60 protein-coding genes and 1 pseudogene (1 of these 61 cut by a window edge) are annotated in these 53,581 nt (G+C 61.0%); 27 read left to right on the forward strand and 34 right to left on the reverse strand.

Annotated features, from left to right (window positions below; genetic code table 11):
- The 3 genes and pseudogenes from A6U87_RS30115 to A6U87_RS12200 form a co-directional block, all read left to right on the forward strand.
- Positions 1-112: pseudogene (locus tag A6U87_RS30115) on the forward strand (IS630 family transposase); the annotation flags it as partial.
- 319 nt (positions 113-431) lie between these two features.
- Positions 432-1,262 (forward strand): oxidoreductase, encoded by an 831-nt coding sequence (locus A6U87_RS12195; protein ID WP_065691541.1) that lies wholly within the window; start codon positions 432-434, stop codon positions 1,260-1,262.
- Positions 1,263-1,272: 10 nt separating this feature from the next.
- Positions 1,273-2,319 carry an AraC family transcriptional regulator gene (locus A6U87_RS12200; RefSeq protein ID WP_065691542.1) on the forward strand — a complete coding sequence of 349 codons (1,047 nt, stop codon included), beginning with the start codon at positions 1,273-1,275 and terminating at the stop codon, positions 2,317-2,319.
- 11 nt (positions 2,320-2,330) lie between these two features.
- Here the strand turns inward: A6U87_RS12200 and A6U87_RS29655 are convergent, their stop codons facing one another.
- Positions 2,331-2,513, reverse strand: a complete 183-nt coding sequence (locus A6U87_RS29655) for a hypothetical protein (protein ID WP_141683944.1) — start codon at positions 2,511-2,513, stop codon at positions 2,331-2,333.
- Positions 2,514-2,675: 162 nt separating this feature from the next.
- Entirely contained in the window at positions 2,676-2,804 is a 129-nt protein-coding gene (locus tag A6U87_RS30580) for a hypothetical protein (protein ID WP_275078393.1), read from the reverse strand.
- Between the two features lie 724 nt (positions 2,805-3,528).
- On the opposite strand from A6U87_RS30580, the gene A6U87_RS12210 reads away from it, so the two are divergent.
- On the forward strand, positions 3,529-4,569 hold the full coding sequence (locus tag A6U87_RS12210) for a fatty acid desaturase (RefSeq protein WP_065691544.1): 1,041 nt from the start codon (positions 3,529-3,531) through the stop codon (positions 4,567-4,569).
- A gap of 96 nt (positions 4,570-4,665) precedes the next feature.
- On the opposite strand, the gene A6U87_RS30640 is transcribed toward A6U87_RS12210, so the two are convergent.
- The 4 genes from A6U87_RS30640 to A6U87_RS12230 form a co-directional block, all read right to left on the reverse strand.
- The gene (locus A6U87_RS30640) at positions 4,666-5,739 is read right to left on the reverse strand and encodes an AI-2E family transporter (protein WP_342587888.1); all 1,074 of its coding nucleotides are present in this window, start codon (positions 5,737-5,739) and stop codon (positions 4,666-4,668) included.
- Positions 5,727-6,515: an AI-2E family transporter gene (locus A6U87_RS30645; RefSeq protein WP_342587891.1), complete on the reverse strand. Its 789-nt coding sequence runs from the start codon at positions 6,513-6,515 to the stop codon at positions 5,727-5,729. Before A6U87_RS30645 ends, A6U87_RS30640 begins: the two co-directional genes overlap by 13 nt.
- A gap of 410 nt (positions 6,516-6,925) precedes the next feature.
- Positions 6,926-7,267 (reverse strand): hypothetical protein, encoded by a 342-nt coding sequence (locus tag A6U87_RS12225; protein ID WP_198928700.1) that lies wholly within the window; start codon positions 7,265-7,267, stop codon positions 6,926-6,928.
- A gap of 54 nt (positions 7,268-7,321) precedes the next feature.
- A complete protein-coding gene (locus A6U87_RS12230) occupies positions 7,322-7,501 on the reverse strand; it encodes a CsbD family protein (RefSeq protein ID WP_065691546.1) in 180 nt (59 codons plus the stop codon).
- Between the two features lie 318 nt (positions 7,502-7,819).
- Between A6U87_RS12230 and A6U87_RS12235 the strand changes: the two genes are divergently transcribed.
- The 3 genes from A6U87_RS12235 (at position 7,820) to A6U87_RS12245 (ending at position 8,654) form a co-directional block, all read left to right on the forward strand.
- Positions 7,820-8,029: a cold-shock protein gene (locus A6U87_RS12235; RefSeq protein ID WP_047514662.1), complete on the forward strand. Its 210-nt coding sequence runs from the start codon at positions 7,820-7,822 to the stop codon at positions 8,027-8,029.
- 115 nt (positions 8,030-8,144) lie between these two features.
- On the forward strand, positions 8,145-8,327 hold the full coding sequence (locus A6U87_RS12240; RefSeq protein WP_141683945.1) for a hypothetical protein: 183 nt from the start codon (positions 8,145-8,147) through the stop codon (positions 8,325-8,327).
- Between the two features lie 138 nt (positions 8,328-8,465).
- A complete protein-coding gene (locus A6U87_RS12245) occupies positions 8,466-8,654 on the forward strand; it encodes a hypothetical protein (RefSeq protein WP_065691547.1) in 189 nt (62 codons plus the stop codon).
- A 115-nt stretch (positions 8,655-8,769) separates the two neighbouring features.
- Here A6U87_RS12245 and A6U87_RS12250 read toward each other — a convergent pair whose 3' ends face one another.
- The gene (locus A6U87_RS12250) at positions 8,770-9,387 is read right to left on the reverse strand and encodes a tyrosine-type recombinase/integrase (RefSeq protein WP_065691548.1); all 618 of its coding nucleotides are present in this window, start codon (positions 9,385-9,387) and stop codon (positions 8,770-8,772) included.
- 122 nt (positions 9,388-9,509) lie between these two features.
- Entirely contained in the window at positions 9,510-10,391 is an 882-nt protein-coding gene (locus tag A6U87_RS12255; protein ID WP_065691549.1) for an AraC family transcriptional regulator, read from the reverse strand.
- Between the two features lie 136 nt (positions 10,392-10,527).
- Here A6U87_RS12255 and A6U87_RS12260 point away from each other — a divergent pair, with 136 nt between their 5' ends.
- The 5 genes from A6U87_RS12260 to A6U87_RS12280 all read left to right on the forward strand — a co-directional run bounded on the left by A6U87_RS12260 (position 10,528) and on the right by A6U87_RS12280 (position 13,585).
- A complete protein-coding gene (locus A6U87_RS12260) occupies positions 10,528-11,271 on the forward strand; it encodes an SDR family NAD(P)-dependent oxidoreductase (RefSeq protein WP_065691550.1) in 744 nt (247 codons plus the stop codon).
- A gap of 15 nt (positions 11,272-11,286) precedes the next feature.
- Positions 11,287-11,682: a VOC family protein gene (locus A6U87_RS12265; RefSeq protein ID WP_065691551.1), complete on the forward strand. Its 396-nt coding sequence runs from the start codon at positions 11,287-11,289 to the stop codon at positions 11,680-11,682.
- Position 11,683: 1 nt separating this feature from the next.
- Positions 11,684-12,667, forward strand: a complete 984-nt coding sequence (locus A6U87_RS12270) for a trans-acting enoyl reductase family protein (protein ID WP_065691552.1) — start codon at positions 11,684-11,686, stop codon at positions 12,665-12,667.
- A gap of 13 nt (positions 12,668-12,680) precedes the next feature.
- Positions 12,681-13,007, forward strand: coding sequence for a nuclear transport factor 2 family protein (locus A6U87_RS12275; RefSeq protein ID WP_083199355.1), 327 nt, complete (start codon positions 12,681-12,683; stop codon positions 13,005-13,007).
- Positions 13,008-13,111: 104 nt separating this feature from the next.
- The gene (locus A6U87_RS12280; RefSeq protein ID WP_065691554.1) at positions 13,112-13,585 is read left to right on the forward strand and encodes a nuclear transport factor 2 family protein; all 474 of its coding nucleotides are present in this window, start codon (positions 13,112-13,114) and stop codon (positions 13,583-13,585) included.
- A gap of 241 nt (positions 13,586-13,826) precedes the next feature.
- Here A6U87_RS12280 and A6U87_RS12285 read toward each other — a convergent pair whose 3' ends face one another.
- From A6U87_RS12285 to A6U87_RS12295, 3 genes are all read right to left on the reverse strand, one after another.
- The gene (locus tag A6U87_RS12285; RefSeq protein WP_065691555.1) at positions 13,827-14,252 is read right to left on the reverse strand and encodes a pyridoxamine 5'-phosphate oxidase family protein; all 426 of its coding nucleotides are present in this window, start codon (positions 14,250-14,252) and stop codon (positions 13,827-13,829) included.
- Positions 14,253-14,282: 30 nt separating this feature from the next.
- A complete protein-coding gene (locus A6U87_RS12290) occupies positions 14,283-15,497 on the reverse strand; it encodes an SGNH family hydrolase (RefSeq protein ID WP_065691556.1) in 1,215 nt (404 codons plus the stop codon).
- Between the two features lie 87 nt (positions 15,498-15,584).
- On the reverse strand, positions 15,585-16,808 hold the full coding sequence (locus A6U87_RS12295) for a lytic murein transglycosylase (RefSeq protein ID WP_065691557.1): 1,224 nt from the start codon (positions 16,806-16,808) through the stop codon (positions 15,585-15,587).
- A 200-nt stretch (positions 16,809-17,008) separates the two neighbouring features.
- Here A6U87_RS12295 and galU point away from each other — a divergent pair, with 200 nt between their 5' ends.
- On the forward strand, positions 17,009-17,896 hold the full coding sequence (galU, locus tag A6U87_RS12300; protein WP_065691558.1) for a UTP--glucose-1-phosphate uridylyltransferase GalU: 888 nt from the start codon (positions 17,009-17,011) through the stop codon (positions 17,894-17,896).
- A 66-nt stretch (positions 17,897-17,962) separates the two neighbouring features.
- Here the strand turns inward: galU and A6U87_RS12305 are convergent, their stop codons facing one another.
- Positions 17,963-19,483, reverse strand: coding sequence for an outer membrane beta-barrel protein (locus A6U87_RS12305; RefSeq protein ID WP_065691622.1), 1,521 nt, complete (start codon positions 19,481-19,483; stop codon positions 17,963-17,965).
- A 135-nt stretch (positions 19,484-19,618) separates the two neighbouring features.
- Between A6U87_RS12305 and A6U87_RS12310 the strand changes: the two genes are divergently transcribed.
- Positions 19,619-20,614 carry an SIS domain-containing protein gene (locus A6U87_RS12310; protein WP_065691623.1) on the forward strand — a complete coding sequence of 332 codons (996 nt, stop codon included), beginning with the start codon at positions 19,619-19,621 and terminating at the stop codon, positions 20,612-20,614.
- A 20-nt stretch (positions 20,615-20,634) separates the two neighbouring features.
- Here the strand turns inward: A6U87_RS12310 and A6U87_RS12315 are convergent, their stop codons facing one another.
- On the reverse strand, positions 20,635-21,090 hold the full coding sequence (locus A6U87_RS12315; RefSeq protein ID WP_065691559.1) for an NfeD family protein: 456 nt from the start codon (positions 21,088-21,090) through the stop codon (positions 20,635-20,637).
- A gap of 3 nt (positions 21,091-21,093) precedes the next feature.
- The gene (locus A6U87_RS12320) at positions 21,094-22,104 is read right to left on the reverse strand and encodes an SPFH domain-containing protein (RefSeq protein ID WP_065691560.1); all 1,011 of its coding nucleotides are present in this window, start codon (positions 22,102-22,104) and stop codon (positions 21,094-21,096) included.
- A gap of 174 nt (positions 22,105-22,278) precedes the next feature.
- Between A6U87_RS12320 and queC the strand changes: the two genes are divergently transcribed.
- Genes queC through queE form a run of 3 tightly spaced genes read left to right on the forward strand, consistent with a single transcriptional unit; the run spans position 22,279 to position 24,079 of the window.
- A complete protein-coding gene (queC, locus tag A6U87_RS12325) occupies positions 22,279-22,989 on the forward strand; it encodes a 7-cyano-7-deazaguanine synthase QueC (RefSeq protein ID WP_065691561.1) in 711 nt (236 codons plus the stop codon).
- Positions 22,989-23,345: a 6-carboxytetrahydropterin synthase QueD gene (gene queD, locus A6U87_RS12330; RefSeq protein ID WP_065691562.1), complete on the forward strand. Its 357-nt coding sequence runs from the start codon at positions 22,989-22,991 to the stop codon at positions 23,343-23,345. The genes queC and queD overlap by 1 nt, the downstream gene beginning before the upstream one ends.
- Positions 23,342-24,079: a 7-carboxy-7-deazaguanine synthase QueE gene (queE, locus tag A6U87_RS12335; protein ID WP_065691563.1), complete on the forward strand. Its 738-nt coding sequence runs from the start codon at positions 23,342-23,344 to the stop codon at positions 24,077-24,079. Before queD ends, queE begins: the two co-directional genes overlap by 4 nt.
- A 171-nt stretch (positions 24,080-24,250) precedes the next feature.
- On the opposite strand, the gene hemH is transcribed toward queE, so the two are convergent.
- The 7 genes from hemH to A6U87_RS12370 form a co-directional block, all read right to left on the reverse strand.
- Complete coding sequence (gene hemH, locus A6U87_RS12340) at positions 24,251-25,288, reverse strand: ferrochelatase (RefSeq protein ID WP_065691564.1); 1,038 nt, start codon at positions 25,286-25,288, stop codon at positions 24,251-24,253.
- Positions 25,289-25,413: 125 nt separating this feature from the next.
- The gene (locus tag A6U87_RS12345) at positions 25,414-27,300 is read right to left on the reverse strand and encodes a bifunctional UDP-sugar hydrolase/5'-nucleotidase (RefSeq protein ID WP_065691565.1); all 1,887 of its coding nucleotides are present in this window, start codon (positions 27,298-27,300) and stop codon (positions 25,414-25,416) included.
- 187 nt (positions 27,301-27,487) lie between these two features.
- The gene (gene omp10, locus A6U87_RS12350) at positions 27,488-27,856 is read right to left on the reverse strand and encodes an outer membrane lipoprotein Omp10 (protein WP_065691566.1); all 369 of its coding nucleotides are present in this window, start codon (positions 27,854-27,856) and stop codon (positions 27,488-27,490) included.
- 170 nt (positions 27,857-28,026) lie between these two features.
- Positions 28,027-29,478, reverse strand: coding sequence for a homospermidine synthase (locus A6U87_RS12355; protein WP_065691567.1), 1,452 nt, complete (start codon positions 29,476-29,478; stop codon positions 28,027-28,029).
- Positions 29,479-29,616: 138 nt separating this feature from the next.
- Entirely contained in the window at positions 29,617-30,489 is an 873-nt protein-coding gene (locus A6U87_RS12360) for a DUF3445 domain-containing protein (protein WP_065691568.1), read from the reverse strand.
- A gap of 9 nt (positions 30,490-30,498) precedes the next feature.
- The gene (locus tag A6U87_RS12365) at positions 30,499-30,879 is read right to left on the reverse strand and encodes a DUF4440 domain-containing protein (RefSeq protein WP_065691569.1); all 381 of its coding nucleotides are present in this window, start codon (positions 30,877-30,879) and stop codon (positions 30,499-30,501) included.
- A gap of 4 nt (positions 30,880-30,883) precedes the next feature.
- Positions 30,884-31,168, reverse strand: coding sequence for a YciI family protein (locus A6U87_RS12370; RefSeq protein ID WP_065691570.1), 285 nt, complete (start codon positions 31,166-31,168; stop codon positions 30,884-30,886).
- A 132-nt stretch (positions 31,169-31,300) separates the two neighbouring features.
- On the opposite strand from A6U87_RS12370, the gene A6U87_RS12375 reads away from it, so the two are divergent.
- Complete coding sequence (locus A6U87_RS12375; RefSeq protein WP_065691571.1) at positions 31,301-32,206, forward strand: GGDEF domain-containing protein; 906 nt, start codon at positions 31,301-31,303, stop codon at positions 32,204-32,206.
- Here A6U87_RS12375 and A6U87_RS12380 read toward each other — a convergent pair.
- The 3 genes from A6U87_RS12380 to A6U87_RS12390 form a co-directional block, all read right to left on the reverse strand.
- On the reverse strand, positions 32,203-32,829 hold the full coding sequence (locus A6U87_RS12380) for an aminotransferase class IV family protein (RefSeq protein WP_065691572.1): 627 nt from the start codon (positions 32,827-32,829) through the stop codon (positions 32,203-32,205). The genes A6U87_RS12375 and A6U87_RS12380 overlap by 4 nt on opposite strands.
- On the reverse strand, positions 32,826-34,004 hold the full coding sequence (locus A6U87_RS12385; RefSeq protein ID WP_065691573.1) for an aminodeoxychorismate synthase component I: 1,179 nt from the start codon (positions 34,002-34,004) through the stop codon (positions 32,826-32,828). The genes A6U87_RS12380 and A6U87_RS12385 overlap by 4 nt, the downstream gene beginning before the upstream one ends.
- Before the next feature lie 71 nt (positions 34,005-34,075).
- On the reverse strand, positions 34,076-35,929 hold the full coding sequence (locus A6U87_RS12390; protein ID WP_065691574.1) for a M3 family oligoendopeptidase: 1,854 nt from the start codon (positions 35,927-35,929) through the stop codon (positions 34,076-34,078).
- A gap of 209 nt (positions 35,930-36,138) precedes the next feature.
- Between A6U87_RS12390 and A6U87_RS12395 the strand changes: the two genes are divergently transcribed.
- From A6U87_RS12395 to A6U87_RS12405, 3 genes are all read left to right on the forward strand, one after another.
- Positions 36,139-37,692: a sigma-54 dependent transcriptional regulator gene (locus A6U87_RS12395; protein ID WP_065691575.1), complete on the forward strand. Its 1,554-nt coding sequence runs from the start codon at positions 36,139-36,141 to the stop codon at positions 37,690-37,692.
- A 179-nt stretch (positions 37,693-37,871) separates the two neighbouring features.
- Positions 37,872-39,764 (forward strand): DUF882 domain-containing protein, encoded by a 1,893-nt coding sequence (locus A6U87_RS12400; RefSeq protein ID WP_065691576.1) that lies wholly within the window; start codon positions 37,872-37,874, stop codon positions 39,762-39,764.
- 172 nt (positions 39,765-39,936) lie between these two features.
- Positions 39,937-41,094 (forward strand): acyltransferase, encoded by a 1,158-nt coding sequence (locus A6U87_RS12405; protein ID WP_083199356.1) that lies wholly within the window; start codon positions 39,937-39,939, stop codon positions 41,092-41,094.
- Between the two features lie 68 nt (positions 41,095-41,162).
- On the opposite strand, the gene A6U87_RS12410 is transcribed toward A6U87_RS12405, so the two are convergent.
- From A6U87_RS12410 to A6U87_RS12420, 3 genes are all read right to left on the reverse strand, one after another.
- Complete coding sequence (locus A6U87_RS12410) at positions 41,163-41,426, reverse strand: DUF2312 domain-containing protein (RefSeq protein WP_065691577.1); 264 nt, start codon at positions 41,424-41,426, stop codon at positions 41,163-41,165.
- An 89-nt stretch (positions 41,427-41,515) separates the two neighbouring features.
- Entirely contained in the window at positions 41,516-41,821 is a 306-nt protein-coding gene (locus tag A6U87_RS12415) for a DUF1244 domain-containing protein (RefSeq protein ID WP_065691625.1), read from the reverse strand.
- Positions 41,822-41,832: 11 nt separating this feature from the next.
- Positions 41,833-42,624, reverse strand: a complete 792-nt coding sequence (locus A6U87_RS12420; protein WP_065691578.1) for an N-formylglutamate amidohydrolase — start codon at positions 42,622-42,624, stop codon at positions 41,833-41,835.
- A gap of 196 nt (positions 42,625-42,820) precedes the next feature.
- On the opposite strand from A6U87_RS12420, the gene A6U87_RS12425 reads away from it, so the two are divergent.
- The 3 genes from A6U87_RS12425 to A6U87_RS12435 all read left to right on the forward strand — a co-directional run bounded on the left by A6U87_RS12425 (position 42,821) and on the right by A6U87_RS12435 (position 45,512).
- Positions 42,821-43,306 (forward strand): DUF1036 domain-containing protein, encoded by a 486-nt coding sequence (locus A6U87_RS12425; RefSeq protein WP_113521880.1) that lies wholly within the window; start codon positions 42,821-42,823, stop codon positions 43,304-43,306.
- The gene (gene pyk / locus A6U87_RS12430; protein ID WP_065691580.1) at positions 43,306-44,745 is read left to right on the forward strand and encodes a pyruvate kinase; all 1,440 of its coding nucleotides are present in this window, start codon (positions 43,306-43,308) and stop codon (positions 44,743-44,745) included. Before A6U87_RS12425 ends, pyk begins: the two co-directional genes overlap by 1 nt.
- 131 nt (positions 44,746-44,876) lie before the next feature.
- Positions 44,877-45,512, forward strand: a complete 636-nt coding sequence (locus tag A6U87_RS12435; RefSeq protein WP_065691626.1) for a LysE family translocator — start codon at positions 44,877-44,879, stop codon at positions 45,510-45,512.
- Positions 45,513-45,516: 4 nt separating this feature from the next.
- Here A6U87_RS12435 and A6U87_RS12440 read toward each other — a convergent pair whose 3' ends face one another.
- Genes A6U87_RS12440 through A6U87_RS12450 form a run of 3 tightly spaced genes read right to left on the reverse strand, consistent with a single transcriptional unit; the run spans position 45,517 to position 46,882 of the window.
- Positions 45,517-46,068 carry a DUF4865 family protein gene (locus A6U87_RS12440; protein ID WP_065691581.1) on the reverse strand — a complete coding sequence of 184 codons (552 nt, stop codon included), beginning with the start codon at positions 46,066-46,068 and terminating at the stop codon, positions 45,517-45,519.
- Entirely contained in the window at positions 46,065-46,466 is a 402-nt protein-coding gene (locus tag A6U87_RS12445) for a cupin domain-containing protein (protein ID WP_065691582.1), read from the reverse strand. The genes A6U87_RS12440 and A6U87_RS12445 overlap by 4 nt, the downstream gene beginning before the upstream one ends.
- On the reverse strand, positions 46,463-46,882 hold the full coding sequence (locus A6U87_RS12450) for a tautomerase family protein (RefSeq protein ID WP_065691583.1): 420 nt from the start codon (positions 46,880-46,882) through the stop codon (positions 46,463-46,465). Before A6U87_RS12450 ends, A6U87_RS12445 begins: the two co-directional genes overlap by 4 nt.
- A 108-nt stretch (positions 46,883-46,990) precedes the next feature.
- Between A6U87_RS12450 and A6U87_RS12455 the strand changes: the two genes are divergently transcribed.
- The gene (locus tag A6U87_RS12455; RefSeq protein WP_065691627.1) at positions 46,991-47,920 is read left to right on the forward strand and encodes a LysR substrate-binding domain-containing protein; all 930 of its coding nucleotides are present in this window, start codon (positions 46,991-46,993) and stop codon (positions 47,918-47,920) included.
- Here A6U87_RS12455 and A6U87_RS12460 read toward each other — a convergent pair.
- The gene (locus A6U87_RS12460; protein ID WP_065691584.1) at positions 47,911-48,855 is read right to left on the reverse strand and encodes a GlxA family transcriptional regulator; all 945 of its coding nucleotides are present in this window, start codon (positions 48,853-48,855) and stop codon (positions 47,911-47,913) included. The two genes, A6U87_RS12455 and A6U87_RS12460, sit on opposite strands and share 10 nt — an antisense overlap.
- 118 nt (positions 48,856-48,973) lie before the next feature.
- Between A6U87_RS12460 and A6U87_RS12465 the strand changes: the two genes are divergently transcribed.
- On the forward strand, positions 48,974-49,771 hold the full coding sequence (locus A6U87_RS12465) for an SDR family oxidoreductase (RefSeq protein ID WP_065691585.1): 798 nt from the start codon (positions 48,974-48,976) through the stop codon (positions 49,769-49,771).
- A 30-nt stretch (positions 49,772-49,801) separates the two neighbouring features.
- Here the strand turns inward: A6U87_RS12465 and A6U87_RS12470 are convergent, their stop codons facing one another.
- Both A6U87_RS12470 and A6U87_RS12475 read right to left on the reverse strand, forming a co-directional pair.
- Positions 49,802-50,776: a threonine/serine dehydratase gene (locus tag A6U87_RS12470; protein ID WP_065691586.1), complete on the reverse strand. Its 975-nt coding sequence runs from the start codon at positions 50,774-50,776 to the stop codon at positions 49,802-49,804.
- 70 nt (positions 50,777-50,846) lie between these two features.
- Complete coding sequence (locus A6U87_RS12475; protein ID WP_065691587.1) at positions 50,847-51,926, reverse strand: AraC family transcriptional regulator; 1,080 nt, start codon at positions 51,924-51,926, stop codon at positions 50,847-50,849.
- A 160-nt stretch (positions 51,927-52,086) separates the two neighbouring features.
- Here A6U87_RS12475 and A6U87_RS12480 point away from each other — a divergent pair, with 160 nt between their 5' ends.
- On the forward strand, positions 52,087-52,794 hold the full coding sequence (locus A6U87_RS12480) for a hypothetical protein (protein ID WP_065691588.1): 708 nt from the start codon (positions 52,087-52,089) through the stop codon (positions 52,792-52,794).
- Positions 52,795-52,799: 5 nt separating this feature from the next.
- Here A6U87_RS12480 and ggt read toward each other — a convergent pair whose 3' ends face one another.
- Positions 52,800-53,581 carry the end of a gamma-glutamyltransferase gene (gene ggt, locus A6U87_RS12485; RefSeq protein ID WP_065691589.1) on the reverse strand. It continues 964 nt past the right edge of the window, so the window shows 782 of its 1,746 coding nt (coding positions 965-1,746); its start codon lies beyond the right edge, outside the window; the stop codon is at positions 52,800-52,802.

The following is a 53,581-nucleotide window of genomic DNA, read 5'->3' on the forward strand; positions in this document are numbered from 1 at the left end:
GCAGGCCAGAACCAGAAACGCCGTCTCCGACGCACTCGCAATCATCCTCCAAACAGTCACCCCGCAGGAGTGTCAAAACCACTTCAGCGAGGCTGGATATGAACGGACTTAAAACAATCCCGCTCTAGAAATGGCGCGTCCGCTTCCGGCCCTAAGAAGACATTCCGCCAACTACGATGGAAGCCAGGACTTCAACCCGTGTGCCTGACTGGCGTCATCGCGAACCTGCGTCCGATCGCGAAACGCTGAGTCAAGGCGGCTGCACACTCCCGACAAGTGGCCTTTGGCGTTTTCGATTGCGAACTGGACGGCTTGCTCAGTCCAAGAATTCGCGGCACGTTTGGCGTATTCCGCAAGTGCATTGGCATCTTTCGCCAATGATCGGCCGATGGACGAGGCATAAGGTCATCTCACAACGAAAAGAGGTCGAGATGATTGACAATAGAAAGAAGACCGCGCTCGTCACCGGCGCATCCTCCGGCATGGGCAAGGCGATCGCCAAGCGCCTGATTTCGGATGGTTATAGGGTCTACGTCGCCGCCCGCCGGGTCGAGAAGATGGACGATCTTGCGCGGATGGGAGCCACGCCCCTGCGCATGGACATCGCCGATGAAGCCGAGATAAAGGCCGCCGTCGAAACGATCCTCGCTCAAGCAGGGGGCGTCGACGTGCTGGTCAACAATGCCGGGTTCGGCCTCTACGGCCCGGTCGAGGAAATCGGCGTTGATGAAGCCCGATATCAGTTCGAGGTAAATGTGTTCGGTCCCGCACGGCTAACGCAGATGCTGCTTCCGGCAATGCGCAAAAAGGGAGCCGGCACGATCGTCAATATTACCTCCATGGGCGGCAAGATTTACACCCTTCTTGGCGCTTGGTATCACGCCACCAAGCATGCGCTCGAAGGCTGGTCGGATAGTCTCCGGCTCGAACTTGCACCGTTCGGCATCCGGGTCGTGGTGGTTGAGCCCGGTCTTATTGAGACGGGATTCGGCGATGTGGTCGCCGACGGACTTCTCGAGCGTTCAGGCGAAGGTCCTTACGCGAAAGTGGCGCAGACAGTCGCCAAGGCGACGCAGGAGGCCTATGGCCATGGCCGCGGCACCGATCCCACTGTCATTGCTGGTATTGTCTCCACGGCTGTTGCTGCAAGAAAGCCGCGTACGCGATATGTGGCGGGCAAGTATGCGAAGCCCATGATCTTGATCCGCAACTGGTTCGGCGACCGCTTGTTCGACAGGGTGATCATGAGCCAGATGCGATAGGGAGACAGCCATGAGTGGAGCGCCGGCAGGCAGATGCAAGATACCTCGGGCGTTTTGGCTCACGGTCGAACATGTCGGCGTGCCTCCGGCGGCGTTGCTCCGCCAGGCGCGCCTTCCGACGACATTGCACCTCCGCGGCCAAGGGCTGGTGAGCACCGCGCAGTTCTTCGCCTTGTGGCGTGCATTGGAGGAACTGACAACCGACCCTGGCCTCGGGATCAAGCTGGTCGAAGTAGCCGAAACTTCTGTTCACCCACCCTCCAGCCTCGCTGCCTTTCATGCCCGAGACTACCGGGACGGGCTGTCGCGCATAGCGCGGTTCAAGCGACTCTGCACACCCGAGCAGTTGCACTTCACCGAGGAAAGTGGGGAATGCACGATCATGTTCGAATGGCTTTATGCTACGGAACCGGAGCCGTCGATTGCCGTCGATGTCGACTTCGCCACACTGGTCGAACTGGGCCGTCGCGGCACCGGACAGCGGCTGACGCCCGTCCGCGTGGAGCTCCAGCGGGCGGACCCGAAGAGCGACGTGCACCGGTTATATTTCGGGTGTCCCATCCGCTATGGCCAATCCCGCAACGCCGTGATCCTCAAATCCGCTGATCTGGATCGACCGTTTCCCGGTCACAATCCGGAACTCCTCGAACTACTCACGCCCGCCCTGGCGTCGGCGCTGGGCGAAATCCAGGCACGCAGTTCGATCCGCGAGCAGGTGAAGATCGTGTTGAAGCGGAGCCTCGCAAGCGGTCGGCCGGAACTGTCCGACGTCGCGTTCGAGATCGGAGTGAGCGAGCGCACCCTGCAGCGACGGATCACCGATGAAGGCACGACATTCCGGGAACTTCTCGCTGAGGCGCGCCAGGAAATGGGTCGGCAATTACTGTCCGATCCCTCGACAGAGATCGAGGAGGTAGCCTGCCTTTTGGGATATCAGGATACCAGCTCCTTTTACCGCGCCTTCCGGGACTGGGAAGGCGTAACGCCGAACCGATGGCGAGAGCTCAACGTCGAGCACTTCGCCCGCCAAGCGGCTCATGACATTTCAGTGCATTAACAACGCGTGGTTCACGCGTGGTTACGTTGTTCACCACCGGCACCGCAGGCGGCACGAAATTTGAGGCGCACAAAGTCTGAAGTATGAAAGTCCGGCCATTGCGCAAAATTACCGATTGTTAACGTCGGATCTCGGCCATTGCGGTCGTGGCATGACCAGCCCATCGTCGATTGCCGGACCTTGCTGACGTCCATGGCCGGAAGAGCCTCCTGAGATCGCCGTTTTGATTGTGGCTCGTTGGTGGCAGCGCGAACTGGAGAGGCAGATTGAAGACGCCGGCATCCGAACGTAACTGGACCACCCGTGCGTTTGAAGCTGAGCCTCCCCGTCGACCAATTCGGAGAGGCCGAAGTGTTTTAGGGCTTCTTCTGCTTGCTGGACTCTACAGCCTTGGCCCCGAGCGTAGCCGGCGCTGCGGCTGGAGCCGCCTTGTCCTTCTTAGGCTTGCGGACCTCTTTGTTGCTTCTAGCTTGACCCTTCGCCATCGATTCCTCCTGGTTGAGATAACGGCGCATTACCGAGCACCACTGGAGAGAATGCAAGGCATATCTTGGCCATAGAGCCGGTAGGTGCCAGGCCGCAGCGTGCCCCGAGCGGGCTTCTCCCACCGAAGATCGTAGATGAAATGATATCGGTCAGTGGTTCCGACCAACACCCCAAACCATGAACAAGAACGAGGCCGTAGCGGCAAAAGCTGCGATGGCGAGATTGGTATCCATGATAACCCCTGTGAATTTGTGCGCTCTGAACGCACCAAGCGACGAGATAGTTCCAAAAGCGTTGAGTCCCGACATGCGAGCGCTTCTTATCATCGATATCGTTCCCGCCGTCGCGCGTATCGCTGCGGCCGCCGCGCCTCGCCAGTGACTGTACGGAACGCCGAATTGGTAGGGGTGCGCCAAGCACGAGGCGAAAGTCTTACGACCGAGCGCTCTACGAGATGGTGCGGTATCGGTGTCTATGCGCCCCTCAATGTCGATCTGTTGGCTCCGAAGTTGGCAGGAAGATCCAGGTGTTGTTGTCGAAGTTAACAGGCACGGACGCGGAAAAGGGTCTGACGCGCAAGCCCACTGACAAAAACGGATAGTTTCGCTTGCCGCCCCGTAGTAGATGAGGCAGCCAGCAAGGCTGGCCTAGCCTGATGCCCAACAATTAAATCGTGGTGTGGAGCAGAAGTCCTGCACCGCGCTCAGAAACAGCTCGGATCAAATGAACTCTCAAAACCACGAACCAAAATCACCAAGCCGGGATACGACCGGCGCTTGGATCAAGATTCTGGCGCAATACCGGCAGCCGCGATTTGGTCGCAGCGTATTTGAGCTCGTGGTAACGGCTGTACCGTTCGCTGCGTTCTGGGCCGGAGCGTGCATCTTCATCATGCAAGGTTCGTGGCTGGGCGCCTTGCTTGTTCTGCCTGCTGCAGCTTTCCTACTGCGGCTCTTTATGATCCAGCACGACTGCGGGCACGGCTCTTTCTTCGCACGGCGAAGGTTGGACACATGGACGGGGCGCATAATTGGCGTTCTTACCCTCACGCCCTACGACTACTGGCGGCGAACTCATGCCGAGCACCATGCCTCTGCTGGCAATCTTGACGAACGGGGCGTGGGTGACATCGCCACCCTGACGGTCGACGAATATTACGCCCTCTCTCCGGTAAGGAGACTTGGATACCGCTTCTATAGGCACCCTGTTGTCATGTTCGGCATCGGCCCAGTCTGGGTGTTCCTTCTAAAACAACGGCTGCCGATCGGTATGATGAGAGCCGAATTCTTGCCTTGGGTGTCGACGATGGCAACCAATCTGGCGATCGCGCTCGTCGCTGCACTAACAATATGGTTCGTGGGGCTGGTGCCGTTCCTCTTGGTGCATCTTCCTGTTGTTTTGTTGGCGGGAGCTGCCGGCGTTTGGCTGTTTTACGTACAACACCAGTTTGAGGAAACGCATTGGTCAAAGGCCGACGACTGGCAATTTCCCAAAGCCGCTCTCCATGGCGCTTCGCACTATGACCTCCCGCTGGTGCTTCGATGGCTGACGGGGAATATTGGCGTTCACCACATTCATCATCTCGCTAGTCGTATTCCATACTACCGACTTCCGGAGGTACTGCGCGCTCATCCTGAATTGGCGGGCATTGGCCGCATAACGTTGTGGGAGAGCTTTGGGTGCGTCCGACTGGCGCTGTGGGATGAGCGGCGGGGCCGGCTTGTTTCTTTCCGAGAAGCCCGGAAGCTGCTAGTGCACCAATAGCGGCATGATGCGTGCTGCAGGCGATTTTATTCGCCTCTCAACGCCATTTTCACACGGCGCGAATGTGGCGTGCATCGGGAGCCGACACGTCAACGTTCACGCTTGCGCCGCGCGCCGAACCCTTGGTCGTGCCAACTTCTTGACCGCCACCTCTGGCCGGGCTGGACCTGTATCTGTCAGGGCACCTTTGATGGCGTCGCTCATTGTCGTGCAGACGAAACCCGCGTTTACGTCGTCTGCTTCGATTTGAGGGTATGCCTGTCCATTTGCGGTCGGCATCATGACACCGACGCGTAGACCCGGCTTTTGACGTTTCAAGCGGCGAATAATCTGACGGGCATGAGACATTGAGTTACCATTCAGAAATGTGATGATCGCGGTATCGGCGACGCCGACGGGGGGCATGGTAGGGCCCTCTTCGGTCGAAGTTTGCGGCACATCGATGAGTTCTGCACCCTGAATCGACAGTAATTGCGCCAACATTGCCGCTCCTGCCGCGTCGATCGCCCCACGACCGCCGATCGAAAGAACGGTACGTCCTTCGCCATCTGGAAGTGCCTGACTAATAGTGGCGCCATCCGCACTCGCCGCAGACTCGTCTTCTTCCTCGTTCTCTTCTTCGACCGCGGTCTCGGCAAGGTTATCGATGAGTGTCCGCGTGGTCGATGCGAACAGGGCTATCTGTTCCCGCGTCATCACACCGCGCTGGCGATCGGTTTCAGCCAGGATTAACGCCGGAAGTGCGACCTTCTCATAATAATCCACGAGGTATTCCTCCTCCAGAAGCTGTTCGGCGTTGTCGGTGGCTTCATTGGGATCACCGGCGAGAAGACGCTGATAGAGCTTCTCCTGTGGCTCGAGGACGGGCTCGTTGCCCAGTAGCACGTCGAGGAAGTTGAACTGTGGGACATAGCGGCCAAGCACCACGAGACAGACAGTCAGAGGGGTCGATAACATCAGGCCAACCGGCCCCCAGAGCCACGACCAGAAAATTGCCGAGACAATGATCGCAAGCGGCGAAAGTCCCGTATGGCTGCCATAAAGCCAGGGCTCCACAACATTGTTGCTGACCAGTTCTGTCACGATAAACAGCCCCGCGACCCACGCAACAAGCGACCAACCCGGCGCGATGGCGAGGGCCAGAAATAGCGGCAGGATCATTCCACCCATAGGCCGATCGTAATCGGGATGGCGTAGAGAGAGTTCACCACCAACTGCATCAACAAGTATTTGCCGACACGTTTACCAGCGTCTTGTAGGGCAGAGGTCGTCTTGTGAAGATCACCCAGCCCGACGAGCCGAATGAAGCGGTCACGCAGGGCCTCGCGTTCGAGCAACATGAAGATGACCAGCACAATGACGAGGCCTGCTGAGGCGAATGGACTGACAAGCGGTAGGATGAAGCTTCCAAGTGTCTCTATCGGGTTTGACTGCGTCACGATCTCGACGGGAATAGGTTCGGGTCTTTGTGCTGCAGCGGTCGGCGTGTCCTGGCTTTCGTTCGCCCGGATTTTGAGCTCGTTACCAATACGCTCAACAGCCTTACTCAGGTGATCCAGTACGCCGCTTCCGGAGCCGGCCTGGGTCAGAGCGTCGACCTTTGCGACAATGTTACGCTGATAGGTCGGGATGTTGTCGGCTAGGTTGGCGACCTGGGTAGCCACGACGAAGCTGAAAAGCGCGATTGTCACAAAGGCGGAAGCCACCGCCAGCAAAACGGACGCGATCTTCGGGACGTGACGTTTTCTCAGGAAATTGACGATCGGCGCCAGCGTGAAAGTGAGCAGCAAAGCCAGGGCCAGCGGCACGAAGACCTCCTGGCCGATGTGCAGTAATGCACCCACGCCAATTAGGATCAGAACCGTTCGGCCGGAGATCGTCGAATTGGTCAGGCTACCGTGGGTTGGAGTAATGCCCGACATGCTGGTTGTGTTCGATCTCTGCACAGCCAATTGCCGCTCCCATATCTCGTGAAGTACCGCCGATGGTTCGTTAGTCACGGTGAAATAAAGCGCTGATGTTCTTAATCGAGCCGGCAGACAAAAAAATGTTCAAGAGCCGTGCCGAGTTCTATTCGATCGAGGAGATGGGAGACGGCCTTCCAATGAGTGCCGCAAAAAAGGGGCGACCGGGGCCGGCTTCATTGGAGTCGATGCGGTTGTGGCATATCTGGCGCCAAATGATCATCCTCGCCAAGTGTCGAAGACAAGCAACGCCAGCATCAGAATAAAAAGGGCCAGCCCTACAACAGACCAGATCGATATCCCCCGCTTCTTCCCGGAATCGGGAGTTCGCCGACCTTGGTATGGCGTTTGGTCTGGCCTGCGATCGAACTTCGGTGGTTCTGCCACGTTTATTACGCCGTGAAGAAGGTGAGCAGTACCTTGCCTTTTTCACCGAGGAGGCAAACGAAGCGGTCGGGTTTCCCTGTCTGCTGTTTGCGACTGATGTAAGCTTCGCCAAGGACGACGGTCTTAACTGGTACGTCGCCGACCTTGGTGTCCGCCTTGCTGACAGCAAGACTTTCCATATCGAGAACGAGGTCCGTTATTTCCGGCGAACGCTCTTGAAGGGCGAGCAATCCGGTCGATTTACACGCGTCCACTGCCGGATCGGCTGGCGCCTGGCTCTGGGCCTGAGCGTTCCACGAAAACACTGCTACTCCTACGGTCCAAACAACAAGTTTTCTGATTTTCATGAGCTTCCCTAAAGAAATGCCCGCGACTAGCGCGGGCTGAGGCATCGCTGAATATCAAGCTTTGTCGACGACATTCTTTATTGCTTCTTTCGCATCGCCCTTGGCTACCTGGGCCTTGCCCTTGGCTTCCTGAATGCTGCCCTTGATCTGCTCTTCGTGATTGCCAGCAGCCTGCCGTGCCTTGCCTGCGACTTCGTTTGCCGTTCCTTTGATTTTGTCTGCCGTGCTTCCCATGGACGGATCTCCTCGGTTCGGGTCCCGGAGAAAAGCGCAGATCGATGTTTCGTTCCATGACCTGACGGTGCCGCCATGAATCGGCGCCTCCCATCCAGCAAGGCTTTAAGCCGCATGCAGACCACTGGGAAACTATCGGTTGACTTTCGGTGTAACGTATCTATTTTTAGTTTTATCGATCTTTTGCTTGCCGAGCTTTGTCTACCGCGCGATTGGCACCGCGCTCTATTCGAACCTTCTCTTTCAAAAATAGTCGTATCACCGTCCGCGAAGCGTCGCTTCCGCGGTCCCTCACTCTATGGTTTGAAAGGGTTCATCATGACCACAGGCACAGTAAAATGGTTCAATTCCACAAAGGGCTTCGGCTTCATTCAGCCGGATAACGGCGGCGCTGATGCGTTCGTCCATATCTCTGCCGTCGAGCGTGCGGGAATGCGCGAAATCGTCGAGGGCCAGAAGATCGGCTATGATCTCGAGCGCGACGCCAAGTCCGGCAAGATGTCTGCCTGCAACCTGCAAGCTGCATAATTGAATGTGCGGTCCCTTGACCACGGATGTACTGGCAATGGGATAGCGCGTTTGAAGGGCCGGGCAATGTTGTCCGGCCTTTTCGCCTTCTAGCCCCGAAACCCAAGGAGGTTTCATGACCCAGAGCAACTCCAGGGAGCAGGCCGAAATCGCATTCGACCGCGTCCAATCCCAGTTCTTCGCACGCGGCCGAGCCGTCGCGGAACTTCAGACCGAAGAACAGGCGCGACAGGCTAAGACTCAACGGCTTCGAGAAGCACGGCTCGCTCGTGACGAGGCAAGGGATCAAACTCGCTGAATCAGCTTCGGTCACGAGTTGTGATGTTGCGTCACGAGAGGCACGCAAGCGATCGTGACACGATACGATTGTACGATGTTGCACCTTGTCGCCTTGCCAATATGCCAGCTATGGTCGCGGACTTGAGGGGCCCTATCCATGTCAGAAGAAAAGCAATCACTATCCGTAGTCGTTCGATCCGATGACAAGGGTCATTGGGTGGAATGGAATAACTACGGCGCCACCGGATCGCTGGGACCATACCAGACCGAGAAGATGTCTGCAGACGTGCGCACCGCCAAGGAACGCGAATTCACTCAAAATGCAGGCCACATCGACGACGCTTGACTACGCGCACACAGCTCTGGGGTGGCGTGATGGCTTTCCTACTGCCAACGCCAGTCGGGCCATGTCCGGTGTTGGCGCGAGGGAGACCACCGGCTATTACCGATGGTCATTTGCTTTACAGCTCGATCTGCTCGGCGATTCTGAGCGCGTCGTCCACCTCGACGCCAAGGTATCGGACGGTGCTTTCCAGCTTTGTATGACCAAGCAGAATCTGGACAGCCCGGAGATTGCCGGTCTTCTTGTATATCTGCGCCGCCTTCGTTCGCCTCATTGAGTGCGTGCCGTAGGCGTTGGCTTCCAACCCGATGGAATCCACCCATTGATGCACGATCCGAGCGTACTGCCGTGTCGATAAATGCAGCGATGCTTTTCTGCGACTGGGAAACAGATAGCTACCTCCATTTCTTCGAACGAAAGGAGGCCAGGCGGCGAGCGCATTCTTCGTCTGCTCAGTGACCTCAAATTGCACGGGCCGCTTCGTTTTCTTCTGGATGATGGTGACGCGGTCCCGGATCGAACTACCTGACCACAAGTCCTCGACCCGAAGCCTGACTAGATCACAGGCACGGAGCTTGCTGTCGATGGCGAGATTGAAGAGCGCCAGTTCTCGGTGCGCCCCTCTCATTTCAAGTCGAACGCGGATCGACCACACATTCTTAGGCTGAAGCGGTCGCTTCTGGCCAACCAAAATTCCCTTATTCCAAGGACGTCGGGTACGCAGCACAATGTCCATGACACAGCCCCTGCCACTCCTCCCACCTCGTCGCCTGTGTTGGGAAGGTCGATGATATCACGGTTTGTCGTTACTCGGCCCAAAGCGGCCGTTGGATGAAAACATCTTGACCCAGACGCCGCTCACACAGGCTCGCCGCGAAGACGTACGACATCCTTCGACGGCGGTAGCCCGAACTGTCTTGCGTATTCGCGGCTGAACTGGTTCGGGCTCTCATAGCCAACGCCGAAGGCGACCGACGTTACCGTTCCTTCGCCAGCCATCAAAAGCCTGCGCGCATGCAGCAGCCGGACTTGCTTCTGGTATTGGATCGGGCTGAGCGCCGTGATGGCCTTGAAGTGTCGATGGAACGCCGAGACGCTGAGCGCCGCCATTTCCGCAAGAGCCTCGACCCTCAAAGGCTTGGCAAAATTTTCCCGAATCCATTGGATCGCAACGCCGATCCGTGACAGTGCCGCATCGGGCGCGGCAATGTCCCGCAGCATCCAGCCCAGCGGCCCCTGCAGCACCCTGAACAGGATCTCACGCTCGTAGGCAGGTGCAAGCACGGCGATTTCGTCCGGACGGTCCATCAGCCGGAGCATCCGCACCCAAGCGTCGAGGAGTTCGTTGTTGACCGGCGCGACGGAGAAGCCGGAGCCGAACAGCTTGCTGCACACCTGCACGGGCAGATCGCTGATGAGGGCGGCGACCGTCGGCGGGTGGAGTGTCAGGCTGACCGCGAGATAGGGTTCTCCCGCCACCGAAGGGTGAACCGACCCAACCGCGGGAAGATCGACCGACATGACGAAATACGTCGCCGGGTCGTAGGCAAAAGTCCGTTCGCCGACCGTCATCGTCTTCGAGCCAGTCAGGATCAGGTTGATCATCGGCTCGTAGACCGCCGAGAGCCGATGCTCCGGGATCTCGCCCTGGACCATCGCAACACGGGGAATTCCCGTTTCCGTGCGGCGGTTTTCCGCCGAAGAGGCCAGGTCGCGCAGTTCCTGAAGTTGTTTTTCCATGGAGGCGACCGTGGCATGTCAGGACCGCCTCCGCAACAGTGAAGCAGAAATAGGCAAGCTTCGAAGAGGAATAGGTGAGCGGGCGAGACGGCGCAGGCCTAGCTTCAGGGCACAGCAAACAGCCAAGGAAACAGCCATGAAGATCGTCATCGTCACCGGGGGAAGCCGGGGTCTCGGAGCCAGCACAGCCATCGAATGCGCGGCTAAGGGAATGGGCGTGGTCGTGACCTACAACAGCAACCCTGCAAAGGCGCAGGATGTCGTGAAGGCAATCATGGAGAACGGCGGTCAGGCCGTTGCCCTAAGACTCGACGTCGGCGATGTCGGCGCGTTTCCGGCGTTTCGCGACGCTGTTGCATCGAAACTGCGTTCCGTCTTCGGCCGGGGCGACTTCGATTATCTCGTCAACAATGCCGGATACGGCCTCTTCAATCCGATAGCCACGGTGACGGAAGATCAGTTCGACGGCCTCTTTAATGTCCATCTCAAGGGGCCGTTCTTCCTGACCCAGATCCTGCTGCCGCTGATGGCGGACGGCGGCCAGATCATGAACATCACCAGTGCGACCACGCGCGTGGCAACCGCAGGCGTCGCGCCCTATGCCTCCTTCAAGGGTGGCCTGGAAGTCCTGACCCGCTACATGGCCAAGGAGTTCGGCGAGCGGGGCATCCGGGCGAACTCGATCGCGCCCGGCGCAATCCGCACCGAACTCGGCGGCGGCCTAAACGACGAGTTCGAGGCCATGCTGGCAGGCCAGACCGCACTCGGCCGCGTTGGCGAGCCCGAAGAGATCGGTGGCGTCGTCGCCAGCCTTCTGTCTTCGGAAAACCGCTGGATCAACGCTCAGAACATCGAGGTCGCGGGCGGCTACATCATCTGAACGAAGGAGAGCGATATGCTCGACCATGTCTTCATTTCCGTCAGCGACACCGATCGCTCGATCGCCTTCTACGAGGCGGCGCTGGCCCCACTCGGCATCGTTCACGCCCATGACTACGAGGGAAAGGACGGCCCTCCCGGTCATCCGGATCTGAAAGGATTCGGCGCGAACGGCCGGGTGTTCTTCTGGCTCCGCGAAGGTGTGGTCGAAGGCCGTGCGGCCCATGTCGGCTTCGTCGCCGATGGCACCGTGCAGGTCGACGCAGCCTTCGCCGCCGCCATCATGGCAGGCGCCTCGGAAATCCATCCGCCGGGAGCACAGCTCCACTACGACCCCCGCTACTACGCCGCCCAGGTTCGAGATCCTGACGGGTACAGCCTCGAATTCGTCTACAAGGAATGGCAGCACTGACATGACCAAACTGATGATCTACGGCGCGACCGGCTATACCGGCCGCATGGCAGCCGAGCATGCGAAGAAAGCAGGCACGCCTCTCGTTCTCGCCGGCCGAAACGAAACGACCCTCTCGAGGCTTTCTGCAGAACTCGGCGTCGAATACCGCGTCTTTGGTCTCGACGATGCTGCAGCGATCGACGAAGGTCTGGCCGGCATCTCCGTTCTCCTAAACTGCGCCGGACCGTTTATGCGCACGGCCGATGCCCTGATGAAGGCGTCGATCCGCAAGGGTGTGCACTATCTCGACACGGCCGCCGAACTCGATAGCTACCGTCTGGCCGAAGCGCTCGATGAGGAAGCACGAGCGGCACACGTGATGCTCATGCCGGGTGGCGGTGGCAGTGTCGCCATGCTTGGTAGCCTCGCGGGACATGCGGTCTTGCGAGTGGAAAATCCTCGCAAGATCAGGATCGCACTGCACGTGGCGGGCGGACTGTCACGCGGATCGGCGATCAGTGCCACGGAGAACGTCACCGTCGAGACCCTGGCGCGCGTGGACGGCGAGCTTGTCGCCATTGCCCCCGACGGCATTCGCAAATTCGATTTCGGCAAGGGTGCCGTCGACTGCTTCCCAGTGACGCTGCCCGATCTTATCACCATCTGGCGGGCGGCGGGCGTTCCCGATGTCGAAACCTACGTGCATGTTACCGGCGACGGCTTCCCGCAGGGTGATCTTTCGACGCTACCGGACGGCCCGAGTGAAGAACAGCGGCTGGCGAACCGCTACCAGGCGTCCGTCGAAGTCACCGGCGTGGACGGGAAGGTCACCCATTCCATCCTCGATACGGTCAACGGCTACACGTTCACGGCGATGGCGGCAGCCGAGGCCGGACGGCGCGTGCTGAGTGGCGAACTCCGTCCCGGTTTCCAGACGCCCGCAGCCCTGTTCGGCGCCGGCTTCGCGCAGACGATTGCCGACACCTCGATCAGCGATGTCTGAGGAACCCTTTACCATGCAAAAGCTCGTCGAATCCTTCATCGCGACCGCCAATGCCTTCGACGTCGAAGGGGCATTGTCCCTATTCGCAGCCGACGCCGTCATCGACGATGTCTCGGTTGGCAACGCCTTCATCGGCCACACTGGTGTCCGCCAATACCTCGAGCGGTTCTTCGTCGGCTACAGCACCAGAAGCAAGCTGCTGTCCATGGAAGAATTGGACACCTTCCATTCCAGCGTCCGGCTCGATTTCACCGGTAATTTCGGACACGAGGTCGGCATCCTGAAGATCGCGATCGATTCCACCGGCCTGATCGAGCGCATCGACGCCGATCTCGAATAACAGACCCCATCAGTCCTATCGCACCAGAGACACCGGCGCCCGGCGCGCCGATGCCGGGGAAGGTCTGCACTCCGCAGGCCTCCGGCACGACAAGGAGCACGTTCATGACCGACACATCGTCTTCGTTTGCACAGGACGCCGCGGACCGGCTCGCCGTCGTCGAGGCCCTCTATCGCTTCGCCGCGGGCATCGATCTTCGCGACAACGATCTCCTAGCCTCGTCGCTGGCGGAGAACGCCATCTCCGACTTCCGGCCAGCCGCGGCCAAAGCGGGCTTCGAATATCCGGTCATCGAAGGCAGAGACGTCATCGTTTCTGCGCTGACGACATCGCTCGCCACTTTGGATACGACGCATTCCGTAACCAATCCACGGGTAACAATCGACGGCGACACGGCACGCATGGATGTTCTCGTCGAAGCGCAGCACGTTCCCCGCAGCGATCCCTCGCGTCACTACCTGATGAAGAACCGCTACGACGTCGAGCTGAAGAGGAGCGGCGACATCTGGGTCATCACGCGCAACACGGTCGACAACATCTGGCGCTCCGGCGACATCGGAGTTCTTTCCGGCATCTAGCCTCCACTATATGTGCCCAAGGAGGGCGGCGAGAGACTTTGTCTCCGCCGCCTAGTAGCTCATGGCTGCGGGGTAGCGCGATGTCTGCTTTTGGCGCAAAGCGGTCGACTGCTGGTGTTCTTTCGGCCCGAAGCGGACGGCGGCTTAATGCCATCGCGGCAATTAGGGCCCCCTCATCACCGCTCGCAAGCATATGGGCGACGCAAACGACTCGTCGTAACGCGCATGGTGCCTGCGTCTGTCAGAATTGAATCTCGATCTGTGCGGGAGGCTCCTGGTTGAAATCGGAATACCGAATCCATCGCGGCGTTGCTTTGAACATCACGGCCCCTCTCTCGATGAACTCCCTGGCAGCCGGAAGGCTGTTGAGATAAGCCTCCTGGTATTCTTCGATATCCGCGGCAGGAACTCTTGTTGCCTCACCCTCGTATTGAACCGTGATGTTGTCGTTCCATCCGACTACGAAGGCGACGCCGGGGCGCTCCGCGAGATTGTCGAACTTTCGCGTCTCCTTGAAAGTGCTGAACACGACCTCCAGAGTGTCGCGCACCGAGAAGTCGATCGTAGCAGCCTCCGGCTTTCCATTGCGATGGCAGGTCGCGATCACCGCCAAGGTGTGCTTCCTCAGGAATTCAAGGATTATGCGTTTCGTATGATCTTCGTCCATTGCCTCATCCCTCAGTGAGCGCGCGCCCCTCTATTTGGAGGAGACTTCGGGCGCCGGCTTGGCTGCCGACAGGCGGTAATCGTCGATACGGCCGGCCGGAGGCGGCGCCATCTCGCCGTCCTGCACCAATCTGTCGCGCGGCGACTTGCCGGTGGACACCGGCAGGGCTGCGCCTCCGAGAAGGGCGGTTCCGCCATCGAGATTGGGGTCGGAAAGGCTAATCGGATCGGTGTGGTCGGCCGGATTCGACGACAGGTCGAGGCTCGGCATATTGGTGCTGTCGAGGCGTACGAGGTCGGGGCTTGCCTGGGTGCCAAGGATACGGCGCGCGGGCTTTTCGACATAGAAGGCAAGCTTGCGGCGACCGGCATCAGTCAGGTTGATGCCGTCCGATGTGCGCAGGCGAACCTGCTGGCCGTTGATGTCGGAGCCGGTGACGATGAACTCGCCACTTTCGCTGACGAAGCCGTCCCAGACGTCGACGAATTCACCGCCGGCGGCCTCGACCTGCTTGCGATAAAGCTGGTTCATCTGCACCGCATCGGCCATCATCGCCGGGGAATCGAAGGCCGGTAGCCCGACCCAGAGGAGCGGGATCTTCCGGCTTGTGACTTCCTTGCCGAAGGCGAGCGCGCGGCGCTGATATTCCGCGTACCATCCATCGGTGCGGAACTTTTCCTTGCCCACATCCGTCACCATCTGCTGGCGATCGTTGGCGCCGAGCATGACGACGACCATGGCGGGCTTTGCGTCGTCGAGGAATTTGGTGAGCTGGGCCGGCCAGTCGTAGTAATCGTCGCGCACGAGACCGGAGGCGACGTTGCTATGCGTTTCGATGACGATGCCCGGCGATTCCTGAAACGCCGCATCAAGGCCGACACCAAGGCCGCCAGCCAGGAAGTCACCAACAACAAGGATCTTCTGGGCGTTGCCGAGTTTTTCGACAACCTTCTCCTCAACCGGTGCCGCTGCCGGCGGGCGAGGGGTGGAAACCACCGTCTTCGGCGGTGCCTTCTTCTTTTTGGGCGCGGCCGGAACGCCGCGGGGTGGTGCTGCATTCTCGTTGGGGGCCGGGGGGTATTGGTCGATGTAGCGCCGTCCGAGGAGGAAATCGAGGATCGAGCGGCGCTGATAGTACTGTGCCTCGGCGGTCTGCACCGGCGGCAGAACGCCGGATGAGAATACCAGCGCGATGGCGCCAATGGCGCCCCAGCGGGCCGTGGTACGGTTTACTCGTTTACGCATTGTCAGCAGCCTCGCATCTGCCGCTATTTTCTCATGGAGCGGGACATGCGTCCACACCCCAAAACGTATGGCGGAGAATCAGGCTGTCTACTTGCGAAGTGCATTGAGCAGCGGCAGCGATGGCTCACCGTCCGCCTGCATGCCGATCCGGCCCTGTACGGCGGCAATCGCCGCCTTCGAACCGCTGCCGAAGTTGCCATCGACCTCGCCGTCATAATAGCCGAGCGCCTTCAGGCGGGTCTGCAGTTCGAACTTCTCCTTGACGTCGAGCGTGCCGTCAGGACGCGGCCAGCGCTGCTTCATGCCGCCGTAGCCGGCGATTTCGTCGGCAAGCAGGCCAACGGCAATCGCGTAGCTGTCGGAGGAATTGTACTTCTTGATGGTGAAGAAGTTGCTGGTCATCAGGAAGCCGGGGCCGTTCGGGCCGGCCGGCATTTTCAGAACGGCATTGCTGCCACCGTCCTTGAAGCCCTTGCCGGTCGGGCGCGCCAGACCCATTGCCGCCCATTGCGACAGGGTGTGGGTCTTGCCGACCTGCTTCAGCGCACTTTGCGGCACCGTGACTTCGTATCCCCAGGTCTTGCCGGTATCCCAGCCGTTCTTCATCAGAAGATTGGCGGATGTCGCCAGCGCGTCCGGCACGGAATTCCAGATATCGCGGTGACCGTTGCCATCGGCATCGACGGCATAAAGCAGATAGCTGGTCGGGATGAACTGCGTGTGCCCCATGGCGCCTGCCCAGGAACCGGTCATTCCATCCGGCGAAATATCGCCGTTTTGCAGAATCTTCAACGCTGCGACCAGCTGCTTCTGGGCAAACTTGGCGCGACGGGGGTCGGCATAGGCAAGGGTTGCCAGCGCGCGTGGGACGTAGTGAAGGCGGTCATCCTTGTCGAGCACGGCGCCATAGTTCGATTCCATCGACCAGATCGCCAGGAGAATCGTTTTGTCGACGCCGAAATGACGCTCGATCGCAGCCAGAGTCGTGGCATGTTTGGCGGCCATTTTGCGGCCGATCTGGACGGTATAAGGATTTACACGAGAATCTACATAATCCCAGATTTTCGTTGTAAATTCAGGCTGATAAGCAGCCTTTTCCAGCACTGTCGGGTCGGGATCGGTCACACCTGCGAAGGCTTTGCGATAGGTTGCCTTGCTGATGCCACTTTGAGCGGCTGTTTGATAAAAGTCCGCGATCCACTTCTGGAACCGCTGATCGGCTTTTGCGTTGAGGGGAGCCAGACCGGCGGACGCGGTCACGATGAATGCGAGAGCAAGACCACGAAGGGAGTTTCTGTGATTTTGAGTCATCGGCGGTCATCCGTCCTTTCGTTTCAGGCACAGCAGAGCGCGGAGTTCCGCTCTGGCCCGAGATTACCGGAACGGAGTCAACAAATTCTTTACCATGACAGACGAACGCAGTCACTATTTGCAAATCTGTAGCAAATCTTATCTAGTCCAATCAAAAATGCCTTTTATTTCAAGCGGTGTAATCGCTGCAGGAGGATTGTGTGGCAGAGCATAAAAAAGTTCGCAAAGCTGTATTTCCGGTTGCCGGCCTGGGGACTCGCTTCCTCCCGGCCACAAAAGCAGTGCCGAAGGAAATGCTGACGGTCGTCGACAAACCGATCATTCAGTATGTTGTCGACGAGGCTTTGGAAGCGGGTATCGAGCATTTCGTTTTCGTCACAGGGCGTAACAAGCATATCATCGAAGACTACTTCGATATTCATTTCGAGCTCGAGCAGACGCTACGCGAGCGTAGCAAGCAGGCGGAAATGACGCTGCTTGCCGGCCAGCTTCCCAAGGCTGGTACGGTCAGCTTCACCCGCCAGCAGGAGCCGCTCGGCCTCGGCCACGCCGTCTGGTGTGCCCGCGAGATCGTCGGCAACGAGCCTTTCGCGCTGCTGTTGCCCGACATGATCATGAAGAGCGAAGGCAAGGGCTGCATGAAGGGCATGATCGATCTCTATGCCCAGAGCGGCGGCAACATCATCGCCGTGGAGGAATGCGCGCCCGATCAGGCTCACAAGTACGGGATCGTCGGTGTGGGCGATGCGATCGGCGATGGCTTCCGCATCACCGGCATGGTCGAGAAGCCGGCCAAGGGCACGGCGCCTTCGAACTACTTCATCAACGGTCGCTACATCCTGCAGCCTGAAGTGTTCAAGATCCTCGAAACGCAGGAGCGTGGCGCCGGCAACGAGATCCAGCTGACCGACGGCATGCTGAAGCTGCTGAGGGACCAGGACTTCGCTGGCTACCACTTCCGTGGCACGACCTATGACTGCGGCGCCAAGGATGGCTTCATCCTTGCCAACGTTGCATTCGCGCTGGAACGTGCGGACATCCGTCCGACCGTCGAAAGCGGCTTCAAGGAACTGCTGAAGGGGATCTGAAGAAGGTCTTTCAGCTGAACGAACTGCATCCGCCTCCAAGCTTGCCAGCTTGGGGGCGGAATTCGTTTAACGCTTCAGCTTGAGGCCGACACCGGCGCGCCATTGTTCGGAGTCGCTGCCGGTCTTACGCGATGTCAGCTCGTAGCCGACAGTGCTGACCAGATCGAGGTAGCGGTTGATATTCCATGTGAGCGCGGCGCTCGTGGTGTAGACGGTCTCGTCGCTGGTCGCGCTGTCCGAGGGATAGTCGCGCAAGGTGATGCCGCCAAGCACCGTGCCGGTGAGATTGTCACGCAGCTGATGGGCGATGGTCGTTGTCAGGGCGTGGGACACGTAGCCGGATTCGCCGGCGGTGGTCGATGGGTTGATGCTTGTCTGCAGGCCGATGTTGACGTCGGTTCCTCTGAGCGGCGACCAGAACAATTGAGCGTCCACCACCGCGGCATCGATGTCCGACAGGCGGTCGTCATCGAAGGTCGCGGTTTGATATCCGAGCGCGACTTCGCCTCGAAGTTTCTCGCCCATGTCCATTTCGATACCAGCCTTGGCGCCATAGGATTGGCCTGATCGGCGATAGCCCGAACTGTCCACGCTGTCGTCATAGGCGGTCTTGCCGATATTCGCCTCGATGAAGGGAATAAGCGCTGGCGACAGTTCGTAGCCGATGCGCCCGCGTAGCGTGCCAGTTGTCTCGTTGCGGTCGCTCAGCGAAACCGTGGTGCCGTCGGACAAGGTCGCGTCGGAATAGATTGTGCGGACTACGTCGATGCCGGTGCTACCGCGCAGAATGCCGAAGTCGCGTTCAATGGCGGCGCCGGCGCTGAATTCCTGGACATCCGACTGTTTGGCAGCGTTCTGCAAAGCATTCGGATCGTCGGTGTCTTCCCGATAGAAGTGATAGCCGCCGGTGAGATGAGCCGTCGTATCTTCCGGCAGATCGAGCCGGAGGTCGCCATTGATCTTGAAGTCGGGCTGTTCCTCGCCTTCGCCGCTGACGTTCTGCTGCCAAGCGCCTTCGGTGGTGATGAGCAGCTGATGCAGCGCCCAGTCGGAGGTCAGCGTGGTCAACATATCGGTTTCAAGGAAGGCGCGACTCTGCTTGGTATCGCCGTCCTTTTCGGTCTCGGTATTGATGCTCTGCGTGACGGTTGGGCGCAGGACAAAGGTGCCCACGCGGATGCCCGGCGTCTCCTCCTTGGTGAGGTCGCGGTCCGGCTTTCGCGCCATTCGTGCGTCGATCGGTGCCTCGCGCGTATTCATGCGCATCATGTCCTCATCGAGGATCGCGCCGGTGGTCTCGTCGCTCGGTTTTTGGTCATCCGAGGCTGCTGCCTGTTTCAAGGCCGGGTCGGCTTGCTCCGTCGACGGCGCGGCCCCATTTTCCGCTGCGTCCGTCGAGGGCGCGCTGTCATCGTCCCCGATCGGGGCAAGTGGTGTCGCGGCGGTCGCGCCGCCGGTCGAACGTGGCTGTGCCGATTGAGCAAGGACGGGAAGGGGAGCAAGCGTGATGGCGCACAGGGCCGCGCACACGGCAATACCCGCCGCGCGGAGCGGCGTCAGACTGCTCGTGTATTTCCAATGGCCCATGAACTCGTGCCCGGCATGCTTCGAAGTGGTTACCCGAACGTAAAGCTCCATGGTTAACCATTCGTTTCGATGATCGCTGAAGCGGCTGCGATCTGCACAATGGACTCGGCGGCTGAAAAGCTTTATCGGATTGCCATGATCAGCAGAGCGGTAAATCTCATCGAAAACGGGGTGCTCGAGTCGGCCAAGCGCACGATCGGCACTGAACGACGCGCCCTTGAGGCTCTGGAAGCCGCCCTGGGAGGCGCTCTGGCCGAGCCCTTCTCCCGCGCGGTCGAAGTTGCTGGCGGCATATCCGGCCGCGTCATCGTCACCGGCGTCGGCAAGAGTGGCCATATCGGGGTAAAGATCGCGGCGACGCTTGCGTCCACGGGAACACCGGCGTTCTTCATGCATGCGGCGGAAGCCAACCATGGCGACCTTGGCATGGTCGGCAAGGGAGATGCCGTGATTGCCCTTTCCAAGGGCGGCGAAAGCGCCGAGCTGCGCAACATCATCAGCTATACGCGGCGGTTCTCAATTCCGCTGATCGCGTTGACGGCGTCGGAGAAATCATCGCTTGCTGACGCTTCCGACGTCGTGCTGTTGATGCCGAACGTGGAGGAGGCCTGCCCGCATGGCCTTGCGCCGACCACGTCGACGATGATGCAGCTCGCCATGGGTGACGCATTGGCGATCGCCCTGCTTGAAGCGCGCGGGTTCACGGCGCGCGACTTTCACGTTTTCCACCCGGGCGGCAAACTCGGGGCTGCCCTCAGTCACGTCGGGGACATCATGCACACCGGAGAGCGCGTGCCGCTGGTGTCAAAGGGAACCTCGTTGCCAGACGCCATCTCGACGCTGTCGCGCAAGCATTTCGGCTGCGTTGGCATTATCGACGGCGACGGCCGGCTCTGCGGAATCGTCACCGAAGGCGATCTTGCTCGCAATCTGACGCGCAACCTGTCGGAACTGGTCGTCGATGATATCATGACGCGCACGCCGAAAACGGTGAAGAAAACCGTTCTGGCTACGGCGGCTCTTTCAGTGCTCAACGAGCACCATATCGGCGCGCTGATCGTCATCGATGATGACAACCGGCCAGTGGGGCTGGTTCACTTCCACGACCTATTGCGGATCGGCGTCGCCTGATCAAGGCAAGCTTGATCGGATCAGGCTTGCTCGACCGTGAGGTCGCGGCCGTTGCTCGACACCACCCTTACACGTGCGCCGACCGGTAGGTCTGGCCCGCTGACTTTCCATTGCGTATCGTCGAGACGAATGCGGCCACGGCCTTCGACAATCGGTTCGGCGAGGGTCGCGGTGCGGCCTACGAGGCTCGCGCCGCGCTGATTGAGGAACGGCTCGTCGGTCTCGCCGTGCTCCCTGGTCAGCTTGCGACCTATGAAGGTCGCGGCGACCGCAAAGGCGGCAAACAGGATCGCCTGCAACTGCCAGGCCCAGAAGGCGCTGTCCCAGAAAAGCAGGGAGAGGGCGCCGACGGCAATGGCTGCAAGGCCGATCCAGACCAGGAAGAAACCCGGCGCCAGCATTTCCGCAGCGAGCAGGACGAGGCCGACCACCCACCAACTCCAGGGCCCCAGCTCCGATGTGACGGCGGCGAGCATGGGTCAGCGCTCCGGGTTCTGGTTGAAGGGGTTGATCGTCGGCGTCGAGCGCGACGATACCTGGCGGGGAGCAGACGGCGTCGGCGGGTTCGGGCCGTCGCCGAACACTTCCTTGGCAATGGCGCCGATGCCGCTCAGTGATCCCAGGATCGACGAAGCCTCGATCGGCATCAGCACGACCTTGGAGTTGCTGGCGGAGCCGATCGAGGTGAGCGCTTCGGTGTATTTCTGCGCCACGAAGTAGTTGATCGCCTGCACGTCGCCGGCGGCAATCGCCTCGGAGACCATCTTGGTTGCCTTGGCTTCCGCTTCGGCAAGACGTTCGCGGGCCTCTGCATTGCGGAAGGCTGCTTCGCGCTGGCCTTCGGCCTGTAGGATGGCCGACTGCTTGGCGCCTTCGGCGCGCAGGATCTGGGCGTTTCTGGAGCCCTCGGCCTCAAGCACCTGGGCGCGCTTTTCGCGCTCCGCCTTCATCTGTCGCGCCATCGCATCGACGAGGTCGCGCGGCGGCTGAATGTCCTTGATCTCGACGCGCGTGACCTTGATGCCCCATGGCTGGACGGCGTCATCGACCACGCGCAGCAGCCTATCGTTGATCGCGTCGCGGTTGGAGAGCAGTTCGTCGAGGTCCATCGAGCCCATGACGGAGCGGATGTTGGTCATCGTCAGGTTGAGGATGGCGTTTTCGAGGTTCGAGACCTGATAGGCCGCCTGGGCGGCGTTCAGGATCTGGTAGAAGGAGACGGCGTCGGCGGACACCGAGGCGTTGTCCTTGGTAATGACTTCCTGGGTCGGGACGTTGAGAACCTGCTCCATCACGTTCATGCGGGCGCCGACGCGTTCAATGAATGGGGTGATGATGTTCAGGCCGGGTCCAAGGGTGCGGATATAGCGACCGAAGCGCTCGACCGTGTATTGGTAGCCCTGCGGCACGGTCTTGATACCGGCGAAGAGCACGAGGATGACGAAGACCACCAACGCGATCACAACAATGTCGAAACCGCCCAAAACCATGAAACTCCCCCGCGATAGAATCGATTGACTGCACCTTAGCGTAGACGAATTCAAACGCTAGTCTGACCCTGGATATATGGGTTTTCGAATGGGTCTTCACAACGGGAGGGGGGTGGCGTAAAACGCCGCTGTATCCGGTCGCAGCCCACCCGGTCAAAACAAGGGACCTCCATCATGAAGACTATCGTCATCTGCTCCGGCGGATTGGACTCCGTTTCGCTTGCGCACAAGGTTGCCGCGGAACATCAGCTCATCGGCCTTCTTTCCTTCGACTACGGCCAGCGCCATCGCAAGGAACTGGACTTTGCCACCGCCTGCGCCAAACGGCTCGGCGTACCGCACCAGATCATCGACATCCGCACCATCGGTCGGCATCTCAGCGGCTCGGCGCTCACGGATGATGTCGATGTGCCTGACGGCCACTATGCCGAGGAAACGATGAAGGCGACGGTCGTGCCGAACCGCAACGCCATCATGCTCGCCATCGCCTTCGGGCTCGCTGCCGCGCAGAAGGCGGATGCCGTCGCCGTCGCCGTTCACGGCGGCGACCATTTCATTTATCCCGATTGCCGCCCCGGGTTCATCGATGCCTTCCAGGCGATGCAGAACCAGGCGTTGGACGGCTATGCAGAGGTCTCGCTCTATGCGCCCTACGTCAATATCTCCAAGGCCGATATTGTCACGGATGGGGTGAAGAGCGGAACGCCGTTTGCCGAGACTTGGTCCTGCTACAAGGGCGGCACGAGACACTGCGGTCGCTGCGGCACCTGCGTCGAGCGGCGCGAGGCATTTCATCTCGCCGGAGTGGCAGATCCGACGGTCTACGACGATCCTGATTTCTGGGTTGCCGCGACGAGCGGGTTTTCGGCGCGTGAGGTAAAGTGATGTTCCGGATCACCAAGGAATTCCACTTTTCGGCTTCGCACCAGCTGACGCATCTGCCGGCCGATCATCAGTGTGCCCGGTTGCACGGACACAATTACATTGTGGTGGTGGAGCTTGCTTCGGCGGAGCTGGATGCCAACGGCTTCGTGCGCGACTATCACGAGCTGGCACCGCTGAAGCGTTATATCGACGACCGGTTCGACCATCGGCACCTGAACGAGGTTCTCGGCCACGACGGCGTGACGTCGGAATATCTCGCCAAGCACTTTTATGACTGGTGCAAGGAACGGCTGCCGGAAACATCGGCGGTGCGGGTCAGCGAGACTCCGAAGACATGGGCGGAATACCGGCCATGAGCGGGGCTCGTGAGGCCTCCATCCGCGTCAGCGAGATCTTCGGGCCGACGATCCAGGGCGAGGGTGTGCTGATCGGACTGCCGACGGTTTTCGTGCGGACTGGGGGCTGCGACTACCGCTGTTCCTGGTGCGATACGCTGCATGCTGTCGACAGCGAATACCGCGATCAATGGCGGCCGATGTCGGTCGAGGAGATCTGGCGGGAAGTTTCGGCGCTTTCCGGCGACAAGCCGCTGACCATCTCCCTTTCCGGCGGTAATCCGGCGATCCAGCCGCTTGGGCCGCTGATCGCCCATGGCCATGCGCAGGGCTACAGCTTTGCCTTGGAAACGCAGGGCAGCGTTGCCAAGGACTGGTTTGCGGATCTCGATACGCTGGTCTTGAGCCCGAAGCCGCCGTCGAGCGGCATGGAGACCGATTGGCAAGCCTTCGACGACTGTCTGCGCTTGGCGGCCGGCTGGCCGCAGATTGCCTTGAAGATCGTGGTCTTTGACGATCGCGATTATGACTATGCGCGCCAGGCGGCGGCTCGATACCCGGGGCTGCCGGTCTATCTGCAGCCCGGCAACCATACGCCTCCGCCGCCGGACGACGACGATGCGTCGATCGACATCGACGGCATCATGGAGCGGATGCTCTGGCTGGTCGGCAAGGTCACGGATGACAGGTGGTTCGAAGCCCGCGTGCTGCCCCAGCTGCATGTTCTGCTTTGGGGGAACCGGCGGGGGGTGTGACGGTGCCCGCGAGCGGTAGCCGGTGAATAGAAAGACCCCTCCCAACCCTCCCCACAAGGGGGAGGGCTTAACCCGGCCTGGCTCCCGGCGCATTGAAGCAGGGTCTTCTCCCCCTTGTGGGGAGATGGCCGGCAGGCCAGAGGGGAGATGCGGGCGACCGCGCTACCTACCTCAAACCCACCCAAGCAGTTCGCGGCGCACGACCGTTTCCAGCACCCGCATCCCGTCTTCGCTGTCGTTCAGGCAGGGGATGTGGGTGAATTTCTCGCCGCCGTTCTCGTGGAACGAATGCGCGGCCTGCTCGGCGATTTCTTCCAGCGTCTCCAGGCAATCGGAGACGAAGCCGGGGTTCAGCACCGCGATCTTCTTGACGCCATCCTGCGCCAGTTTCTCGACCGTCTTGTCGGTATAGGGCTGCAGCCATTCTTCCGGTCCGAAGCGGGACTGGAAGGTGATCATGAACCTGTCCTTGGACAAGCCAAGCTTCTCGCGCAGCAGACGGGCCGTCTTCTGGCACTGACAGTAATAGGGGTCGCCCTTCTGGAAATAGGACATCGGGATGCCGTGGAAGGAGGCGAGGATCATCTCCGGCTCCCAATCGAGCGTCGCCAGATGCGATGTGATCGAGTTTGCCAGCGCTTCGATATAGGTGTCGTCGTCGTGATAGTCGGGCACGGTGCGCAGCGCCGGCTGCCAGCGCATCTTCAGGAGATGCTGGAAGGCCTTGTCGTTGACGGTCGCCGTCGTCGCCGCAGCATATTGCGGGTAGAGCGGGAAGAGCACGATCCTGTCGCAACCGTCGTCCTTCAGCGCCTGGATGCGCGAGGCAATCGACGGCGTGCCGTAGCGCATCGCCCAATCGACCTGAACGTTGGGCAGGTCGCGCAGGCGCTCAGCCATCAGTTCGGACTGGCTGCGGGTATAGGTGCGCAGGTAGCTCTCGTTCTTGTCCTTGTTCCAGATCAGCTCATAGGCCTTTCCGACCTTGCCCGGACGGGTGTTGAGCACGATACCGAAGAGAATCGGGTACCATTTCCACGGCGACCATTCGATGACGCGCTTGTCGGTCAGGAATTCCTTGAGATAGCGGCGCATCGAGGTGTAGTCGGTGCCGTCGGGTGTTCCGAGATTGACGAGCAGGACGCCCACCTTGCCTGATTTCACGGGCGGATGTTCCGCCGGGCGGTGCGCAGTATCAATGATCGTCATCTAAACCCCAGTGCTCGTCTTCTCTGCCCGGCTCATACGCAGCCCGGCTTGGATGGTTCACCCTATAAGAACAAAAGCCGGCCCGGGGAACCCCGGACCGGCCTTCGCAATCGAGACAAATCGTCTTACTTGGACGGGATCTGCAGTTCCTTGCCGATCGTCAGGTGACGCGGCGTGGGAGCACCGTTGGCCTGCGAGATTTTCTTCCAGAGCGTGCCGTCGCCATAGAACTGCTTGGCGAGATCCCAGAGCGTGTCACCAGCGGCGATCACATGGCTTGTCGGCGTGTTGGGTGCCAATGCGGCGGGCGCTGCCGCGGGGGCTGCGGGTGCGGTTGCTGCTGGGGCGGCGGGCGCCGCAGGCGCCGTTGCTGCCGGTTCCGTTGCAGCAGGGGTTGCGGCGTTCGCAGCAACGTCGGTCACGCGGCCATCGGTGTAGGGCTTGTAGGGCGAGTGCGCGGCAACGTAGTCGGCGGTGACATCGGCGAGATCCGGGCCGAAGTCATAGGCGTTCTTGCCGGCGCTGGCGAAGATCGAATAGCCGTCGCCTCCGGCGCGCATGTAGTTGTTGGTGACCACGCCGTAGGTCTTGGCGTCATCAAGCGGGACGAAGGCGTCGCCTTCCTTGGTGTCGACGGAGACGAGGCGGCTGCCTGCCGGCTTGGTCTTGTCGTAGCTGTACTTGAGACCGGAAACCTGCGGGAAGCGACCGGCACCCTGTTCGATCTGGCTCAGGCCATTTTCCAGGGCCTTGCGAATGTCGGCGCCCGTCAGCTGGAAGGTCGCGAGCGTGTTCTGGAATGGCAGGACAGTGATGACCTCGCCCTGGGTGACGTCGCCGCTATCGATGGAGGCGCGCAGGCCGCCCCCGTTCTGAATGGCGATGGTCATGCCCTGATCCTTGGCTCGATCGAGCATCGCGTCAGCGACGAGGTTGCCCATCGAGCACTCCTCGACCCGGCAAACCTTGCGGTCACCTTCGATCGGGCCTTCGGAGGAGCCGATGACCTTCTTGCGGAGCTCTTCGATCGGCTTGGCAAGCTCGACGATGCGGGCCGCCATCGTCGGATCGGGGGTGAAGGATGAATCGATCAGGATCGGATCGCCCTTGGCGCTCTTCACAATGCCATTGTCATCGAAGTCGATGACGAGGTCGCCGAGGTATTTGCTATAGGAGGCGGCCTGGACGACCGGGACCTTGTAGCCGCCGGGGTTATCGACCATGGTTGGATACGGGCCCTCGGCTTTCGGGTCGGTGTTCGACAAGAGGCTGTGCGAATGGCCACCGACAACGACGTCGACATCAGGGATCTTGGCAATGGCCGCGAGGTCGCGCGGATAGCCGACGTGGGTCAGCGCAATGATCTTGTTGACGCCCTGCTTTTTCAAATCTTCCACGGCAGCGGTGATCGTCTGCACATCATCGGCGATCATGATCTTGGGGCCAGGCGAGGAGAGCTCCTCGGTATCGTTGGTCACGGCGCCGACGATGCCGATCTTCTGGCCGCCGACGTCGAGCACCAGCGACGGCTTGATGCGATCGCCGATCTTGGCACCGTCGCCGGCGAGAACGTTCGCGGAGATGACAGGGAATTTGACCTTGTCGAGGAAGGTCGCCAGACCGTCTTCGCTATCGTCGAATTCGTGGTTGCCGACGGTCATGACGTCGAACTTCATGTCGTTGAGGACTTCGGCTTCGGCCGCGCCCTTGTAGGTCGTATAGAACAGCGAGCCCTGGAAATTGTCGCCGGCGTTGAGCAGCAGCACGTTCTGGCCGGCAAGAGCGGCGCGGCGCTGGTCGATCGCGGTCTTCAGCCGAGCTGCGCCGCCGAAGCACTCGTTCTTGCCTTCTTCTTCTGCAGAGCAGGTAGAGTCGAACTTGTTGATTGACTCGATACGGGAGTGGAAGTCGTTAATGTGAAGAATATTGAGTTGGTAATCGGCAAAGGCGGCGCTGCTCGACAGCGCCAGCACCGACGCGGTCAACAGACCGAATTGAAATGACTTCGTCATCCTGTTCTCCTGATTTGCATGGGCGAAGCGTGGATCCCCCTTACTTCGCCCTCCCTACGCGATCGATGTTTCCACTAAGCTCTAGTGGCTGCAAGAGAAAAAGCTGTGACAGTGCGGGTGCTTTCCAAGGGCGGTAAACAAAAAAAGCTCCCGCGAAGGGAGCTTTTTAATCGTCTATCCTGGCCGATTACATGTGGCGCGTGAGCGTGAATTGGGAGCCGGCGTCGGAGGTGCAGTTGAGCTGACTTTGGGTCACGAGGGCGCAGTTGACCTTGGATTGCGTCTTTCTCACCAACGACGTCATGTTGATCTCGACCAGCGACGGCGAGGTGTTCACGTAGGTGCCGGAGGCCAGCAGCTGATTGCTGTCGGTAGTGCGGGTCGTGAAGGTGCCGCCCTGGAACGTCGAGATGATGCCGTTCGGATCCGCCCATGAGCCCTCAACGCCTACCGGGGCCGGACGTGCTGCGACCGCCGTGGGGCGTGGCGACGACGAAACGCAGGCAGCGAGCGCCGCGGATGCGCCGAGGAGGACAAAGAGGGTTCTGAGTTTCATGGGCTTCTCCCAGTAGTCGGAGCCGGAACTATCCGTGTGGTTGCGAAACACATGGCGCGGGTTGCCCGGGAAGGCAAGGCTTCAAAGGTGTCGGGACGGCATTTATACAGCAGGCGTTACAAAAATGCCCGCCTTGCGGCGGGCATCTTCGAATGCGGTTCCTTCAGCGATTAGCGAACGAGGATGTTCTTGAACTGCCACGGATCCTTGGTGTCCAGATCCTCGGGGAAGAGGCCCGGGCGGCCATCGAGCGGCGTCCAGTCGGTGTAGTGACCTTCGACCGGGCCGAGGTAGGGCAGCTGCACTTCTAGGCAGCGCTTGTAGTCGATCTCGTCCGCTTCGACGATGCCGGCCTTCGGGTTTTCGAGCGCGTAGACCATGCCGGCGAGAACCGCCGAGGTCACCTGCAGGCCGGTCGCGTTCTGGTAAGGCGCGATGCGGCGGGTCTCTTCGAGAGACAGGCGCGAGCCGAACCAGTAGGCGTTCTTTTCGTGGCCGTAGAGCAGTACGCCGAGTTCGTCGAGGCCGTCCACCAGCTCGTCCTCGTTGAGAACGTGATGAACAGGCTGCGAGTTGCCGCCGTTGCCGAACATCTCATGCAGCGACAGAACGGCGTCGTTCGGCGGATGGTAGGCGTAGTGGCAGGTCGGGCGGAAGGTGACTTCGCCATCCTTGTCGCGCACCGTGAAGTAATCGGCGATCGAGATCGACTCGTTGTGGGTAACGAGGAAGCCGTACTGCGGGCCAGGCGTCGGGCACCAGCTGCGGACGCGGGTGTTGGCGCCCGGCTGCTCGAGGTAGATGGCGGCCTTGCAGCCCTTCTTGTGCTTCTTGGCGTTCTTCGGCATCCAGTTTTCGTGGGTGCCCCAGCCGAGCTCGGCTGGCTGCAGACCTTCGGAGATAAAGCCTTCGACGGACCAGGTGTTCCAGAAGACGTTGAGTGGCTTCGGGTTCTTGGTGAGCTGCGTGTCGCGCTCGGCGATGTGCACGCCCTTGACGCCGAGCTTCTTCATCAGCTTGGCCCAGCCTTCGCGGTCGTGCTGATCCGGCTCGTCGAACGTCAGGCCAATGTCGTTGGCGAGGTTGACCAGCGCCTGCTTGACGAACCACGAGACCATGCCCGGGTTTGCGCCGCAGGTGGAAACGGCCGTGGTGCCGCCTGGGTTCTTCTTTTTCTCATGACGAAGGGTTTCGCGCAGCGCATAGTTGGTGCGGTCGGCGTTCTTCATGTTCTTGTCGAAGTAGAAGCCGAGCCACGGCTCGACGACGGTGTCGATGTAGAGGACATCGAGCTTGCGGCAAAGCTTCATCAGGTCGACCGAACCGGTATCAACCGAGAGGTTGACGCAGAAGCCCTGGCCTTCGCCTTCGGTCAGGAGCGGCTTCAGCAGCTCCTTGTAGTTGTCCTTGGTCACATATTCCTTGATGTGACGGACGCCGTGCTTCTTGAGGATCTCCATGTCGGACGGCTCTTCACGCGGGTCGATGACGACCATCCGGCTCTTGTCGAATTTGAAGTGGCGCTCGATCAGCGGCAGCGTACCGCGGCCGATGGAGCCAAAGCCGATCATGACGATCGGACCGGTAATTTCGGCATATACCGGGTGGTTCTGTTCCGTCATTCTTTTCTCCTGTGGAAGGTGACGAAGGCGAGGGGCCTTTAAGAATTCATTTGAAATCGCGAAAATACTGCGAGGAAGTCCGGCTCTAACCACAAAATGGCGTCACAATAAAGAGCGTTCGGGGCGGGAACACAAATATCAGGCGGGCAAGTGCTGGTTTGCGAGCGCGCGCAGCTTGGCCGCAAGCTCGGCTTTTTGCAAGCTCAGCCCCTTATAGGCAGCCTGGTGTTCGTCGAGGTTTTCGAGCTGCGTTGCGAAGCTCGCAGCCAATGTCGCAGCCTTGGGATGGGAGGCGATGGCGGCGATCGGATCGATGTAGACGCGGATGGTGAAGAGGATATCGCCGGCGACTGGCAGCTTGCGCAGCGTCTGCCGCTCGACGCGGGCAAAGCGCTGGGCGAGCGTGAAGGCTTCCGCCTGCGGCGGCCGGCGATGCTTCGAGAGCGGCAGGAAGAGGTCATCGGTCAGGTTGATCGACCAGTTCATGCGCTCGACGGGCTGGGCAACCTGAAGATTGTCGAAGATACGGGTGATCAGCGCCGCGTTGCGGGTGCCTTCCCCAAACCCCGGGACATCGGCATGAATTGCCTGCATCGGACGTGCGAATTTCTCCTGCAACGACCATGAGGATGGGAAGGCGACGAAGCCGGCGACGAGATGCCAGCCGTCGGCCTTTCGGCGCATGATCACCAGATCGTCCTGGATCAACAGGCCGGCGCGGAGCAGTGGCGGGAGAGTGTATCCGGTTTGCGCACCGTCGCGAGGGAGTTGCGGATGGCGCTCGGCGAGATGTGCTTGAAGCAGTTCGAGCGCCTCCCGCTGAGCATTCTCGGTGCCATCCTCCGCGACGAAGACCTCGCCGCGATTGGTGCTGACTAGCGCCTGCTTTTCGCCGACATAGCGCGACCAATCGGCATCCGGCTCGATCCAGCGCGTGGGGTCGAGCGGCATCAGACCAATGGTGAACGGCTTCGAGGAACCGTCATAGGGCGTGTAGATCGGAGGCGTCATGGCCGAACTCTAGCGCGCCGGTGTCCCCTGATGGAAGACCATTCGCCAATAACCGTCGGCATCGCGCCGCCAGATCGAGCTGCGAAGGGATTTGACCGGTGGAAGATGGGGTTCGCTGCGCTTGGAACGGTAGGTCGCGAGCACCAGTTCCGGAGACAGCGGCCGGATCTCGAAGTCGGCCAATGCACGGGTGGTTCCATCCACCGGCTCTGCAAGCAGCGCCGCGATGATCTCATCGAAACCATAGAGCCGACCGGAGCTTCCGATCTCCCGGAAATCGGGTGCAAGCAGCGTGTCCAGCGATGTGCGCGAGCTGCGCACGGCGGGGTCGAACAGCTTTTCCTCCAGGGACTGAAGATGGAGACGCAGGTCTTCCGGTTGGTCCGTCACCGCTTCATCCCTTCAATGCCTCCATGCCGTCGACGGCGGTGGTGATCGCGACTTCGGTGATCTCGTATTGGGCCACGCCGTGGATCGTAAAGGGGTCGGCGGCGACATAGGCTTCGATGTCAGCCCGGTTTCCCACGGCCAGAACAACTCCACCGGTGCGCGGCACCTTGCGGCCCGATGCGAGGAACCAGCCCCTGGCATAGCCTTCCTTCACCCAGGCCATGTGCGGCTCCATGTGCTTGTCAGCCTCCTCGTTCGGCTTCACATAGGTCAAGGCGAGGATGAACATGGTGTGTTTCCTTTCAGGGCGTTGCGTTCCGATACATGTGGATATTCAATTGTCTCGGGGGCATCCATCTTCTTTTCAGATTTCCGCGTCAAAGTGCGAATCATTGTTATTCCATCGCCCCGGAACCATCGGATGAACCAGATATCGGAGCGGCTTGCGGAGTTGCAGGAGGAGAGCGCCGTCCTGATCGCGCTTTATGATCAGGATGACCGGCTGCAGTATGCAAACGCGGCCTTTCACACCACCTTCGCACTCGAGCCGGATGAATGCCCCCTGTGGGCCGAGCTTATGCGCCGCAATACCAAGGCCGGAAAAGGGACGGTCATCCGTGCCGCTGATTTCGAGACATGGCTGGTCTCGGCGCAATCGCGGCGCGGCAAGCTGCCGTTCCGGGCGTTCGAGACCGATGTGGTCGACGGGCGCTGGCTGTGGATGACCGAGACCGTCCAGAAGGACGGCTGGATGCTCTGCGTCGCCAGCGACATCACCCATCTGAAAGCCAGCGAACGCGATATCCGGCAGGACCGCGATTTCGCGCTCAAGGCATCGCAGACCGACGAGCTCACCAGCATTTCCAATCGCCGCTTCATGATGGCGGCGCTGGAGAGCCTCGTGCAGCGGCAGGCCTCGATGGAAAAGGCGAGCGGCTGCATCTGCATCATCGATCTCGACTTCTTCAAGCGGATCAACGACGTGTATGGCCACCAGGTGGGAGACGACGTGCTGGTGGATTTTGCCCGCCGCGTACATCCGCTCGTGCGCCGGCGCGACAGCTTCGGCAGGATCGGCGGCGAGGAATTCATGCTGATCCTTCCCGACACCACCTTGTCGCAGGGAGAGTTGATCGTCGACCGTATACTGACGACGGTGCGAGGTGCCCGTCCGATCAGCAACAGCCCCAGCTTTTCCTACACCTGCTCCGCCGGGCTCGCGGAACTGCATCTGGGCGAGACGGCACGCGAGCTTTACGCGCGCGCCGACGAGGCGCTCTATCATGCCAAGCAGAGCGGGCGTGATCGGCTGAGGATCGTTGCCTAGAGGATAAGGTTGGCGGCGATCAGACCGCGCAGGGAATTGCCGATATAAAGCCGGCCTGTCTTCAAGTCTTCCGGCGTGATGCGGCCAACGCGGGCCTTTCGCTGGCAGATGAGTTCGGTGCGCAGCACGCCGGCCAGCAGACCGCAGGCGATCGGCGGGGTGCGCAGGAGGCCGGATCGGTCGTCGAGGAAAACCGAAGTGATCGTGCCCTCGCACACCTCGCCTCGTTCGTTCAGCATGATCACTTCATCGGCTTCGGACGATGCGTATTCGGACCTTGCTGTGTCGTAGATCTCGCGGCGGGTCGTTTTCATGCGCAGCAGCTTGTCGCCGGAGTCGAGGCGCGTGCTTGCCACTTTAACGTTCCAGACACTGCCTGCGGCAAGCGGCGTAAACGGCGCCGAGGTGATCGCCGTTTGCCCGTTGTGATCGAATGTCAGCCGAACGCGCAAGGCGCTTGATGCGCCCGCCACGGCTTCGGTCAGCCGATCGGCAGCCGCCAGCGGCTCTGGAAATCCAAGTCGGCGGGCGGAGCGGGAGAGGCGAGCGAGGTGGAGGCGCAGGCGCACGAAGCCGATGCCCGGCTCGAAGCGCAGCGTTTCGATCAAGGACAGGTCGGTCATCCCGCTGTCTCCTGATCGCGGGTCACTTCCTGATCGCCGATGGCGAAGCGCGCCTTCAACAGGCACTCCTCGTATTCTGCTTCGGCGGTCGAATCGAAGACGATGCCGCCGCCGACGTTGAAGACCGCCTTGCCGTCGGGAAACAGGCTGATGGTTCGGATGGCGACCGAAAAGCGCATGGCGCCGCGCGGCGAGATCATGCCGATCGCTCCGCAATAGACGTCGCGCGGGCCTTCCTCCAGTTCATGGAGAATGCTCATGGCGCTGATCTTCGGCGCGCCGGTGATCGACCCGCAGGGGAAGAGGGCGGCGAAGATGTCGGTTATGGTGAGATCAGCAAGCAGCTTCGCCTGCACATGGCTCACCATCTGGTGCACCGTCGGGTAGGTCTCGATGTCGAAGAGCTTCGGAACGTCGAGCGTGCCGACCTCCGATATGCGCGAGATGTCGTTGCGCAGGAGGTCGACGATCATGCGGTTTTCGGCCTGTGTCTTGATGTCCTCGCACATGGCCTTGATGATCGTGGCGTCCTCGGCGGGGTTGTTGCCACGCTTGGCGGTGCCCTTCATTGGGTGTGTCTCGATCCAGCCGTCATCGTCGGTGCGGAAGAAGAGTTCGGGCGAGCGCGACAGGATGATCGGGCCACCGAGATCCACCAGCGCGCCGTACTTCACGGGCTGCCGGTCGATCAGGGACCAGAATGCCGCGCGGGGATCGCCGCTCCAACGGGCCGTGATCGGCATGGTGAGATTGGCCTGATAGCAATCTCCCTGTCGAAGGTACCAATGCAGCCGGTCGAAGCGCTCCTTATATGTCGGGAAATCCCAGGCGGCCTCCGGGGCGCTGAGGAACTCCTCATTTTCGAGGCGCCGTGCCGGCTGGGCGAGTGGATGGCTCTCGGCTTGCGGTGCATCGAAGACGCCGAAGCGGAGCAGCGGCGTTTCGCGGCTTTCTGCCGCGAAGGCGGAAAGCTTGCTTTCGAAGAGATATCCCGCTTCGTAAGCCATGTAGCCCGCCAGCCATTTGCCTGCGGCGCGCGCTTCTTCCATGCGCGTGAGGGCAGCGAAGAATTCGGCGCGCGTCCGGGCGACGATGATTTCCGCCGGATCGGCGAAGAGCATCACCTGCCCGGTCGTGTCGTCCCGGAAGAGGGCGTAGGGCTGTTTTTCCGTCATGTCTAAGCCTTGGCGGCAGCGTTCGCCTTTCCCTCTTCTCCTGGGGGAGAAGAGGTTCGGTGCGAGCCGCCTCAGGCCTTATCTAGCGCTTCCAACTCGTCGATCAGGCCTTCGATCATCGACAGTCCCTTGCTCCAGAACGACGGATCGGTGGCGTCGAGACCGAATGGCTTGAGAAGTTCCGAGTGATGTTTGGTGCCGCCAGCCTTCAGGAGCTCGAAATACTTGTCCTGGAAGCCCTTGTCGGCCTTCTGGTAGACGGCATAGAGCGAATTCACCAGGCAATCGCCGAACGCATAGGCGTAGACGTAGAAGGGCGAATGGATGAAGTGCGGGATGTAGGCCCAGTAGGTCTCGTATCCCTCCGAGATCTTGATAGCCGGTCCGAGGCTTTCCGATTGTACCGAGAGCCAGAGCTCGCCGATGTCGTCGGAGGTCAGTTCGCCGGCCTTGCGGGCAGTGTGAACCTTGCGCTCGAATTCGTAGAAGGCGATCTGGCGCACGACGGTGTTGATCATGTCCTCGACCTTCTGGGCGAGCATCGCCTTGCGCTCGCGCTTGTCCTTCGTCTTGTCGAGCAGTGCTCGGAAGGTCAGCATCTCGCCAAAGACGGAGGCGGTTTCGGCAAGCGTCAGCGGCGTCTGGCACATCAGCGCGCCCTGGCCGCCGGCCAGAACCTGATGCACGCCATGGCCAAGCTCGTGCGCGAGCGTCATCACGTCGCGCGGCTTGCCGAGGTAATTGACGAGCACATAGGGATGTGCCGAAGGAACGGTCGGGTGAGCGAAGGCGCCGGGCGCCTTACCCGGGCGAACGGGCGCATCGATCCACTGCTCGTCGAAGAAGCGCTTGGCGATCGCGGCCATCTCGGGGGCAAAACTGCCATAGGCCGAAAGCACCGTGTCCTTGGCTTCGGTCCAGGAAATCACAGCGTTGGAGGTTTCGGGCAGCGGCGCGTTGCGATCCCAGAACTCCATCTGTTCCATGCCAAGCCACTTGGCCTTCATCTTGTAATAGCGATGCGAGAGGCGCGGATAGGCATCCTTGACGGCGGCGGCCAGCGCATCGACCACTTCGCGCTCGACGCGGTTTGCCAGGTGCCTGCTATCGGCGATGTCCTCGAAGCCGCGCCAGCGGTCGGAAATGTCCTTGTCCTTGGCGAGCGTGTTGGTGATCAGCGTGAAGGTGCGGATATTCGTCTTGAAGGTTTCGGCAAGCGCCATCGCCGCCTTGTGGCGAACGGCGGGATCGCGGTCCTGCAGCATGTTCAGCGTGACCTCGATCGACAGCTTCTCGCCATCGACGTCGAAGCGCAGTTCCGCCATCGTTTCATCGAACAGACGGTTGAAGGCCGCGGCCGACGTCATCGACTTTTCGAGGAAGAGCTGTTCCAGCTTGTCGTCCAGCTGGTAGGGCTTGTCCTTGCGCAGGTCGACGAGCCAGGGGCGGTAGTGGCCGGCATCCGGGTCATTCGCCATGCAGGCATCGATCACGGCATCGTCGATGCGGTTGAGTTCGAGCGCGAAGAACAGCAGGTGGCCGGAGAAATCGGTGATCCGGGCCTGAACGTCGCCGTAGAGCTTGCCGTTCACAGGATTGCTGGTGTCGGAGAAATAGGTAAGGCCCGCAAATGAGCCGAGGCGGCCGATGAGGTCGTCCAGCGCCTCATATTCCTTGAGAGCCTGGCCGATGCCGGTGTCGCCTTTCTTGGTGGCGGCGTCCGCAAGCTTGCCCTTCCACTTCTCTTCGAAAGCGGCGGCTGCCTTGCCTGCTTTTTCCATATCCGACGTAAAGGCTGTCGAGGTGGCGGAGGGGTAGAGGTCCTGCAATCGCCAGGTCGGCAGGTCGCCGAGCGCGCTATCGGTCGCGGAGGCGGCGGAGCTTGCCGAAAAATTAAGGGCGGCGCCGGCGAGTGTTTTTTTCATGAGCGGGGTTCCTCTTCCTCTTTTGCGACAGGCTAGACTGTCTAAGCGCCTAAAGGCCCGGTATCAAGGGCATTTCGGCTTCCGGGAAGCTCCGTTTCGAGCCGGATTCGTCTTCGCCCCAAACGTTAAAATGCAATTATTTCTCAAAACTGGATGTTCAAGCCTTTCTGCGAGAGTGCCTGTCAGGTTTCGCATGAAGTGAGGCAGCAATGACCGGTTACAATGAGATCAAGGGTGCCGCGCAGATACTGGTCGTCGAGGACGATCCGGTTCAGCGCCGATTGCTCAAGAACGCGATAGAGCGCCACGGGCACGTGGTCCATCAGGCCGAGAACGGCCGGATCGGTCTGGAGATGGTGAAGAGAGGCAGCGGCCTCTACAACGTCATCGTGCTGGACCTGATGATGCCTGAAATGACGGGCCTGGAGTTCCTGGAAGCGGTGCACGAATTCGGCACACAGGTTCCCGTTATCGTTCAGACGGGGCAGGGCGGCATCGAAACGGTGGTGCAGGCCATGCGTGCCGGCGCCTTCGATTTCGTCGTCAAGCCGGTGTCTCCCGAGCGGATCGCCAATTCGATTGCAAACGCCCTCAAGCTGGATCAGCGCGAAATCAAGGCGCGTAGCGGCCGCAGGTCCCGTTCCGGCTCAGTCGGATTCGACGATATCGTTTCGGCCAGCCCCGCAATGATACGGGTCATCGATCTGGCGCAGCGTGCGTCGCAGTCGACCATCCCCGTCGTGCTCGAAGGGGAATCCGGCGTCGGCAAGGAACTGGTGGCGCGTGCCATCCAGTCCGGCAGCGACCGTTCCGGCAAGCCGTTCGTCACCGTCAACTGCGGCGCGATCCCGCACAATCTGGTCGAGAGCATTCTGTTCGGCCACGAAAAGGGTGCCTTTACCGGCGCGACCGAGCGCCATATCGGCAAGTTCATGGAAGCCGATGGCGGCACGATCTTCCTCGACGAGATCGGCGACCTGCCGCTCGAAGTCCAGGTCAAGCTCCTGCGCGCCGTGCAGCAGGGCGAGATCGAGACCGTCGGCGCACGCACGGCGCACAAGGTCAACGTCCGCCTGATTTCGGCAACCAACAAGGATCTGATCGAAGAGGTCAAGAACGGCCACTTCCGCGAGGATCTCTATTATCGCCTCAACGTCTTCCCGATCACCATTCCGGCGCTGCGCAAGCGAAAGGAAGACATCCCGCACCTCGTGCGCGTCTTCACCGAGCGCTTCTCGAGCGAGCAGAAGAGCGGACATCGCATGACGGTAAGCGCGGGCGCCCTGGCGCTGCTGACCGCTTACGATTGGCCGGGCAATATCCGCCAGCTCGAGAACGCCATCTTCCGCGCCGTGGTGCTAGCAGATGGACCAGAGCTGACCGAAGCCGACTTCCCGCAGATCGCCGGCCAGCTGCCGGAATACGCGGTGGTCGACCATCTCGCGCTCGTGGCCGACAATAGCGTCGGCGATCGTCTGGCCGAACTCGCCAGTCCCGAGGATCCGGTCTCGCAGGCAGCCGCGGACCACCTCGTGGCGCGAATCAGTGATGCACCTGATAACGCAATTGCCAGCACGAACCCCTCAGGCGACGTGCGAAAGCTTGCGGATGTGGAAGAAGAACTGATCAGATTCGCCCTTAAATTCTATCGGGGGCAGATGAGTCAAGTGGCCCGAAAACTCGGCATCGGGCGGTCCACATTGTACAGAAAACTCAAGGATTACGGGATCGACCCTGACAACCCGCAGAAGGACGCGGCCTGAAACGCTTCATTAACAATCCGGCAATCATCTTTTGTTACCAATCATAAACCACTTGTTAGTGGCCTGTTCACTATGTAAAGAAAAGGTTGATCATGTGTGGCATTTTTGCCATCGTGTGACCGCATTTCACAGTCATGGGTCGAGATAGAGGACCATCGGCTGTCTGACGGGGATTGAGTTTGCCGGATCTGAATGGGAATACGAAGCCTAAGCGCCCGACCTGGCGCGACAGGTGCGCAGACCTTTGCGGAAAGGTGTTTAGGACGGCCATGGCCGCCCTTCTCGCAGTTGCCGTTTCGTCGCCTGTGGTGATCAGCACGCCCTCTCAGGCGGCTGGCGAAACGCGTAGTCTCAAGCTCTATTTCATTCACACCGGCGAAAAGGCGGTGATTACCTACAAGCGCAACGGCCGGTTCGACCCCAAGGGTCTCGAGCAGCTGAACCGCTTCCTTCGCGACTGGCGCAAGAACCAGCCGACGAGGATGGACCCGCGTCTCTTCGATCTGATCTGGGAAGTGTATCGCCAGAGCGGTTCCAAGGATTACATCAACGTCGTCTGCGGCTTCCGTTCGCCAGGCACCAACGCCATGCTGAAGGCACGTTCGCGTAATTCCGGCGTTGCCGAGAAGAGCCAGCACATGCTCGGCAAGGCGATGGATTTCTTCATTCCTGACGTCAAACTGGCCACTTTGCGCGCAATCGGCATGAAAATGCAGGTTGGCGGCGTTGGATTCTATCCGACATCGGGCTCGCCGTTCGTGCATATGGACGTTGGCGGCGTGCGCGCATGGCCGCGTATGAGCCGCGAAGAGCTCGTCCGTCTCTTCCCGAACGGCAACACGATGCACATCCCTGCTGATGGCAGACCGCTGCCGGGATATGAGCAGGCCGTGGCCGACTACAAGCGTCGCGTCAGCTCGACCGAAGTGCAGATGGCAAGCTCCGGCGCTTATAGCGGCTCGTCGTCGAGCGACCAGCCGAAGCACAAGACGCTGTTTGCCGCGCTGTTTGGCGGCGGCGCTGACGAAGCCGAAGACAGTTCTGATGATGATAGCGCAGCAGCACCTGTCGCCGTCGCGAAGGCGACGCCGCCAAAGGCTGATATGCCGAACGCAGCCGATCCCGGCCAGCAGGCTCCCGCCCAGCCGACCGAGGTCGCAAGTGTAAATGCGCCGGTTCCGCAGGTGCGTCCGGCGTTTGCCAACCAGCCAGGTGGAAGCGAAGTGGCTAGCGCCCTGGTCGCTCCTCAGTCCGGAAATGCGGCACAAGAGGCCCTCTCTGCTGTGACCGAGGGTCAGCAGCAGTTCGCGGATCTCAGCGCCTATAGCGTACCCGTTCCTTCACTGCTCGGACCGCGGCGCTCTCCAGGAGACGCGGAAGTCGCTTCGGCTGACCCGGCTGCGATGACGGGGAATCTCGCAGCGGTTCCGACGCCGGCTGAACGTCCGGCGCTCGCCGAAAAGCTTCTCGCCGCGGCGAACGCCGACGCGGAAGCTGATGACGACGTGGCAGACCAGGAGGATACGCTTTCTCCTGCTGTTGCCGACGCTCTTGATCAGCAGAAGACGGCCGGCGATAGCCAAGTCGCGTCCAGCCAGCCGGCGATTTCGAGCGTCGAACAGGCCATTAACGCCGCGATGCCGCAAAAGGTTCCATCGGAGAAGCCGCCGGTACAGATGGCGGCGCTCGCGCCGACGCCCAAGGCCGCGACATTCGGCGATGGTTTCGATGCACCCAAGCCGTCGCTTGACGCCAGTGCTGCCCAGGTTGCGCCGACAAAGGGCGGTCGCCCGACCAAGCATGAGGCCGCCCAGGCCGACGCTGGCCGTGCCACGATCACGACAGAGCCGAAGCTGACCGAGAAGATCATCTCGAAGTGGGCGCTGACCAATGCGCGCATGGAAATGGTGACAAAACCGGTCAAGGCGCCACGCTTCGTCAGCCAGACGCTCCGCGCACAGCCGACCGCGGTCTATGCGGAAGGCTTCACCAAGACGGCCTCCATCGATCCGGGCCGCTTCAGCGGCAGCGCCGTGAACTTCATGGAAGTCCGGAAGTTCAATACGAACTGAGTTTCCCGATAACGAGATCACAAAGCCGCTGGAGATATCCGGCGGCTTTTTCGTTTGGGCCCGCCGATCGTTATCTTTTCATCTATTCAATTAAGCGGCGTTCAATCATTTGCGATTACTTATAAAGCTCGCGCGAATTTCCATCGGGAAAGGCAACGGGGGCGAGGGGGCAATGGCAAACGAGGGCCGGATGGGGCGTCGACATGATGTCGATTTCCTGCGGGTGTGCGCCTTTGGGCTGCTGATCGTTTATCATTCCAGTATTCTGTATAGCTCGCGCGGCTGGCTGCACCAGGCGGGCGGCGAAAGCTGGTTTTTCGACCTGATCTCGATCGGGTCGCATCCGTGGCGGATGAGCCTGCTGTTTTTCCTGTCAGGCGTGGTGACGGCAGCGCTGACATCGCGACGCTCTCCGGGCGAAGTCCGCCTGTTTCGATCGCGCCAGCTTCTTCCGCCGCTTCTGATCGGCATGCTGGTGATCATTCCGCCGCAGATCTACATCACGCTGAAGATGCAGAGCGGCTTTTCCATGCCGTATCTGCAGTTCTGGTGGAGCTACGTCACCGGTGGCTTTATCGATGCATCGGGGCGCGAAGTTGGGAGTTTCGCGCATCTTTGGTTTCTTGCTTATCTCTGGGTCTATACCGCCCTGTGGGCGCTTCTCCACCACTACGCTCCCGCGCTTTTTCTGCGCGGAGGTGCGTGGTTGTCGAAGACCCTGCATGGAGTCGGGCTGCTATACTGGCCGGTTCTTTATCTCGCCATTCTGCGCCTGGCGCTTTTCCCGGCCTTTGGCGAGACACTCAATCCGGTGACCGATTGGTATGCGCATATCGTCTACTTCAGCTTCTTCCTGGCGGGTGCGCTTCTGGCAAGGCATGGCGATTTCTGGGATGCGGTCGTCGCACGCAGGAAGATGGCGCTGATGATCGCGCTCGCGTGCGTTGTTGTTCTGGCGGTGATTGTCACCACCATTCCCACGGCAGAGCGGCCAGCACTGCTGGTGACGGCGCTACGCGTCTGCCGGTCCGCATTCCAATGGACGGCGATCGTCGCCTTGCTCGGCTATGCCCGCCGGTTCGTCCGCCATTCAAATCCGGTCGTCATGTATTTGAACAGGGCTGTCCTGACCTACTATGTTCTGCATCAGACGGTGCTGGTTCTGGTCGCGTACTGGCTGCAGCAACATGGAATGCAGCCGCCGTGGGCGTTCGGTGTCGTGGTGATCGTGACGTGCGCGGTTTGTGCGATTGCCTACGAGCTGCAGCGCAGGCTGCTGTCGGTTGCCAGCTTTCTAGGACGCAAGCAGCCGCAGCTTGGCGTCTCGTAAGGCTGCGCCAGTTATAAAAAAAACCGCCGAACTGGTCGGCGGTTTCAAATGGGCAGGTGCCTGGACAATCAGCCTTCCGGCGGAGAGTCGATCATGCCGAGCGCGTGCAGGTAGGTGTCGAGGATGGCTTCCTCTTCCAGACGTTCCTGCTCGTCCTTCTTGCGCAGCGCAATGACCTTCTTGAGGATCTTGGTGTCGAAGCCGGTTCCCTTCGCTTCGCCGTAGACGTCCTTGATATCGTCGGCGATGGTCTTCTTTTCTTCTTCCAACCGTTCAATGCGCTCGATGAAAGCGCGAAGCTGGTCGCGGGCAACGCCGTGGGCATCAGACATCGTGTTCTCCTGATAGGGGATGTAAAATTCGGATGGCGTTGACTGCCGCGAAGCGGGGCCGGGGTCAAGCCTATTCGACAAGCCGAGGCTTATTTGTGCGGGTTGTTGATTTCAAATGCGGCTTTTTGCTGGGCGGTGGCTTCCTTCTGATGAAGGCTTTTCCACTCCTCGAAGGGCATGCCGTAGACGATCTCGCGCGACTGATCCTTCGAGATCTCGACACCTTCGGCCTCGGCGGCTTCGCGATACCAGTTGGACAGGCAATTGCGGCAGAAGCCTGCGAGATTCATCAGGTCGATGTTCTGGACATCGGTGCGGTCGCGCAGATGTGCGACGAGGCGGCGGAAGGCCGCGGCTTCGAATTCGGTCTGCTGTTCTTTTGTGAGTGCGGTCATGGCGCTCTCCTTCATTCGTATGGTCCCGTTCTCGATGCGTGCACCTTATACTCATGTAGCGCCGGATCGGCATTCATGGATTTGAAAATGGGTGCCAGCCGGTCTGCCCAAGCGGCGATGCCAGCCTCATCACCGATGAGATCCTGCCGAACCTCCAGTAGCGCGTGGGCGATCCCGGGAACCATGCAATGCCGGTACATGGTATCTCCCTTCAGCGCGCCGTCATATGGCTCGTTGTCGCCGACTATCAGATCGGGATCCTTGCGGAGCATGTCAAGCAAGGGGGAGACTGCACGGTGATCGCTGTCCCAGAGGACGGCTGCGTGCCACGGGCGCGGAATACCCTTCCACGCTGGGGTATAGGAGTGCAGTGAAAGCACGAGTGGCGCCTTGCCTGTCTTCGCCGCCACGCGACCGATCGTTTCGTTGACGGCGTTGTGATACGGCCGGTGGTAGGTTTCCACACGGCGGTTCCACTCCTCGGTCGAGATCGGGTGATTGCCCGGAATGATGGCGCCGTCGGAAATCTTCATGATCAGTGTCGGGTCGTCTTCGCCTCGATTGGGATCGATCAGCAGACGAGAGAAGCCACCGAGAACCGCTGGCGCGCCGAGCCTTGCCGACAGCGCACGCACGAGTCCCTCGATGCCGATGTCATAGGCAATATGGCGTTCAAAGGCACTGGCGGGCAGGCCCAGGCGATCGTAATTCTCGGGGAGACGGTTCATCGCGTGGTCGCCGAGGAGCACCATGCCACTGTCATGGTTGCCGTCTAGGATTTCGAATGATTGGAAGGCATTCATGAGGGAAATCGCCAATTATGGTTTGCGGTCGATCTCTGTTCGCATGGCCAAGTGACGCGTTCAAGCATGGCCGTTGATCAAACGCCGCAACACGGCTGCCTGTCGGGGCTGTCATGGAATATAATCGATTAGCATTGCGTTGACATTCTCGGGGAGGCGGCGCAAGAAGGCACACCAACGAATAATCGGGAGCCCATTGGAAGTCGTGTTGATCCAGACCGCGCCAAGTTTCCTTCTGCGCTCCGGGCCGCTTGCCCGTCTTGCACTGTTTGTTCTCGCGGCTTTCTCGCCGTTTTTCATAGCCGACGCGGCTCATGCCGATTTTCGCGTCTGCAACGGCACACAGAACCTCGTGGGTGTCGCGATTGGATACAGGGCCAAGGATGGCTGGATGACGGAAGGCTGGTGGCAGGTGCCAGCAACGACATGCGCGACGCTGATCGAGGGAGAGCTGCAGTCGCGATATTACTATCTCTACGCCGAGGACGCCGCCCGGGGAGGACGATGGACGGGTGACGTGCAGATGTGCGTGGCAGAGAACGAGTTCAAGATCACGGGTGTCAATGATTGCTACGCCCGTGGCTATCAGAAGATGGGGTTCAAGGAATATGATACGGGCCGCCAGGGCAGCTGGATGGTTCAACTTTCCGATACCCCCGGCACGCAAGAAAGCCCGAATTGATGAAGCGTAACCGCAAAGTTAAAATCCTCGCCACGCTCGGACCGGCCTCCTCCGAGGAGTCGATGATCGAGAAGCTGCACCAGGCCGGTGCCGATGTCTTCCGTATCAACATGAGCCACGCCAGCCACGACGTGATGCGTTCGCTGATCAAGCGTATCCGCGCCGTCGAAGCCCGCTCCGGCCGTCCGATCGGCATTCTCGCCGACCTGCAGGGCCCGAAGCTGCGCGTCGGCAAATTTGCCGAAGGCAAGGTCGACCTGAAGCCGGGCGACACGTTCACGCTCGACAACAAGGATGTCCCCGGCGACGCGACCCGCGTATTCCTGCCGCATCCGGAAATCCTGGAATCGGTACAGCCTGGCCACCGCCTGCTGATCGACGACGGCAAGCTCGCATTGCGCGCTGAAAAGTGCGACGGCAAGAGTATCGTCACCACGGTTATCTCAGGTACGAAGATCTCCGACCGCAAGGGCGTCAGCCTTCCCGACACGCTGCTGACCGTCGGCGTTCTGACCGACAAGGATCGCACCGACCTCGACGCCGTTCTGGCGACCGACGATGTCGACTGGGTTGCGCTGTCGTTCGTGCAGCGCCCGGAAGATCTGGCAGAGGTGCGCAAGATCGCGCGCGGCCGCGTCGGTATCATGTCGAAGATCGAAAAGCCGCAGGCGATCGAGCGCATCGAGGAAATCATCGAGCTTTCCGATGCCCTCATGGTTGCCCGTGGTGACCTCGGCGTCGAAATGCCGCTCGAATCCGTTCCGGGTATCCAGAAGCAGCTGATCCGCGCCTGCCGCCGTTCGGGCAAGCCGGTGATCGTCGCCACGCAGATGCTGGAATCGATGATTACCGCGCCGGTTCCGACGCGCGCCGAAGTCTCCGACGTTGCGACCGCCGTCTTCGAAGGCGCCGACGCCGTCATGCTGTCGGCCGAATCCGCATCCGGCGACTATCCGGTGGAAGCCGTCTCGACGATGGCCTCGATCGCCAGCACCATCGAGCGCGAGCCGCACTATCCTGGCATCATCTACGCGCAGCGCGCCCAGCCGGAAGCAACCGGTGCCGACGCTATCTCGCTGGCCGCTCGTCAGATCGCCGAAACGCTGCGCCTGTCGGCTATCGTCTGTTATACCTCGTCGGGCACCACGGGTCTGCGCGCCTCGCGCGAACGTCCGCAGGTGCCGATCCTGGCGCTGTCGCCGGTCATTCAGACGGCGCGTCGTCTCGCCATCGTCTGGGGCCTGCACTGCGTCGTCACGCATGACGCAACCGACCTCGACGACATGGTCAACCGTGCGTGCCGCATCGTTGCCGATGAAGGCTTCGGCAAGCCGGGCGACCGCATCATCATCTCGGCCGGTGTGCCGCTCGGCACGCCAGGTGCTACCAACATGCTGCGCATCGCCTATATCGGCTCCGACGGCCAGAGCGGTATCTAAGGCGCACTAGCCACCAATCACCAAAGCCCGCTGCCTAACAGGCGGCGGGCTTTTTGCTGTCCCGAACCATGGGTGTCTTGCGGCTGGCGGGTGCACATGCAAGGGTCGGCTTCCATGTTCGGGAGGGCATCATGCACATTGTTACACTTCTCGCATTCGTGGCCGTTTCCTTTGTCGCGATCGCGACGCCGGGGCCGACGGTGCTTCTGGCGATGACCAACGGCTCGCGCTACGGCGTTCGCCGGGCGATCCCGGGAATGATCGGCGCGGTACTCTCCGACTTCGTGCTGCTGGGTGCCGTGGCGATCGGTCTGGGCGCGCTTCTCGCGGCGTCGGAATTCTGGTTCTCGATGCTGAAATATGTTGGTGCTGCCTATCTCGCGTTTCTTGGGATCATGATGCTGCGCACCAAGGGCGGCTTCAACGCGGCACTGAAGCCGGAAGAGGAAGCGACGGGCGGATCCGCTTTTTCGATCGGCCTCAAGAGCTTCATGGTGGCCGTCACCAACCCCAAGGGCTATCTGTTCTTCTCGGCATTTCTGCCGCAGTTCATCAATCCGGCGCTGCCGCAGGCGACGCAGTATGCAGTGCTGGCGGTGGTCTTCGCGTCGCTCGATTTTCTGATCATGCTCGGTTACGCGGTCTTCGGTTCGCAGGCCGTTCGGCTGCTGAAGACGGCAGGCGCGGTCTGGCTGGAGCGCGCCTGCGGCGGGGCGATGCTGGCGCTGGCCGGGTCACTTGCGCTCTACCGGCGGGCAACGACCTGAGGCCTTAGGGCAGGGACACGTGCCCGACCCGATAGATCTGGCCGGCTCCCGCGATCAACGGGGCCGAGCGATGCAGGCTGAAGCGCACGGCCGTCCAGCTTGTCGGCTCGAAAGCCGAGACCGATGCAAGGACATCAGCCTGTCTCGCTTGCCGTTGTGCCTGTCTGCTCTCCTCGTCTTTGATCTCGGCAAGCGAGGCGTAGGGCTCGATACACACGATCTCCTCAGTCGCGAATTTGGCCTCTGCCACCGCAGGCATGGTTTCCGCGTGCCAGACAATCCAGGTCTTCACCCGGGGCCAGCCGAAGGATTGCGTCAGTGCTTCGAAGCCGGGGCCGGTGAGGAAGTCGCTGGCACGCTCCGGCTGCTGCCAGAGATAGAAGGGTGCGTAGAGGTTTTCGCGCGAGCCGAACTCGCCCTTGCGGGCACTGAGGTAGGCCTTGAAGCCGAGGCCGGGAAAGCCGTCGAGCATCGGTCCCTTGTCGCGGATGCGCCGGTCGATGATCGACATGTCGTAATCGGCCGGCAGGGTGAAGCTGTATTGCATCGCCATCATGAGAGAACCTCCACCGGCTCCAGCCAGTCGACGATGCGGCCGGCCTCGCTTACCTGGATGCTGATGTAGCTGAACGGGCTGTCAGGCGTCGCGCCATGCCAGTGCTTTTCGCCGGCGGCGAACCAGACGGCATCTCCGGCGCCCAACTCCTCCACGACGCCGCCTTCGCGTTGCGCCAGCCCCTTGCCCGATAGAACATAAAGCAGCTGCCCGCGCGGATGCGAATGCCAGCGCGTGATCGTGCCGGGATCGAGGCTTGCGCGCATCGCGGTGTTCTCGCCATCGACCGCGCCTTCCAGCAGCATCTCGACCCAGAAGGGCGCGGTGGCAATATCGGCGGGCGAGCGGACGGCGTTGCCCGGACGAATGACAGTCATGCGTTCAGGGTTGCCCATCATGCGGCACTCCCGAAGGCGCGGGCTTCCCAGCCAGGTTCGATCATCTGCGCCTTGCCGTCGCCGAACGACCATTCATCCGGCGATGTGGTGGTGACGACGATCATGATGTCTTCCGGCCGGATGCCCGGGGATGCCCCGAGAAGTTCGGCGGCGCGCTTGAAGAAGGCCTGTCGCGTTTCGGTCGAGCGCGGCTTGCCGGCGGTGATGGCGAACAGCACGAAGTCGTCGGAACGCGGCCCGGCTAGATAGTTCCGGTCGAAGATCAGTTCACTCGGTTCATGCTGGTGGATGACCTGAAAGCGGTCGGCAGGCGGGACATTGAATGTCTCGACCATTGCCTGATGGATGCTGTCGGAAACGGCGCAAAGATAGTCCGGCGACTTGCCGCGCAGGAGAGAGATACGAACAAAAGGCATGACTGCCTCCTCTGAGTGAATTCTTGACAGGAGGAGCATCGCACATCACGATAATGCGAAAAATCAGAATTAAATGAACTTATGATCCATAAAAACGGGATTATATCGATGCGACGGACGATCTTCGATCTCGATGTGCTCAGGACCTTCGCGACGGGAATGGAGCTCGGCAACTTCGCGAGAGCGGCCGACCGGCTCGGCCGTTCGACCTCGGCCGTCAGCGCTCAGTTGAAGAAGCTGGAGGAGCAGGCGGGCACGCCGATCTTCCGCAAGGCCGGACGCGGGCTCGCGCTCACCGATGCCGGCGAAACGATGCTGGCCTATGCGCGCCGCCTGCTGGAGCTCAACGACGAGGCGGCCGCAGCGGTGCAGAGCGTCGAACTCGAGGGTTGGGTCAGGCTCGGATTGCAAGAGGATTTCGGCGAAACGCTTTTGCCCGAGGTGCTCGGCCGTTTTGCGCGCGCGCATCCGAAGGTCCGCATCGAGGCGCGGGTGGTGCGCAATGTCGAGCTGATCGAGCGCGTGACCACGGGCAAGCTCGATCTGGCGCTGGCCTGGAGCGATGGCACGCTGACACCCCATTGCGAGAAGATCGCGGAGGTGCCGATGCGCTGGATCGGACCGGCGGATGGGGCGGTCGACTGGAATCTCGGCAGCGGCGAGCCGGTACCGCTCGCCTCGCTCGAGGCTCCCTGCCTGTTGCGCACCGCGGCGACCAAGGCGCTCGATACGGCGGGCATTCCCTGGCGGCTTGCCTTCGTCAGTCCGAGTCTTGGGGGATTGTGGGCAGCGACGGCTGCCGGGCTCGGTATCAGCATCCGCACGCCGATCGGGCTGCCGCGGAAGGTGAAGCCGCTCGTCGCCGCCGATACCGGCCTGCCCGATCTTCCATCGCTCGGCCTCGTCCTGCATCGCTCCGAAGCGGAGCCCGGGCCGGCGGCGGCGCGGCTTGCGTCCATCATGCTCCAATCGGTCCGGGAGGCTGTCGCCGATGCGGTGCCATCGGCCATCCAGCCGGCTGCGAGAGCCTATGCCTGATATTCGCGCTGCGCGTTTCGTCGGATCGCCTGCGGCGGCTGGCCGAAGGCGCGCAGGAAGGCGCGGCGCATCCTCTCGCGATCGGCGAAGCCTGTTTCGGTGGCAACGACATCGATCGGGTGCCGGCCCTGTTCCATCATCAGGCGGGCCGCTTCGAGGCGAAGGTTCTCCACTGCCTTGGCCGGCGATTGACCTGTCTCCGCACGAAACGTCCGGCTGAACTGGCGGGGGCTGAGTGCGGCCGCCTCCGCCAGCTCCTCGACAGACAGCGTGTTCTTCAGGTTGCCGCGCGCATGCGCCAGCGCCTTCTGAATGCGATCCGATTTCGGCTCCAGTTCCAGCAGCGCCGAGAACTGCGACTGGCCGCCGGCGCGGCGATGGTAGACGACGAGCTTGCGGGCGACGGCGCGGGCGATATCGGCGCCGTGATCCTTCTCGACCATGGCGAGCGCCAGATCCACTCCGGCCGTCATGCCCGCCGAGCTCCAGACGGAGCCGTCGATGATGAAGATGCGATCCTCCTCGATCCTGACCTTGGGGTAGCGCGATTGCAGCTCGCGGGCGAGGAGCCAGTGGGTCGTGGCGCGACGGCCATTGAGGGCACCCGCGTCGGCGAGCAGAAAGGCGCCGGTACAGATCGAGGCGACGCGGCGGGAGGCGGCAAGCGCGTCGCGGATGAATTCGCTCTCTCCTGGAGTCGGCAGCTTGATGCCGACGGCGCCCGACACCAGTACCGTATCAAAAGCGGGATCGTCGAACTGCGTCGTTTCCATCGTGACGCCGAAGGAGCCCCGTATCGGGCCGCCGGTCTCCGAGAGATAGGCGATCTCGTAGGCCTGTTCGCCGAGTTCGAGGTTGGTGAACTCGAAGGCTGAGATAGCGGCGAGGCTCATCATCTGAAAGCCGGGAAAGAGCAGGACGGCGATGCGCTGCATGGCTCAAAACTCCGTTTGTCCTAAAAGGTGGTTTATATGACATTCAAGACATTGGCAATCAGGCGTAAAACTTTCCTCAAGCCAACAGCAGGCGCTGTTGCCAACTTGGAGAACGACAATGACCGAACAGCACAAAGGAACCGCACTCGTTACCGGTGCGTCATCGGGGATCGGTGCGATCTATGCTCAGCGGCTCGCAAAGCGCGGCTATGATCTCATCCTGGTCGCCCGCAATACGGAGCGGCTTTCAGACCTTGCGACCAAGCTGACACGGGAAACGGGCAGGACGATTGAAACCATTCCGGCCGATCTCGGCAAGAAGGCAGATCTGGCGCGTGTCGAGGCGGTGCTGAAGAGCGATCGCAGCATCACGCTTCTGGTCAACAACGCCGGCGTCGGCGGCACCGCGCCGCTGCTTGCCTCCGACGTCGACAAGATGCAGGCAATGGTCGATCTCAACGTCACGTCGTTGATGCGGCTGACCTATGCGGCCGTGCCCGGCTTCGTTGCCCGTGGTGGTGGCGCGATCATCAATATCGCGTCGATCGTGGCGATCGCGCCCGAGGTGCTGAACGGCGTCTATGGGGCGAGCAAGGCTTTCGTTCTTGCCTTCAGCCAATCGCTGAAGCATGAGCTGGCGGACAAGAACATCCGCATCCAGGCGGTGCTGCCGGGAGCGACCGCGACCGAATTCTGGGGCATCGCCGGCACGCCGGTCGAGCATCTGCCGACCGACATCGTCATGCAGGCCGAAGACATGGTGGACGCCGCCCTTGCCGGTTTCGACCAGGGCGAGTTCGCGACCATTCCGGCCCTTGAGGATGCCGGATTGCTCAAGGCTTACGAGGATGCCCGCCAGGCGCTGATGCCGAACCTGTCACGCGCGTCACCGGCGGTGCGCTACAAGGCCGCCTAAGAGAAAGGGTGAGGCAGGCCTAGCCTGCCTCTATCCGTGCCGGGCCAGTGCCTCGGCGAAGATATCGGCGTCGACGTTGCCTCCCGAGGTGACGACGACGACGTTGTCGTCTTCCAGCTCATCGCCGTGGAAGAGCGCTGCAGCGAGTGCCACCGCGCCGCCGGGTTCGACAACGATCTTCAGTCTGACAAAGGCAAGCGCCATGGCGCGAAGCGCCTCTTCGTCGGTCACGACGACGCCGGCGCCCGAGAGGCGCTGCAGGATCGGGAAGGTGATGTTGCCGGGCTGCGGTGTGATGATCGCATCGCAGATGGAGCCGGTCATCGTCGCGTTGCGCTCGATCTTGCCTGAGGCCAGCGACCGCGTGAAATCGTCGAAACCATCGGGTTCGCAGGGGCGCACGCGGAATGCCGGGGCGCTGGCTTCGAGTGCCAGCGCAATCCCCGACGACAGACCGCCACCGCCGCAAGGCACCAGCACCTCGGCCGACTTGACGCCTTCCTCTTCCGCCTGCTCGGCGATCTCGAGACCCGTCGTGCCCTGGCCGGCGATTACCTGCGGCTCGTCGAAAGGCTTGATGAGGGTCAGCCCGCGCGCGGACGAAAGCTCGGCGCCGATGGCATCGCGATCCTGTGTCGCACGGTCGTAGAGCACGACTTCCGCGCCGAGCGCGCGCGTATTGGCGATCTTCAGCCTCGGCGCATCGGCCGGCATGATGATGACGGACGGTACGCCATGCAGCTTGGCGGCGAGCGCCACGCCCTGCGCGTGATTGCCCGAGGAGAAGGCGATGACGCCGCGGCTGCGAACGGCCGTATCCAGCGCGGAAACAGCCGACCAGCCGCCACGGAACTTGAACGAGCCGGTGTGCTGCAGGCACTCGGCCTTCACGAACACGCGCCGGCCGGCAATTTCGTCGATGAACGGGGAGGACAGAAGCGGCGTGCGGCGCGCATGTCCGCGCAGGCGGGCGCGGGCTGCGACGATCATTTCAATGCTGACCATGAAAAGCTCTTTCAGATGATAATCCCGACATGCATAGGATGGCGCAGGCCTGTTGTGAACGGCGACTTTGTCACGGTGACACGAAAAGCTTCCTCGCGACAGGCGGATCGAACGTCGTTGGCTTGCCGGGGTTGCGGCGTCTGAATTCGGTGGGATTGGTGCCGGTGACGCGCAGGAATTCGCGATTGAAGTTCGATTTGCTGATGAAGCCGCAATCGAACATCAGCCGTGTCACCGGCTCATCGCTGCCAGCCAACAGCTCGCAGGCCGCGCGGATGCGGAAATCATTGACATATTGCGACACGCTCATGCCGTGCACGCGGTTGACCGCAACCGAGACGCGGCGAGCCGGCAGGTTCATCTTGCGCGCGATGCGGCCGAGATTGAGCTCGGGATCACGGTAGAGCTGCCGGGATTGCATGAGGTTGTCCAACGAGCGAGCGACCGCGCCGTCTTCTTCCGTCGGTCCCAAGGTCGCTAACAGGGGTGCTGAGGGTGGGGAAGCGGACGTTTCCAAGGATTGGCTGCTGCTGGCGACAACCGCAGCAGTGCCGAGAACCAGCAGCGAGATGACATTGCCGACCGCGACAACCGCGCCGGCATGGGCGCCGCCTGTCCGGTAGAAGTCGAAGCTGATGACGATGTCAGCAGTGGCGGAGGCGAGCAGCGCGAAGCCGGTAATCAGCAGAGCGCGATAGGAAAGCAGGGCGCCGTCGAGCCGCGAGGAGGCCAGTCCGTCGGGACCGTGCCGCGCCAGCCAGAAGAGCGCGAAGCCATAGCCTGTGAAGGTAATGGTGACGACGATCCCCACGGGATCACGCCAGAAGATCATCAGCACCAGCACGAGAGAGGCCGGCAGGAGGTGTGGCGAAAGACGTAGCCACGAAGCGGGCGTCTCCCGCGCCAGGTGGCTGAAACCGATCCAGGCAAAGGCAGCGATGAGCGTGGCGAGCACCGCCTGGGCAGGCATCAGCGCGATGATGTCATAGCCCCAGCGCAGGCCGATCAGGATCGATTGCAGAGCGTAGAGCGCGGTCAGAATCAGGAACGGGCGTCTTTCAGGCGCCATGCCGTCGGTTTGCCGCACCATGCGCACGAGCAGGATGAGAAGCAGCAGTGTGACGACGAAGGGCAGCGGCACGAAAATCATGGGGTCGGGTCCCGATACAGGCAGAGAGATATCAGCACGACAATGACCTCGATCGCAATCGCGGGCGACCCGGATTGCGATCAAGGTCTCGATTTTGCGCGCCTCGGAAGAACCTGGGCTCGCCGTTCGATGGGAGCGGCGTCGCACAAGGAGACAGGCGATGACGATATTCATAGTGATACCAATGCTGCTGATGACACTGGTTTCGGCTTTTGCCGATGGCTGGAAGACCGGGGAGGTGCTCGACGTTTCGGCGATCCGCTCTGTTGTCATCAGCGGCGATGCCAGCTCGATCAAGATCAGCACGAAACCCGAAGAGCCCTATCGCGCCGAGACGCGCGGCCGGCGCGACGGCTGGTTCAGTCGCTGGTATTCGAGCTGGTTCTTCAACGGTTGCCAGGACCAGAGCCGGATGCAGATCGAAGGCACGAAGCTGCGGATCGCGGTTGCCTCGTCGAAATGGTTCGATCTTTCCGATTGCTCGCCGGAGGTGCTTGCCAATATTCCGCCCGGTGGTGCCGTTCGCGTGGACCAGCAGGCGGTCATGGCACGGTTCGACGGTGATTTTGCGAGCCTCGGGCTCGCCGCCAAGGCCGCCGATATCACGCTTCAGGGGCATGTCTCGAGCGTGAGCATCGATAGCGCCGCGGTCCGGGCGCATCTGGTCTACGACCGGTTGACTGCAGACGAGACGGTGGCGGTGATCGCGTATTCCATCGACAGCTATTTCGATTTCGGCAAGGATGTGCCGGTCGATTATACCGTGACCGCCAAGGCGTCGCTGATCGACAGCGCGCGGCCGAGCGTTGCGGGCGCAAAGCCTGTCGTGACGATCAAGGCCGAATACGCCCGCACGACGATCCGCTGATGGCGTCAGTAGCCGCCGGCCGAGCCCTCGACCGCGCGGCTGTCCATGGCGCCATTGTAGCGCGCGTCACCGCCTTTCTCGATGCCGGCAAGGCTCTTGCCGCCAACGAGAATACCGGCGGCCTGGCCCCATTGCAGCGGGCCGCTGCCATCGTCCAGTGTGTGGCCCATCGATATCAATGCCCGGATCGTATCGGGAGAGAGGGCGTAGGGTTCGAGATAGATCTTGTCCGGCTGCCATTGGTGGTGGATGCGCGGCGCGTTAACTGCCTGGCTGATGTCCATGCCGAAGTCGATGACGTTCAGGATGGCTTCCAGCGTGATGGTGATGATGCGCGAGCCGCCGGGGCTGCCGATCACCATGAAGGGCTTTCCGTCCCTGGTCACGATGGTCGGGCTCATCGAGGAAAGAGGCGTCTTCTTCGGCGCGATGGCGTTGGCTTCGCCCTGAACGAGACCATAGAGGTTTGGAACGCCGGGCTTGGAGGTGAAATCATCCATCTCGTTGTTGAGCAGGATCCCGGTGCCCGGGGCCACGACGCCGGCGCCGAAATTGCCGTTCAGCGTATAGGTAACAGCGACGGCGTTCCCTTCATCATCGATGATCGAGTAGTGCGTGGTCTCGACGCTTTCCTTGGCGCCCATCGGTTTCAGGTTGGCCGAGGTGCCGGATTTGTAGGTGTCGATCTTTGCGCGGATGGCTTTGGCGTACCCCTTGTCGAGCAGCGTCGTCACCGGGTTGTCGACGAAATCGGGATCGCCGAGGGCGGCGTTGCGGTCCACATAGG

This window comes from Rhizobium sp. AC44/96 (genome assembly GCF_001692185.1).
In the GTDB taxonomy this organism is placed as follows: domain Bacteria; phylum Pseudomonadota; class Alphaproteobacteria; order Rhizobiales; family Rhizobiaceae; genus Rhizobium.

Bases quoted from the DNA above. Each gene is read 5' to 3' on its own strand.
- A6U87_RS12195 (WP_065691541.1), top strand. From the start codon at position 432: ATGATTGACAATAGAAAGAAGACCGCGCTCGTCACCGGCGCATCCTCC.
- A6U87_RS12355 (WP_065691567.1), bottom strand. From the start codon at position 29,478: ATGACGGAACAGAACCACCCGGTATATGCCGAAATTACCGGTCCGATC.
- A6U87_RS12420 (WP_065691578.1), bottom strand. From the start codon at position 42,624: ATGAATGCCTTCCAATCATTCGAAATCCTAGACGGCAACCATGACAGT.
- A6U87_RS30580 (WP_275078393.1), bottom strand. From the start codon at position 2,804: ATGGCGAAGGGTCAAGCTAGAAGCAACAAAGAGGTCCGCAAGCCTAAG.
- A6U87_RS12290 (WP_065691556.1), bottom strand. From the start codon at position 15,497: ATGCGTAAACGAGTAAACCGTACCACGGCCCGCTGGGGCGCCATTGGC.
- A6U87_RS12345 (WP_065691565.1), bottom strand. From the start codon at position 27,300: ATGACGAAGTCATTTCAATTCGGTCTGTTGACCGCGTCGGTGCTGGCG.
- A6U87_RS12435 (WP_065691626.1), top strand. From the start codon at position 44,877: ATGCACATTGTTACACTTCTCGCATTCGTGGCCGTTTCCTTTGTCGCG.
- A6U87_RS12405 (WP_083199356.1), top strand. From the start codon at position 39,937: ATGGCAAACGAGGGCCGGATGGGGCGTCGACATGATGTCGATTTCCTG.
- A6U87_RS12255 (WP_065691549.1), bottom strand. From the start codon at position 10,391: ATGGAAAAACAACTTCAGGAACTGCGCGACCTGGCCTCTTCGGCGGAA.
- A6U87_RS12470 (WP_065691586.1), bottom strand. From the start codon at position 50,776: ATGGTCAGCATTGAAATGATCGTCGCAGCCCGCGCCCGCCTGCGCGGA.
- queE (WP_065691563.1), top strand. From the start codon at position 23,342: ATGAGCGGGGCTCGTGAGGCCTCCATCCGCGTCAGCGAGATCTTCGGG.
- A6U87_RS12320 (WP_065691560.1), bottom strand. From the start codon at position 22,104: ATGGTTTTGGGCGGTTTCGACATTGTTGTGATCGCGTTGGTGGTCTTC.
- A6U87_RS12465 (WP_065691585.1), top strand. From the start codon at position 48,974: ATGACCGAACAGCACAAAGGAACCGCACTCGTTACCGGTGCGTCATCG.
- A6U87_RS12370 (WP_065691570.1), bottom strand. From the start codon at position 31,168: ATGTTCATCCTCGCCTTGACCTATGTGAAGCCGAACGAGGAGGCTGAC.
- A6U87_RS12295 (WP_065691557.1), bottom strand. From the start codon at position 16,808: ATGACTCAAAATCACAGAAACTCCCTTCGTGGTCTTGCTCTCGCATTC.
- A6U87_RS12310 (WP_065691623.1), top strand. From the start codon at position 19,619: ATGATCAGCAGAGCGGTAAATCTCATCGAAAACGGGGTGCTCGAGTCG.
- queC (WP_065691561.1), top strand. From the start codon at position 22,279: ATGAAGACTATCGTCATCTGCTCCGGCGGATTGGACTCCGTTTCGCTT.
- A6U87_RS12285 (WP_065691555.1), bottom strand. From the start codon at position 14,252: ATGGACGAAGATCATACGAAACGCATAATCCTTGAATTCCTGAGGAAG.
- A6U87_RS30640 (WP_342587888.1), bottom strand. From the start codon at position 5,739: ATGGGTGGAATGATCCTGCCGCTATTTCTGGCCCTCGCCATCGCGCCG.
- A6U87_RS12440 (WP_065691581.1), bottom strand. From the start codon at position 46,068: ATGATGGCGATGCAATACAGCTTCACCCTGCCGGCCGATTACGACATG.
- hemH (WP_065691564.1), bottom strand. From the start codon at position 25,288: ATGACGATCATTGATACTGCGCACCGCCCGGCGGAACATCCGCCCGTG.
- A6U87_RS12305 (WP_065691622.1), bottom strand. From the start codon at position 19,483: ATGGGCCATTGGAAATACACGAGCAGTCTGACGCCGCTCCGCGCGGCG.
- A6U87_RS29655 (WP_141683944.1), bottom strand. From the start codon at position 2,513: ATGGACGTCAGCAAGGTCCGGCAATCGACGATGGGCTGGTCATGCCAC.
- A6U87_RS12380 (WP_065691572.1), bottom strand. From the start codon at position 32,829: ATGACCGACCTGTCCTTGATCGAAACGCTGCGCTTCGAGCCGGGCATC.
- A6U87_RS12415 (WP_065691625.1), bottom strand. From the start codon at position 41,821: ATGACCGCACTCACAAAAGAACAGCAGACCGAATTCGAAGCCGCGGCC.
- pyk (WP_065691580.1), top strand. From the start codon at position 43,306: ATGAAGCGTAACCGCAAAGTTAAAATCCTCGCCACGCTCGGACCGGCC.
- A6U87_RS12260 (WP_065691550.1), top strand. From the start codon at position 10,528: ATGAAGATCGTCATCGTCACCGGGGGAAGCCGGGGTCTCGGAGCCAGC.
- A6U87_RS12385 (WP_065691573.1), bottom strand. From the start codon at position 34,004: ATGACGGAAAAACAGCCCTACGCCCTCTTCCGGGACGACACGACCGGG.
- A6U87_RS12230 (WP_065691546.1), bottom strand. From the start codon at position 7,501: ATGGGAAGCACGGCAGACAAAATCAAAGGAACGGCAAACGAAGTCGCA.
- A6U87_RS12280 (WP_065691554.1), top strand. From the start codon at position 13,112: ATGACCGACACATCGTCTTCGTTTGCACAGGACGCCGCGGACCGGCTC.
- A6U87_RS12210 (WP_065691544.1), top strand. From the start codon at position 3,529: ATGAACTCTCAAAACCACGAACCAAAATCACCAAGCCGGGATACGACC.
- A6U87_RS12360 (WP_065691568.1), bottom strand. From the start codon at position 30,489: ATGACGCCTCCGATCTACACGCCCTATGACGGTTCCTCGAAGCCGTTC.
- A6U87_RS12460 (WP_065691584.1), bottom strand. From the start codon at position 48,855: ATGCAGCGCATCGCCGTCCTGCTCTTTCCCGGCTTTCAGATGATGAGC.
- A6U87_RS12275 (WP_083199355.1), top strand. From the start codon at position 12,681: ATGCAAAAGCTCGTCGAATCCTTCATCGCGACCGCCAATGCCTTCGAC.
- A6U87_RS12245 (WP_065691547.1), top strand. From the start codon at position 8,466: ATGTCAGAAGAAAAGCAATCACTATCCGTAGTCGTTCGATCCGATGAC.
- A6U87_RS12315 (WP_065691559.1), bottom strand. From the start codon at position 21,090: ATGCTCGCCGCCGTCACATCGGAGCTGGGGCCCTGGAGTTGGTGGGTG.
- A6U87_RS12270 (WP_065691552.1), top strand. From the start codon at position 11,684: ATGACCAAACTGATGATCTACGGCGCGACCGGCTATACCGGCCGCATG.
- A6U87_RS12375 (WP_065691571.1), top strand. From the start codon at position 31,301: ATGAACCAGATATCGGAGCGGCTTGCGGAGTTGCAGGAGGAGAGCGCC.
- A6U87_RS12265 (WP_065691551.1), top strand. From the start codon at position 11,287: ATGCTCGACCATGTCTTCATTTCCGTCAGCGACACCGATCGCTCGATC.
- A6U87_RS12475 (WP_065691587.1), bottom strand. From the start codon at position 51,926: ATGATTTTCGTGCCGCTGCCCTTCGTCGTCACACTGCTGCTTCTCATC.
- A6U87_RS12225 (WP_198928700.1), bottom strand. From the start codon at position 7,267: ATGAAAATCAGAAAACTTGTTGTTTGGACCGTAGGAGTAGCAGTGTTT.
- A6U87_RS12450 (WP_065691583.1), bottom strand. From the start codon at position 46,882: ATGCCTTTTGTTCGTATCTCTCTCCTGCGCGGCAAGTCGCCGGACTAT.
- A6U87_RS12410 (WP_065691577.1), bottom strand. From the start codon at position 41,426: ATGTCTGATGCCCACGGCGTTGCCCGCGACCAGCTTCGCGCTTTCATC.
- A6U87_RS12395 (WP_065691575.1), top strand. From the start codon at position 36,139: ATGACCGGTTACAATGAGATCAAGGGTGCCGCGCAGATACTGGTCGTC.
- queD (WP_065691562.1), top strand. From the start codon at position 22,989: ATGTTCCGGATCACCAAGGAATTCCACTTTTCGGCTTCGCACCAGCTG.
- A6U87_RS12390 (WP_065691574.1), bottom strand. From the start codon at position 35,929: ATGAAAAAAACACTCGCCGGCGCCGCCCTTAATTTTTCGGCAAGCTCC.
- A6U87_RS12250 (WP_065691548.1), bottom strand. From the start codon at position 9,387: ATGGACATTGTGCTGCGTACCCGACGTCCTTGGAATAAGGGAATTTTG.
- A6U87_RS12240 (WP_141683945.1), top strand. From the start codon at position 8,145: ATGACCCAGAGCAACTCCAGGGAGCAGGCCGAAATCGCATTCGACCGC.
- omp10 (WP_065691566.1), bottom strand. From the start codon at position 27,856: ATGAAACTCAGAACCCTCTTTGTCCTCCTCGGCGCATCCGCGGCGCTC.
- A6U87_RS12445 (WP_065691582.1), bottom strand. From the start codon at position 46,466: ATGATGGGCAACCCTGAACGCATGACTGTCATTCGTCCGGGCAACGCC.
- A6U87_RS12235 (WP_047514662.1), top strand. From the start codon at position 7,820: ATGACCACAGGCACAGTAAAATGGTTCAATTCCACAAAGGGCTTCGGC.
- A6U87_RS12480 (WP_065691588.1), top strand. From the start codon at position 52,087: ATGACGATATTCATAGTGATACCAATGCTGCTGATGACACTGGTTTCG.
- A6U87_RS12455 (WP_065691627.1), top strand. From the start codon at position 46,991: ATGCGACGGACGATCTTCGATCTCGATGTGCTCAGGACCTTCGCGACG.
- A6U87_RS12200 (WP_065691542.1), top strand. From the start codon at position 1,273: ATGAGTGGAGCGCCGGCAGGCAGATGCAAGATACCTCGGGCGTTTTGG.